We start from the raw sequence: 57671 nt of genomic DNA, 5'->3' as shown, positions 1-57671 counted from the left end.
CTCAGAGCCGTTTAAGATTGTTTATTCAATTCTTAACCACGAGTACCTGGGGTATATTTTTGAAACATTTGTCGTCCAGCTAAATGCCCAGGGAGATTTTACATTTCAAATCCAGAACATTTCTTCCAAGAACATTAAGGAGTTCCGCAGCGGCATTGATACTCACGATGTTGAGTTAGTTAAGCTGATTGATGACATCCAGCAGGACGCTATATTGAGGAAATTCAATACCAAAAAGTGGAATGCCATTGATTTTTTCCTGAAAGTTTATGACCCTCAAAAGGGCGATAAATCGATCCAGGAGGCCATTACAGGATATCTTGAAAACTGTAAGGCTAAAATACTGGAAAGGCTGGCCGGAAAAGATATGTTTATTATGGGCAGCGATGGAAATCCGCTCTGGAAGCCTGTTGTGATGGAGGAGGAAAAAGCCACGATCCGCTTTCATTTTATCCGCAACGAGGACAACACCCATTACTTTCCAACCATCCGCCATAAACTCCAAAAGCTTGATTTCCAATACAAAAACGCATTTCTGATTTGCGAAGACCCCGCTTGGCTGGTCGTAGAAGGGCATCTTTTCAATTTCGAGGGTAATGTGGATGGCAAGAAGATTAAGCCATTTCTTGCTAAAAAATTCATCGCCATTCCCGGGCCAATGGAGGAGCAGTACTACGGCCGTTTTGTTGCGCCGCTAATTGCTTCCTATGATGTGGTTGCGCGCGGATTTGAGATCAGAAATGTGTCTTCGTCCCCTAAAACAGTCCTTACCATCTCCGAATATTCGAATACAACAAAAAAAACGCCGGTCCTTTTCCTTGATACGGAAGATGTGGAAATCATTGAAGAAGAGGACAATGATGTTGCATTCGACTTGTCCTTCCTATACGCAGGTTTTTCGTTTCACTACGATAGCTTTGCCCACCCCTCCAGTGTTCACATGGAGAAAAAGGGAAATGATTATTTTTTTAATAAAGTCAAAAGGAATATTGATACGGAAAATCAGAATGTACGGTTGCTGAAAGAATGGGGACTGAATATGCGGAACGGAAAAGTGCAGATGCCCAAGTCGCAGGCTTTTGGCTGGTTGCAAGGAAACGCTAATGTTCTGGCCGAAAATGGCATTACTGTACGGCAAAATACGAGCGATGCCAAACGTTACTTTCTGGGCTATTCGTCGCTGGATATCTCCATTCAGGAGGGAAGGGATTGGTTTGATATTCATGCCAAAGTGAGATTCGGTGAATTTGAAATCCCATTTATTCAGCTCAGAAATCACATTCTAAATCGCAAAAAAGAGTTTTTGCTGGCCAATGGGGAAATTGCGGTTATTCCCGAATGGTGGTTTACCAAATATTCTGAATTCTTCTCTTTTACCGAGCATGGTGACGACGATGAGTTGCGGCTGCGCATGCACCATCTCGCACTTGTCCAGGAATTGAAAGAAGAAAATCTTGCGACTGCAACAATTAGCCGGAAGCTCGAAAATCTGAGAAATTTCCAGCAGATAGAACCCGTTGATCCACCTAAAAATTTTATTGGCGTACTCCGACCTTATCAAAAAACAGGTTACGATTGGCTGCAATTTTTAAAACAATACCGATTGGGTGGTTGCCTCGCTGATGATATGGGACTAGGTAAAACAGTTCAGACCCTCGCACTCCTGCAATCAGAAAAAGAGGCAGGGATAGACAAACCTTCGATGCTGATTATGCCTACTTCCCTGCTTTACAACTGGCAGCTGGAAGCAAAGAGGTTTACGCCTGACATTAAGGTTTTACTCTATACCGGCACACACCGCGAGAAAGACACCTCTCAATTTGACCAATACGATCTGATATTGACTTCTTATGGGATCGTCAGACTCGACATTGATATCATTGAAAAGTACCGGTTCAACTACGTTATTCTCGATGAGTCGCAGGCAATCAAAAATCCAGCTTCCATTATTACAAAAGCGGTGAGAAAGCTGAATTCTTTGCATCGACTGGTTCTCACAGGCACGCCTATCGAAAATAACACGCTGGATTTGTGGTCACAAATGTCATTTGTAAATCCGGGTTTATTAGGCAGTCAGTCTTTTTTCAGGGACGAATTTCAGATACCAATCGAAAAGCGGGGCGATGAAGATAAAACCAAACGGCTCTACAATTTGATCAGGCCATTTATACTGAGAAGGCTAAAGTCCCAGGTAGCAACGGATTTGCCCGAAAAAGTGGAAAGTATTCAATACTGTGATATGTCGGAAGAGCAGGAGAAAGCCTATGAGGAGGCCAAGGCTTATTACCGTAACCTTATCCTGCAAAGCATTGATGCTGACGGTATATCCAAATCACAGTTGGTTGTATTGCAAGGGTTAACCAGGCTCAGGCAACTTGCGAACCATCCTGCAATGGTGGATTCAGAATATCATCACGGTTCCGGCAAGTTCGAGGATGTATTGTATAAAATGCAGACCGTCATCAGCGAAGACCATAAAATCTTGATATTCAGCCAGTATATTAAGCATCTTGACCTGTTCAGACACTATCTGGATGAAAAACAGATCAAATATGCGTATCTCGACGGCGCCACCCGGGACCGGCAGGAGCAAGTCGAAACATTCCAGGGCGACGAAGGCATTAAAATATTCCTGATCTCTTTAAAAGCGGGTGGTCTGGGACTTAACCTGACTGCGGCCGATTATGTTTTCATTCTGGATCCGTGGTGGAACCCAGCTATTGAAGCACAGGCAGTAGACAGGGCGCACCGAATCGGGCAGGATAGAACGGTATTTACCTATAAATTCATCACCAAAAATTCGGTAGAGGAGAAGATCTTGGCCTTGCAAAGAACCAAGAAGCAACTTGCCGATGACCTGATTTCAAACGAGGAAGGTTTCATAAAATCACTCAGCCGAGAAGATGTGCTGAATTTGCTGGCTTAAAAAACATTTGTCACCCTGAGCGGAGTCGAAGGGCGCTCCTACCAAGTAGAAACGCCCTTCGACTCCGCTCAGGGTGACAAAGGGCTCAGGGTGACAAATATTGACCTAGCTCACAGAAGTTAAACTTGACAAAAAACTAAACTGACAACTCAGGCGCTTCTCTGCTGATCAACGCTTCCCGATCGGGGCCGGTTGAAATGAATGTAATAGGTAATTTTAATTCTTCTTCCAGGAACTTCACATAAGCAAGCAACTCTTCCGGGATGGCGTCAAAATCGTGAATGCCGTCCAATGATTGCTGCCAGCCTTTAAATTCTTTATAAACGGGCTCAACGGTTTCATCACAAAGATCATATGGAAGTTGATCAGTCAATGAACCGTCAGGAAGGCGATAATCTGTGCAAACATTAATTGAATCAAAAATAGTAAGCACGTCCACCTTCATCATAATCAATTGGGTTACCCCGTTAATCATGATCGCATATTTCAATGCAGGCAGATCAAGCCAGCCGCAGCGACGCGGTCGGCCGGTTGTAGCACCGAACTCACGGCCTTCAACACGCATTTTTTCACCAATTTCTTCTAGCAATTCGGTAGGGAAAGGACCGCTGCCGACACGTGTGCAATATGCTTTGAAAATCCCAAAAACCTCTCCCACCTGATGCGGCGCAATGCCTAACCCGGTACACGCACCAGCGGCCATGGTGGTGGAGCTGGTTACAAAAGGATATGAACCGAAATCAATGTCGAGCAACGATCCCTGAGCTCCTTCTGCCAAAACTGTTTTGCTTTGGGCCAATGCGTCGTTAATGATGTATTCGCTGTTCACCAATGTAAACTGCTTCATAAATTCGATAGCAGCAAAGAAATTGGTTTCAGCCTGCGGAAGCACGTCTGAATAGTCGTAAGAATAGAAATCGAGGATAACTTTATGGGCATCAACGAGTTTCTTATACTTGGCAGCGAAATTCGGAGACAAAACATCTCCAACTCTTAATCCCAATCTGGCAACTTTATCCTGATAAGCCGGACCGATACCGCGTAACGTAGAGCCAATCTTTGAATCTCCTTTTGAACGCTCATAAGCAGCGTCAAGCAAGGAATGTGTAGGTACGATGATGGACGCTTTTTTAGAAACGTACAAATTACTGAACAAATCGAGGTTATACTTTGCCAGGTTTTCTATCTCCCTTTTAAAAACGATGGGATCCAGTACAACACCGTTTCCGATGATATTTTGGATATCGCTGCGGAAGATACCTGACGGAATTTGATGTAACACATGCTTTATACCATCAAACTCTAATGTGTGCCCTGCATTTGGTCCACCCTGAAAACGGGCAACAACCTGGTAACGTGGTGCAAGAACATCCACAATTTTTCCTTTTCCCTCGTCTCCCCATTGGAGACCAAGTAGTACGTCAACTTTCATTCAATGTATGATTACTGAGACTTAATTTGTGAAAGATAGAGGCTCCACGGAAAGCGGAGCCTTCATGATAATGCTATCGGTCCTCGTAAACTGCACTCACCTCCCGGACTTCATTCCGGTTCTGGCAATTTTCTTTGGTACAGTTCCCATAAAAAATAAGCGAATGATGAAGCACGCTGAAATTCAGCATTTCGCCCACCATATTCTGAATGCTCTGGATCCTCGGATCGCAGAATTCCATCACCTTATGGCAGTCCGTACAAATAAGGTGATCATGCTGCTTGTTACCATATGATTTTTCGAATTGGGCCAGATTTTTTCCAAACTGATGCTTGGTAACCAGGTCGCAATCCACCAAAACGTCCAATGTATTATAAACTGTGGCGCGGCTCACCCGGTACCGTTTGTTTTTCATGCTGATGTAAAGTTCGTCCACATCAAAATGATCTTCCCGATTGTAGATCTCTTCCAATATCGCAAAACGCTCGGGTGTTTTACGAAGTCCTTTATTTTCCAGATAAGCCGTTAAGATCTTTTTTGCGGCTTCGAAATTTGGTTTGCTGGCTTGTGGCATATCTCTGATATTCTTGCGCGAAAATACGCTTTTTTACTTAAATCACAGTTAATCTGACCGTTTTACACCGCTCTGTTACGCATTACAAACTCAATAACAACGGGTTGCCAGAATCGTTCGTACTATTATTTGACATTGAGATTGGTATCAAAACGCTGCACATTATAAACGCCTTCAACCTGCTCCAATTTATCAATAAGCACATCCAAATGTCGCGTATCCTGAACATAGAGCTTGATATCCCCATTGAAAACACCATCTTTTGTATCAATGGTCAAACCCCTCATATTAATGTGCAGTTCATTGGAAATGATCCTGGTCACATCATTGACCAAGCCTACCCTGTCTGTCCCCGAAAGATATAAACCTGCAAGGAACGCTTCCTCCTTACTCGACTCCCACTTTGCTTTGATGATCCGGTTCCCATGCTTGGACATCAGTTCCGCTGCATTCGGGCAGGTTGTCCTGTGGATTTTGATACCCTCATTAATGGTAACAAAACCAAACACGTCATCTCCGGCGATCGGGTTACAACAAGGCGCTAGTTTATAGTCAATTTTATCCATGTCGTCACCGATCAGCAGCGTATCGCTGTCGGCACGGTCGCCATGGATGTGTTTTAAAAACTTTGTTGTTGTCTTTCCGTCTCCTGTATGATTACCAGGCAGCGGAGGGGTATGAACAACGTCTGATGATTTGCGTTCTTTGGCTTCCTTATCTCTTTTGAAGCGCTTTAATTCATCCGGCTGAATGTAGCCTTTTCCTATTCTGTAAAAAAAGTCGGCCGCAGTCTTACATTCAAAAAAAGCACGCAACTGATTGACGACTTCGGCTGTGAGGTCGATACCCAGGACTTTCAGCTTTTTTTCAACGATTTGTTTCCCGTCAGTTTCGTAACGACGGTTGTCTTCTTTGAGAAAATCCTTGATCCGTGCCCTCGCTTTGGAAGTAACAACTACCCTAAGCCAGTCTTCATTCGGTTTTTGTTTGCTCGAAGTAATGATTTCGACCTGATCACCATTATTTAGCACATAACTGATCGGTACGAGTATACCACCTACTTTCGCTGCCATGCAATGCGCACCTACCTCGGAGTGGATATCAAATGCAAAATCAAGTGCGGTTGCGCCGCTTTGCAATACTTTCAGTTCTCCTTTTGGCGTGAATACAAAAACCTCCTCATTGAAAAGATTGCTTCTGAACTCATCCAGAAACTCTATGGCTGCTGTTTTGTCGCCGAATCCATTTTCAAGCGTTTCACGGACTTGCGTGATCCATTGCTCAATGTTGCCACGTACTTTGGTATCGTTTCCTTTGTATTTCCAGTGTGCTGCATAACCCTTCTCCGCAATCTCATCCATACGGGTGGTACGGATTTGAACTTCCACCCACTGCCCACTCTTGCTCATGACAGTCGAATGCAATGATTGGTAACCATTGGCTCGCGGCGTACTCAGAAAGTCTTTCAGACGGTCCGGATTGGGTTTATAATGGTCAGTAACAATGGAATAGGCCTGCCAGCAAATCGCTTTTTCCCGATCATTCTCAGCCGAAGATTCCAACACGATCCGGATTGCGAAAAGATCATATATCTCTTCAAAAGGCTTATTCTGTTTGCGCATTTTGTTCCAGATCGAATAAATCGATTTGGGACGGCCTTTGAGGATAAAATTAAGTCCTGCCGCTTCCAGGTCCTGCGCAATAGGCTCCATGAACTTTGCAATAAAGCGGTCACGAATGCCTTTCGTTTCTCTCAGCTTTCTTGCAACTGCACGGTATTCCTGTGGCTCGGTATATTTGAGATATAACTCTTCTAGTTCCGATTTAATGCTGTATAAACCAAGCCGGTGCGCGAGCGGAGCATAGATAAAAATTGTTTCGGAAGCGATTTTCAGCTGCTTATCCCTGGGCATGCTGTCCAGCGTACGCATGTTGTGCAACCTGTCGGCCAGCTTTACTAAAATCACCCTTACATCATCCGAAAGTGTGAGCAGCATTTTCCGGAAGTTCTCAGCTTGTTGCGAAGTTCCGTATTCAAAACGACCCGAAATTTTCGTCAGGCCATCGATGATCTTGCCTACTTTTTTACCAAAAAGCCTTTCAATGTCTTCGATACGCATGTCCGTATCCTCAACGACATCATGAAGCAGGGCTGCAACGATACCCGTAGTCCCCAAACCAATCTCTTCAACTACGATTTGGGCTACTGCAAGGGGATGGTAAATGTATGGTTCTCCAGACCGGCGACGCATTTCCTTATGCGCTTCAACGGAGGTATAAAAGGCTTTTTTGATTAATTTAGCATCATTATCCTTTAAAAATGGCTTGGCTGTACGTAATAACCGGCGGTATTTTTTTAGAATATCTTTACGCTCCTGTTCCAGATCAATGATGAGGGGTTCAACGAGTTGCTCCACTGCTATATGTATTGGTATGCTTTACCAAAATAACAAATTTTGGGCACATTTTTAGCTAAGCGATTACCAAAAGATAAAATTTTTAAAAAAGCTTGCATGTATACAAAAATTAAGAATACCTTTGCACTCCCAATTCCACAAAAGGCGTAGAAAAGGGTTGAATAAGCGGGCGTGGCGGAACTGGTAGACGTGCTAGACTTAGGATCTAGTGCTGCAAGGCGTGGGGGTTCGATTCCCTCCGCCCGTACGAATTAAAAGGGAATGACGGGGCGTCAGATTCCTGCAAAAATTGAATTGCTCCGTTGTATACCCGTCAAATGCCCTCAGGACATCGTTTTGAGGGCATTTTTGTTTATTTCTTTTCTATTTATCCAAAGATATTTACCAACAGCATAAGCGACTCATGGAAGTTTTATTAGAAAAAAGTTCGCCCACATTAGCCTCTCTCAAGGTAACGTTGACCAAAGATGATTATCAGCCCAAAGTTGATAAGACGATCAAGGATTATTCGAAGAAAGTTAATCTGAAAGGTTTTCGTCCGGGCAAAGTTCCATCCCACGTAATTCAGCGCATGTATGGCAAAAGTATTCTCGTGGATGAGGTGAACAACCTTCTGAGCACCGCGGTAAGCAGCTATATCAGAGATAATAAGCTGCAGGTTGTTGGTGATCCGATACCTGACCATGAAAAAGCTTCGGAAGTAAACTGGGACACACAAAGCCAATTTGAATTCAGCTATAACCTGGGTGTTGCAACCGATTTCGAAGTAAACCTGGCCGACCTGCCCGCGGTGAAACGTTACACGATCAATGTGGACGATGCTGAAATGACCAAAACAATGGATAGCCTGCGCGAAAGATTTGCGGATAGCATTCATCCGGAAGCAAGCGAAGCAGGCGATACGATTTTTGGAGAACTGAAACAGGAGTCTTCCGAATTCACAACCCGCACTGCCATCCCAATCAAACAGGTGGAAGAAGATGTAGTTGCCAAATTCCTCGGCGTTAAGAAAGACGATGTTGTTGTGTTCGACATTCAGAACACCTTTTCTGACGAATCAGCCATTGCGCATGTGACTGGCAGGAAAAAAGAAGATATCGGTGAGCTTTCAGGCGATTATACATTGGTGGTTGAAGACATTACCCGTTCTGCCCCAGCTGCATTAACACAGGAATTTTTTGATAAAGTATTAGGACCTGGCCAGGCTGATAGCGAAGAGCAGTTTAATGAAAAGGTTCTCGAAATCGTCAAAGGAAACTACGAACGCGAAACCGAAGCACTTTTGCGCCGTGATATTGAGAATGCATTATTGGATAACATCGCTATTGAAGTTCCTGCAGAATTTTTGAAAAACTGGCTGGAACGTACCAACGAAGGCAAATTTACCCGTGAGCAGATTGAAGAGCAATTTGGCGATTTTCAGAAATCCCTGAAATTGAGCTTGATCAAAAATAAAGTGGCTGACAAAGAAGGCATCAAAGTAGAGTATCCAGAGATACTGGCCTTTACCCGTGAAATGGTAAAAGGGCAATTCGGAATTTATGGCGATGATGAAAATATGAAAGAAACCGTTGACCGTGTTGCACAAGGTTACCTTGCCGACAAGGAGCGTGACAATTACACAAATGTTTTCAATCAGGTTTTTGATAATAAAGTACTGGAAATCATCCGTAATAATGTGACCACAGATGAACAGACCATTGAAGTAAGCGAATTTGAAAAACTGGCAAAAGGCGAAGAAGTAGCTGCGTAAGCTGTTTTTAATGACATTTTTTTTTCACCGTCCCAGTTAGCTGGGCGGTGTTTTTTTATTAAAAGCCGATCTTCTCCCGCTGCTGCCCTATTTCACGAACGATACCTTCCCCAAACCATTGCCTGAATTTCATTTTCCACTGGTCAAGCTCATTCAGCAATCGCCTGTTTTCGGCTACAAGCCGCGTATTTTCCTGCCGAAGCCATTCCGTTTCCGACATGCTGAGAGAATCAAAACCCATTAATTCCGGAAGCGGAATATCCAGGTATTTCGAAATGTTTTCGAGCCTGGAAATGGACAATTCGGTTCTGCCTCTTTCCAAATCGCCGTAAGCGGTGGTAGACAATCCAAGCATATCGGCCATATTTTCCTGAGAAAGCCCCTTTTGAAGGCGCATCAGGCGGATCTTTTCTGCTAAGTTGGATGCAACATTCATATCGCCTTATGTTTTCAGTTTTAAACAAATCTGTATGCAATGTAATCACCACATGGATTGCTCGCTCTCGCAAATACCGATAATTTATCACAGAAATAGACAAGGATAATTCAGTGAAATAATCAATTTTGTGACAAGCGAAAGACGAGCAAGCGGGTTTATAATCAGAAACTAACATATATTGCTTTTTGTTCTCTTAGTCATTTGCCCTTTAAATATAAATCCAATTAAAATTTAAGTTTATCGATGAATCACGGAAATGAATTTAGAAAATACGCCGTTCACCATCTTGGAATGAATGGCCTTACAGTTGATGGCTACGTAAACCACACCATTGAAAACATGACCCGCTCGGTTATCGAAGAGCGTCCAATGAACTTTCGCGAAGTGGATGTTTTCTCCCGTTTGATGGCCGATCGCATCATATTCATGGGAACCGGGGTTGACGATAATATTGCAAACATCATTGTTGCCCAACTCCTATTCTTAGAATCAGCTGACGCAAAGAAAGATATCCTGATGTATATCAATAGCCCGGGAGGTTCTGTTTATGCCGGTTTGGGTATTTATGACACCATGCAGTATGTACGTCCTGACGTCGCCACCGTATGTACCAGTCTGGCTGCTTCCATGGGCGCGGTGCTTCTGGCAGGCGGTGCGGCGGGTAAGCGTTCTGCCCTGCCTCATGCAAGGGTAATGATCCACCAGCCATCCGGAGGCGCCCAGGGTACGTCGGTTGACATAGAAATCACAACCCGTGAAATTGTAAAACTGCGTCATGAATTGTATGAAATCCTGGCTAACCATACCGGACAAACCTCAGAACAAATTGCCATTGACTCGGATAGAGATAAATGGTTAAAGGCCACAGAAGCAAAAGAATATGGCTTGATTGATGAAGTGTTGACGAGGGACAAATAATCGTCTGATTTCATTTTTCAAAGCACCCGGATAGCACGACTGTCCGGGTGCTTTTTTATGATGTAGCCTGCATTGCATTTGGTAACCCGGTTAAAAAACCGGAAATTTGATCCGTTAATGTGATGAGATGGAATGGATGGAATTTGAAACAATAAATACGTTCATCTTGTTAACGAGTCTTCCAGATTACTTTATATTGAGGGGAATCCGGACGTAGTACACCAACAATGTTTATAGAAAGTCAATGGCACAAGTAAGTTGTTCGTTTTGCGGACGTAAGAAAAACGAAGTAGATTTATTGCTTTCCGGAATAGATGCCCACATCTGTAATCATTGTATTGCACAAGGGCATCAGGTTATTACAGAAGAACTAGGACAGAAAGAAGATAAAAAAGAGAAAAAAACGAAGCTTCCCAAGCTCAAACCAATCCCGCCGGTCGATATCAAACGTTTTCTCGAACAATATGTAATCGGTCAGGATGAAGCCAAGCGCTCTCTGGCAGTTGCGGTTTACAATCATTACAAACGCCTTAATCAACCCAGCACCGAAGATGATGTGGTGATCGAAAAGTCGAACATCATTATGGTGGGCGAAACGGGAACCGGCAAAACTTACTTAGCTAAATCTATTGCGCGGATATTGCAAGTCCCTTTTTGCGTAGCGGATGCGACCGTTGTTACCGAAGCCGGATATGTGGGCGAAGATGTGGAAACCATCCTTACCCGCTTGTTACAAGCTGCCGATTATAATGTAGAAGCGGCAGAAAGGGGCATTGTTTATATTGACGAAATCGATAAAATCGCCCGTAAATCCGACAATCCCTCGATTACCCGTGATGTGAGCGGCGAAGGTGTTCAGCAGGCATTATTGAAACTTTTGGAAGGATCAATTGTAAATGTTCCGCCTCAGGGTGGCCGTAAGCATCCCGACCAAAAAATGATTTCTTTAAATACGGAAAATATACTTTTCATCTGCGGCGGGGCATTTGACGGAATCGAGCGGCACATTGGAAAGCGCATCAATACCCGTCCAATCGGTTTTTCAGGAGATAATCGCATCATCGAGATTTTTGACAAAGGAAATCTGATGCGTTATGTGACCGCAATGGATCTTAAATCGTTCGGCCTCATTCCTGAATTAATCGGCCGGCTTCCTGTTTTGACGCACTTGAATCCATTGGACCGTGAAACATTAAAGCGGATCCTTACGGAGCCTAAAAATGCGTTGGTGAAACAATACAGTAAGTTGTTCTCAATGGAAGGTATCACCCTTCATTTCGAAGACGATGTGCTTGACTTTATTGTGGATCAGGCTATGACTTATAAACTTGGAGCACGTGGATTACGTGCTATCTGCGAATCCATCATGACGGATGCGATGTTTGATCTTCCTTCTCAAAAAGATGTGAAAGATTTCACGCTGTCGCTCGACTACGCAAGAGATAAATTTGACAAATCTTCCATGTCAATATTGCGATCTGTGGCTTAGCAGGCTAAAATACTTCTCAAAACGCTCCGTAACTTCAAATGAAATACGGGGCGTTTTTATTTTTTATGCCAATAGCCCTACTTTGCATTAAAATTTCGAAAAATAGTGATGGAAAATTGGTTAGCTAACAGGTCAATTGTAATCATTGGAGGGACGACGGGGCTGGGCCTTTCTGCTGCCAGGGCTTTTGTGAAGAGTGGCGCAAATGTAGTAGTGGTAGGCCGTAACCCGGAAAATTGTTTGGTTGCAGAACTTCATCTCGGAAGCTCGTCCCGGGCTAAGCAGGGAGATGCTACCCATCCGCAGACTGCACTGGATGCTATCCAGCTCTGCATCCGGGAATTCGGCAGTTTTGATGGTCTCTACCATGTAGCTGGCGGGAGCGGAGAAAAGTTTGGGGATGGTCCATTGCATACTTTGTCTCTGGAAGGCTGGAATAAGACGCTGGACCTGAACTTAACTTCCCTAATGTTATCCAATCAGGCCGCGATCAGGGCATTTATGGGAATGAACAGGGGCGGAACGATCCTTAACATGAGTTCTGTATTGGGAATATCACCAGTCGCGCTCCACTTTTCCGACCATGCTTATGCAACCGCCAAATCTGCCGTGATTGGATTTTCAAAATCGATCGCTGCTTCCTATGCCTCCAAAAACATTCGCGTTAATGTGCTGACGCCCGGGATCATTGAAGGAGCCGAAAACAGCACAGATTTATCAGCAAAATTCGTCTCGGACAAACAGCCATTGGATGGTGGCAGGTACGGTTTACCCACAGATCTGGACGGTGCGGCGGTGTATTTTATGTCTGAATATTCCAGATTTACCACCGGGCAGATTTTTTCGGTAGATGGCGGGTGGAGCATTAGTGATGCACAACATTGAATATCGTTTGCCATGAATGTGAAGAAATTAAGAGGAAAGCGCAGAACGTCGCTTTTTTTCTTTTATTCGCATAAACTATTACTAACCTACTCCTATGGCAACCGGACCCATTGTAACACTTACAATAAATCCTGCTCTTGACAAAAGCTCGAATGTCAGCCGCATTGTACCCGATAATAAGTTACGGTGCGAGCCTCCCAATTTTGAGGCTGGCGGCGGCGGTATCAATGTAGCAAAGGCTATTCACCGCCTAGGGGGTAATCCGGTAGCCATATTTACAGTTGGCGGCCCTACTGGTCAGCGACTTCACAAGCTTGTAAAAAGTGAAGGGGTTGAAACCATGGTGATCGAAACCAAACAATGGACGCGTGAAAATTTCCATGTACTCGAAACCAGCACAGGTTTCCAGTATCGCTTCGGTATGCCAGGTACCGAGATGATGCCAACGGAAGTAAGGTCCATCCTCGAATTGATGGAAGAATTTGACCCTAAGCCTTCCTATATTATTGCTAGCGGAAGTCTTTCCCCCGGTGTCCCGGCTGATTTTTATGGTCAAATTGCGCAAATAGCGGATAAACAGGGCGCCAAGTTTATAGCAGATACATCAGGAGACGCACTTCGTTACGCAACAGAGGCGGGTGTCTACCTTCTTAAACCGAACATCAACGAATTAAGTGAGTTGGTAGGCGTTGACAAACTCGAAATGGACGAAGTCGATGATGCTGCAAGAGCCTTGATCATTCGTGGGCAATGCGAAATTGTAGTCGTCTCGATGGGTGCTATGGGTGCAATGCTAGTCACGGAAGACCAGGTTGAGCATATTCCGGCGCCACCCGTTCAGCCTAAAAGTACAGTTGGTGCGGGTGACAGCATGTTGGCAGGTATTGTATGGACATTGTCCCAAGGCAAGTCATACCGCGAAGCAGTTCGGATGGGAGTAGCTTGCGGGACCGCAGCAACCATGAATGCGGGCAGCGAGTTATTCAAGATGCAGGATGTAAATCGCCTGATGGATTGGCTGAACCGTTACGGCAAACGATATTCGGCGAGCTAGCGTAAATACCACATGCATTAATAGTAAGAAAACAGGTATCCGGTCTTTTTTCAAGAAAAACACTAAACCATGCCCGATACTCAATCACGCCGCCAGTTTGCCAAAATCACCGCCGCCACAGCAGCTGCGATTACTTTCAAGCCTTTTTACATTTTGCATGCCAAACCGAAGGTTGATGGTGAGGTAATTGGTCATGGAACCCACCGCTACAAGGTCCATCAGGGATGGGGAAATCTGGATTCATCCAAATTTCCGATCAATAACTGCCACGAAATGGTGCAAGACAGCAAAGGCAGGCTGATTATGGTAGGGGATGAAGTCAAAAACAACATTCTGATTTACGACCGGTCCGGTAAATTGCTGGAAAGCTGGGGACATGAATTTCCCGGCGGACACGGTCTAACGCTTTGGAATGCAAATGGGGAAGAGTTTTTATTTATCTGTGACCCAAACATTGGAAAGGTTTTTAAAACTGATTTAAAGGGGAAAATCCTGCTGACGATTGAACATCCTTCAAAAGTTGGCGCTTATAAAGAGGCCGATGCATTTAAGCCTACGGAAACAGCGATTGGCCCCGATGGCACCATCTACATTGCAGACGGATACGGATCGCAATGGATTTTGAGATATAATGCAAAAGGAGAATTCATGGACAAATTCGGCGGGCCGGGCGACGGCGACGACCAGTTTTCAACTGCTCACGGAATTACAATTGATCATCGCGATAAGGCTAATCCTTCCCTGCTGGTCACATCACGGGTCCACAATGCGTTCAAGAAATTCAGTTTGGATGGTAAGTATCAAAGCACATTGTTTCTTCCAGGTGCATTCGTTTGCCGCCCCGTTGTAAAGGATGATACACTTTATGCCGGCGTTTGCTGGTCGCGGCTGCGGTATCTCAACCAAACCCCAAACTCTGGTTTTGTTACCATTATTGACAAGTCCAATAAGGTAATCTCCAATCCGGGCGGCACCAAACCCGAATATAAGAATGGGGAGTTACAGCTTATGGTTCAGGATAAACCCATTTTTATGCATTGTCACGATGTGTGCATCGACAACGATCATAACATTTATGTGTGCCAATGGAATGCGAAAAAAACGTATCCGGTAAAGCTGGAAAGAGTTTAAGAATACAATGGCTGGTCCGGTTACCGGATCAGCCTAATTGTAATGCCGTTAACGGCCATTGTTCCGATCATCAGAATCCCATAAGCCGCCCCGATCGACATTTGAGGAACAATCAGCGCCACTCCCACCAGAAAAGCTACAAAGCCGTAACCGGCCAGCATTAACCCATAAAGTATCCTTGCCGCAGCGTCTGAGCCTTGCTGTGCATGTGTAAAAACAGCCAGAGTGGACGTCATGATGGGAAAAGGTGTCAGTATGCCACTCCAAGTCGGCCCTAAAACATCGGCGGCTTGCGTAAGCATCACTACAAAGAAAGTTGAGACAAGCATTCTCAACGGAATGTCGTAAATCGGCTGCTTTCTGACGTCATTTTTCCCTTTGGGTTTTGGAAAAAAATATAATACTGCGGTGAGAACGATCAAATTCAAACCTACTGCAACGGAAAGGGATACATCCCGGCCAAGCGAGAGCAATGCCACAGAGAAATAGACAGAATAACTGATCAGCACGGTGGGTAACCAGGAAAATCTCGCTGAAAGTAGTGAGTAGACCAGCGCAAATAAAATAGTACCAATCGAGCCCAAGAGTGCTGAATTGATGGTCGACGCGGCAAAAGCAGAACCGTGCTCGAGCGCTATGAAAAATGAAATCGGCCCGGCTATCCAGGGAAATCCGCCAATCCATCCACCCAATCCTTCGCCCCATTTCCTGACAGCAAGAGTTACCCCTGCTATCAGCGGCGGCATTAATAGGATTTTGGCAAAAAGCAGATCAGACAATGTACACGGGGGAGGTAACCAAATGCAAATTTACAATCCTGGAAATAATAGCTTATAAAAATGCAGAAATGTTTGATGATTTTAGTTGCAACATAGTTGCAATGATGCTACTTTTGCAACATTGTATCAAAAACAATTACCGGTGCGAAGCTGGAAATCTAATAATTAATACGCATGAACCGGATTCTTTTCAGTTTTTTGATATCCCTCATTGTATTGAAAGCTGCTGCGCAAAAAAATGATTGTGGCTGCTTTGTAAAAGGCGTTGTGAGAGATCGGCATACGGGACAGCCGGTGGTAGGGGCAACTATCCTGATTGCTGGTCAAAATACGGGCGTGTTCACAGATGAAAAGGGCCGGTATGAGATGCGTAATCTATGCCCGGGTTCTTACACGCTTGAATGCCGGATTGTGGGTTACCATTCCTTCCAGCAAAAGCTGGACCTTACTGCGGGACATGAGGAAAACTTTAATTTACAGGAACAGGAAGTACATTTGAAAGATGTTGAAATTACAGCCCATCGAACAGAAACTCCTTCCTCTCAACCACTTACAACACTTACAGGCATTGACCTTGAAAAGACCCGGGGCCAGAACCTTGGTGAAAGTCTGAAAGGATTAGCGGGCGTAACTACCTTACAAACAGGCTCTTCTATATCCAAGCCGGTTATCCACGGACTGCACAGCAACCGGATCCTGATAATGAATAACGGTGTCAGGCAAGAAGGTCAGCAATGGGGCTCTGAACATGCTCCCGAAATTGACCCGTTTATTGCTACAAGGATTTCCGTCGTAAAGGGTGCGGCAGGCGTCCGGTATGGCTCCGACGCGATTGGCGGGGTGATATTGGTGGAGCCGGAAGAACTGCCTTTTGACAAACCGATTAGCGGAGAAACCAATGCTGTGGGCTTTTCAAATGGAAGTCAGGGCGTGTTGTCGGGGACTGTTCAAGGAGGGATTTCCGGGTTCGAAGGTTTCGGATGGAGAGCGCAGGGAACGATCAAGCGGGGAGGAAACATAAGGACACCTAATTACTTTCTGGATAATACAGGAATTAGTGAAAAAAACTTTTCGTTGGCAGCCGGGTATCGCCATAAAGGATTTGGTATTGATGTGTTTTACAGCAGGTTTGCCACCAAAATCGGCATTTTCTCAGGATCACATATTGGCAGTATCACGGATTTGCTGAATGTGATTAAAAACGGGGAGCCACTCATCAAATCAGGTTTCAGCTACGAGATCGCCCGTCCCAATCAGAATGTTACCCATGATCTTTTAAAGGCCGAAACGCATTACCATTTCCAAAACGGCAACCGGCTACAGTGGACCATTGCCCGGCAAATCAATGACCGTAACGAATACGACCTTCACCGGCCGCGCAATGATTCCCTCGCCGCATTGAACCACCCGGAACTAACATTCAAACTGACCACCTTAACAAATGATGTGGTTTGGGACCACAAACCAATTGCCGGGAAAATTGCAGGTCAAATCGGTGTAAGCACTTTTTATCAGTATAATCTGATGGATGGAAGGCCACTGATCCCCAATTTCAATCAGTTCAACATTGGAGTTTTCTGGATGGAGCGATATGTAAAAAATGGCTGGGAACTTGAAGCAGGCGTACGATATGATTACCGGACTTTAAAAACATATCGCATTGTAAATAGGGAAAAGGTAGCCGATTCCTTTAATTTCTCCAATTTCTCGGGCACGCTGGGCGCTACCAGAAATTTTTCAGAACGATTCTCTGCAAAACTTAATGTCGGAACAGCCTGGCGGGCACCGAATGTAAGTGAGCTATTTAGTGATGGTGTGCACCATGGCGCAGCGGCATATGAAAAGGGTGATGCAACGCTGCAAGCCGAGAAAGCAGTCAATTCAATTGCAAGTTTGAAATATGCAGATGCGCGCTGGTCGGTGGAATTAGGCGGATACTATAATTATATTTCAGATTTTATCTACCTGAAACCCCAATCTGAGCCGATACTGACCATACGCGGCGCATTTCCCTATTTCAAATACACGCAGACTGACGCAACATTCAAGGGTATTGACCTATCAGCAACCTGGGAACTCGCGAAACACACCACCATTGCCAGCAAGCTTAGCTATCTGCGGGTTTATGATCAGCAGAATGAGAGTTCCCTGGTGATGATCCCTCCAAACCGGCTTGATAATCAGCTCAAATATGAACTGCCTGAGATAGGCAAATGGAACCATGCTTTTGTATCGATTGGGAATTTATTCGTCGCCAGGCAGACAAGGGTGCCGCTCGCCAGCGACTTTCTGGAACCACCGAAATCTTATTCTCTCTGGAATCTGCAGGCCGGAGCAACACTTAAAATATCAGAAAAGCAGCAGTTCGAAATTGGGATTGGTGTGCAAAATCTGTTCAATATTGCTTATCGCGATTACCTGAACCGTTTCCGATACTATGCCGATGAAATGGGAAGAAATGCTTCGCTCCGGCTTAAATGGAAGTTTGGAGCCTAAAATAATTTAATATCAATACATAAATAGACCTGTTACATGAGAATGAACCGCAAAATAACATGGATGTTACTGATAGGCGCTGCTATCAACTTTACGCAATGCAAAGACGCAGGGGACAAGGTTACACCGCACGACGAGAATGAATTGATCACTTCTGTTACATTAAAATTCGCAGAGGAGGGAACGTCCAATGTAAGTTCATTCGGCTTCAAAGATGCGGACGGCGACGGCGGTAACGCCCCAACAAAATTTGACACCATTGCCCTGAAACCCAATAAAACTTACACGCTAACCATTGAATTACTGGACGAAAGCAGGACGCCTGTTGAAAATATCACAAATGAGGTAGCAAAGGAATCGGACGAACATTTGCTGATCTATACGCCATCTCCAACATCATTGCTGACTTATACATACGGCGACAAGGATGTAAATAATTATGTAATTGGATTGACTGGGAAAGCTGTAACCGGTGCGGCGGCTGATGGAAAATTGAAAGTCCAGCTGCGGCATCAGCCAGGTGTAAAAAACGGGAAACCCGAGCCCGGAAGCGATGACGTAAGTCTGGATTTTATTTTGAAAATCCAGTAAGGGCTTGGAGATTGCGGAGAATGTTAGTTTTGTTTCACTAATCTTAACTGCATTTTGGGCAGGTGCCTTGAATCAAAAGGTTAAAATTTTGAGCCTGGTAACCCATTGGAAGCTGTACTGCAGGAATGTGAAGGTTCTCAATACAATTGGTTTCACCACATTCGCTGCATTTGAAATGGATATGATCGTGCTGATGTTTTTCTTCTGAGCAACTGTGCGAACACAATGCGTAACGCAATCCTTCATCGTCGAGGACCTTGTGAATGATCCCTTTTTCAAGGAAAGTTTTGAGGGTACGATAGATGGTCACCCGATCATAATTTTCTCCAAGCGCGCCTTCAAGGTCACCATGTGAAAGCGCATTTTTCTTGGTAATAAACGTTGAAAGTACGTCTTCCCGACAAGTCGTGGTACGAAGTTGATGCCCTTTCAGCGTTTCTCTTAACTGGTCCATTGTTTCCAATAATTTGAATAAAGGGTAATGATTGTCTTTTTGTAAACCTTTCCATTCAAAGTTAAGTTCTAACTCTTACAATTTCCAATTCTTTTGTTTAGGAATAAAAAACAGGGCGAAACTTATAAAATATTTTGCAACTCTGTTGCAAGTGGATTAAGATCACCTTATTTTTGCAACATCATTGTATTGACGAATGAAAGAAGGACACTCACATACCAAAGCTGATTACATTGGAATTTTAGGCTCCGTGTTATGCATTATACATTGCATGTTGATGCCAGCCTTGGCATTCGGCTCCATTGCATCGCATCATGCCCACACAGGACTTCGTTCGCTGGATTATGTGTTTATAGTCATCAATGGACTGGCGGTTTATTACGCAACACGCAGCCATAAATCTTTGCCGCTGGGAATCTTACTTTGGGGAGCACTTACTTTATTTTCAACTTCACTGATATTTGAAGGAAGGCATCAGGTGTTTTCCTGGCTGGGTTATGCGGGGTCCGCATTACTGATTGTCGGCCATTTTATCAACCTGTACATTTGCCAGATTGCGCCAAGGCTCAAAATGAAAGTCTCCTGATTTTATTTATCGTATTCAACTTCAAATCTGCCCAAATCAGGCCTGGCGGATCTTTTCCGGCTTATTTCATACTCAAAAAAGGTCTTTCCCAGGCTAGCCATGAATGGTAACCCAATGGTATCATAGTCGTATTTATCATCATTGAAAACTTCATCATCATTGCAATAGATCACGGCAGTCAACATGAATTCAATTCCCTTTTCAAAATCCGCGATGTAAGCATTGTCCAGCAGAAAGCCGTATGCATCGCCGCATTTGTTGAATAATCTAATGTGCCGGGGGAGCCGGGTTTTTGTAGCACCAAATATCAGGAACTTAACAAAACCGTCGTAATAATCATCAGTATAATTGGCCGGAAAATCAGTTTCGACAGGAAATTGCGACATGTACTGATAAATGAACCTGTAATCGTCAGGGGTAAGGTTAAAGCGTTGTTCAGCAGGCACTTGATCCGGGAAAAACAGGGTTTTCAATAGTCGGTGCTGTTCTTCCAGCGGGAAAGAATTTTTGGTGGTAAAATCAAATGGCTCGTTCACTAACGCGCCATTTTTCATGTAGCCTTTGCCTTTTAGTATCTGCGCAGGGGCTTTGTATTCCTTTGTGTTGTATTGTCCTTTTTGCTCGTACACCACTTTGCCATCCTTTTCAAATTTCACAGGATTGGTGTACCGGTTATTTTCGGGCCCGATGGGGGATTCTAGGCGGTGAACGATACGCGTATTGGTGAATCCCTTTTTATGCAGACTATCATTGAACTCTTGCTGGCCAATAAACTCATAGAGCCTGTTAAAAGCATCATTATCACTTGCCAAAAGAATCTTCTTGGCGTAATGCGCTACCGAAGGAAGGCCATTTTCGGCCGTGGTATCCTTCTCGACCTTAGTTTGTTCCGGGCGGTCAGTACCTGTAAGCATCGTGGTATGCTTATCAATGCCCAGCTTGTTTAACTTTTCAAATGCAAGTGCAATTGCAGGAAGCTTTACGGTACTGGCAGGATAGAAGTATTCCGTATTGTTAACCCTGTACCCATGGGTCGTGAAATGTGGCTCATTCTTCTTATTTCTGTCAATGCGTGTATAGAGGATCTGTATTTGATATTTTTCAGGCTTGCTCAATATCTCTGAAAACCGATCGGGATGTTTTTTTAAGAGATTTTCAATAAAACCATCAGCCTGGAATTGCGCAAGAGAGGGGAATGCTACAAGTGTGAAAAGGGAGTATAGCAACAGTTTATTAACTCTGAAGAAAATCATGGACAATACCTGACATCGTGTAAAACGAAGATACAATATTTATTTTAAAGGGGTATCGGAATTATATTTTCCTAAAAACGGCCTTTACTAATTTATATATAAACTATGACGACGAAATAATGGAAGAAAATAAACTGCGAAGCAGAGGCTGGTTTGGCAAATCGGGCAAGGATGGCTTTATATACAGGGCCTGGATGAAAAACCAGGGTTATCCTGCCGATGAGTTCGAGGGAAGGCCGGTTATAGGCATTTGCAATACATTTTCTGAGTTAACGCCTTGTAACGGCCACTTCCGTGAATTGGCCGAATCGGTGAAAAGGGGCGTGTGGGAAGCCGGCGGATTTCCGCTGGAATTTCCGGTAATGTCATTGGGCGAAACCCTTATCAAGCCAACCGCCATGCTCTACCGAAACCTGGCCAGCATGGACGTCGAAGAATCCATCCGCGCCAATCCGATTGACGGCGTGGTGCTGCTTTGCGGCTGTGATAAGACAACACCTTCGCTGGTTATGGGCGCTGCCAGCGTAGATATTCCAACTATTGTTGTCTCCGGCGGACCCATGCTGACCGGTAGATATCGCGGGAAAACAATTGGTACCAGCGATGTGTGGCGTTTTAGTGAGATGTACCGCCAGGGTGAAATCTCTCAGGAAGAACTCACCACCGCAGAAGCCTGCATGTGCCGGAGCGACGGACATTGCGCAGTGATGGGTACCGCATCCACAATGGCGTGCATGGTTGAATCATTGGGCATTACATTGCCGGAAAATGCCGCCATACCCGCCGCAGATTCACGGCGGAAAGTGCAGGCGCATTTGTCGGGTCGGCGAATTGTTCAAATGGTAAATGAAGACCTGCGTCTTTCGCATATCCTCACCAAAGAGGCCTTTGAAAATGCGATTATGATCAACGCTGCTATTGGCGGGTCTACTAATTTTGTGATACACTTGCTGGCCATTGCTGGAAGAATTGGGGTTGATTTAAGCCTTGACGATTTCAATCATCTTTGCGAAAAAGTGCCGCTCCTGCTTAATTTACAGCCTTCGGGTGGATATTTTATGGAGGACTTTTATTATGCGGGAGGATTGCCTGTTGTAATCAAGGAATTGATCGGCATGCTGCACGACGGGGTAATTACCGCAAATGGTAAAACGATGGCGGAAAATTGCCGTTCAGCGGAATGTTATGATCCGGATGTGATTGGCACATTGACCGAGCCGGTTAAAGATCTTACCGGCCTTGCTGTGGTCCGGGGTAATCTCTGCGAAAATGGGGCGGTGATCAAACCATCTGCATCATTAAAGCCTGAACTTATGCAGCATCGTGGAAAAGCGATTGTTTTTGAAGATATCGACGATTACAAAGCGCGATTGGACGATCCGAACCTTGATGTGGACGAAAATAGCGTGCTGGTACTCAAAAATGTTGGACCGAAAGGCTACCCAGGAATGCCGGAGGTTGGCAATATGTCGCTTCCTAAAAAGTTATTGGCAAAAGGAGTGATTGACATGCTCCGGATATCCGATGGCCGGATGAGCGGCACCGGTTTTGGAACAGTTATATTGCACGTTTCCCCCGAAGCTGCCGTGGGTGGAACTTTGGCTTTGGTACAGGATGGAGACTTTATTGAGCTTGATGTGGCCAACAGGACGTTAAACCTGGAAGTTTCTCCGGAAGAATTGCTACGAAGAAAATCCCTGTGGAAACCATTGAATTTGGGCTATAACAGAGGTTACGTTAATCTTCACATCAATCATGTGATGCAGGCGCACGAGGGTGCTGATCTGGATTTCCTGGTAGGGGGCTCTGGGGATAAGGTTACGAGAGATTCACATTGATTTAATTTCAAAAAATGAGTAACCGAACATTTGATGGCCAGGTAGCAATAATAACCGGGGCCGGACAGGGCATTGGATTTGAAATAGCAAAACAACTTGCTGCTCAGGGTGCTGGGGTTATTCTCAACGATGCGGACGAAACATTAGCCACTGATGCCGCCCGGACCATACGGGATAATGGCGGAGAATGCGTTGCGTTTGCCGGTGACGCATCGAAGTCCGACATCATTGAAGGCATTGTGGAAGAGGCCGTAAAATGTTTTGGCAAAATCACTATTTCGGTCGCCAATGCAGGGATAACGCTTTTTGGCGAGTTTTTCGAGTATCCGGTTGAAAGCCTGCAAAAGGTCCTTGAAGTAAACCTGATGGGTTCATTTTTACTTACTCAGGCGGCTGCTCGTCAAATGCGAAAACAGAAAACGGGTGGACGCATTTTGCTGATGTCGTCGGTCGTAGGACACCAGGCGCATCAATTTCTGGCAGCATATGCGATGACAAAAGCCGGATTAGAAATGTTAGCGAAAAATCTGGTGCTTGAACTTTCCCCGCACGGAATCACCATTAATACCGTCGCTCCGGGAGCAACGCTCACGGAGAGGACATTGGCCGAAGATCCGACTTATCCGAAAATCTGGTCGGCGATTACACCCATGGGACGCCCTGCGATTTGTGAAGATATTGCAAATGCAGCGTTATTTCTGCTCTCACCGCATTCAGGCCACATTACCGGCCAGAGTCTGGTGGTAGATGGCGGCTGGACTTCGGTAAGCCCACTGCCGGACCTTAGTAATCTGGATGTCAAAAAGTAATGAGTCTAGTCTCCAAGGCCTGTGGAAAAGAGCTGGGCTTCGAGGTCGTCAATGCTACCGTCTTTTGAAAGAAATAACTCTCGCGGTTTCGAAGAAGCTGCGGGGGTAATGGTCATAAAAATACGGTATTGCTCGTCCGAGATGATTTTCAATGCTAATGCTCTTTTCAGAACCATTGGAAAAGGTACTTTGAAAAAGTTAGCAATGTCGGAAGCCAGGAAATCCGGGATTTTTGAAATATCATTCCTAAAAAAACTCTCTACCTCTTTATAGGGAAGCAATGCTTCAAAAATTAATTGCTCAGAGCGGGCTGCGAGTGATGTTGTACTGGCGTACAAAGTTTGTAATCCCAGCGAAACGGTTAGTAAATGAATCTGATAATTACGCTCATTGATCTCTGACGCTGCATTCACAAATACCCATCCTTTCTGGCGATAGATAGCCGAAAATCCCTTGAAAATTGGGTCGACATTGTGTAATTGAGCAATCTTAACACCCTCAGGATAAGGCAACTTATGCCCGATCTGGTGCACAATATCCTGTGCGTAAGAGATGTCCGCAACTTCACCGGCAGGTTCAATCATCCAATCGCCATTGATCAATCCTTCAAAAAGCTGATCTGCCTTTTTCCTGCTTTCTACTTGTCCCAATTGCAGGACCGTACGGTTGCCGCGAACCGAGAAGTCAAGAAGAAGCTGGTTTTTGGGTTGCTTTTTAGCCATTATGGTGGTAGTGTTGAGGTGAGAGGTTCAAAGATACTGCCTTCCTCTTTTCACTCCTACAACCTTTTTCAATTTTATCTCCACTGCAAGGTCGTCAGCAATCTTACCATGTCCTTTTGGAGGTAGTCAATAACTGGTGCCAGCGAATCATTTTTACTGGCTGTCGGGAAATAGATAGCGCCTCGAAGAAAGTGAATGGTACTATCCGTTGTGTAAAACTGGTAGGGGCTGGGAACGTCGCCTTCAATCTTAAATATCATCGCCGTAAGTCCAGCCGGAGTTAGGATTCTCTGTTCCTGGATGGAAGAAGCGCGTATCTGATGCTTAACGGTTAATTTATAGCTGTCATTGATGTAGTCTTTTAATTTAGCTGCATCATGATTGATAGGCTTGTAAGTGATCTGAATGTTTGCGTTAAATGCCGGATAGTTGATAAAAATCCAATCTTTTCCTGCCGTCGCAAACGTATCGGGAACGACCTCTGCATAATTAGAGAATTCGAATGAGTAAGGATATATCCCTGCAAGTTTTTGATAACGATGAGCTGGGAGCACAATGCGGTTATATCCTTTTGGCTTTGGAATATAGCTCTGCTCCTCTTTGCCACAAGAAAAGAATACTATTACGAAGGCGATGAGAATTTGAGGAAACCGTCTCAACATAAAGTTTGTGTTCACGCGGTGATGCGCAAAACTAACGAAAACCTGCTATGATTATTCCACCGTAACCGATTTGGCTAGGTTCCGAGGCTGATCCACATTCCTGCCACGCATGACGGCAATGTAGTATGATAGCAATTGCAAAGGAATGACGGAAACAAGAGGCGTGAGCATTTCATGGGTTTGCGGTACTTCAATCACAAAATCCACCATGCCTGGAATAAGTTTATCTCCTTCGGTAACAATTGCAATAACTCTTCCCTTTCGTGCCTTCACTTCCTGAATGTTGGACACAATCTTTTCGTAAGAGCTATCCCTGGTTGCCAAGAAAACCACAGGCATATCCTCATCGATCAATGCGATCGGGCCGTGCTTCATTTCAGCGGCAGGATAACCCTCGGCATGGATATAGGAAATTTCCTTCAACTTTAAAGCCCCTTCCAGCGCAACAGGGAAATTTAATCCTCTTCCTAGATAGATAAAGTTTCGAGCGTAAGTGAAAATGAAAGCGATCTCCTTGATCTTGGAAGCATTCTCAAACACTTTCGCCACTTTTTCAGGAATATGTTCAAGCTCTATTAATAATTGCCTGTAAGTCTCTTCGGTGATGGTGCCTTTTCGTTTAGCCATTGCGATCGCGATCAATGTGAGCACAGTCACTTGGGCAGTAAATGCTTTGGTGCTCGCAACACCTATTTCCGGGCCTGCGTGGGTATAAGCTCCGGCATGTGTTGCGCGGGCAATGGAGGAACCGACTACATTGCATACCCCGAAAATCGTTGCGCCTTTGGACTTGGCTAATTCTATCGCAGCCAGCGTATCTGCCGTTTCGCCGGACTGAGAAATAGCAATTACAATGTCTTTTTCGCTGATCACGGGATTTCTATAACGAAACTCCGAAGCATATTCCACTTCCACATTGACTCGCGCAAGCTCCTCAAAAAGATATTCGGCCACTAAGCCAGCATGCCATGAGGTACCGCAACCGACGATAATGATCCGGTCAGCCTCGGCCAGCTTATCCAGGTAGTTATTAAGACCTCCAAGCTGTAAATGTGCATCTTCCGACCGCAACCTTCCCCGCATGCTATCACCTATGGATCTGGACTGTTCGAAAATTTCCTTGATCATAAAATGGTCGTAACCGCCCTTTTCGATCGTTTCCAGCTCCATTTCAAGTTTTTGGATGTAAGGAATCGTTTCGGTGTTGTCGAGATTTTGAATACTAAGCTTACCGTCTTTGATGATTGCTACTTCATAGTCGTCCAGATAAACCACGTCTTTGGTATACTCGATGATCGGTGTAGCATCGGAAGCGAAGAAGAACTCATCTTCTCCTACTCCAATAACCAAAGGGCTTCCTTTCCTAGCTGCAATCAGTTGACCCGGATGATCCACAGACATGACAACGATTGCATATGCGCCTACCACTTCTTTCAGTGCCAGCTTGACCGCCGATTCCAGCGAGCCCGCGGTCGCCAAATGTATATCTTCAATGAAATGAATGAGCACTTCTGTATCAGTATCACTCAAAAACACGTGGCCTTTTTTGATCAGGTTTTGTTTGATCGAAGCATAATTTTCAATGATACCATTGTGAATGATCGATAACCTGCGATTATTGGAAAAGTGAGGATGCGCGTTAACATCATTGGGCTCGCCGTGCGTCGCCCATCTCGTATGTCCTATCCCAATCGTTGCGGTAAGATTCTTGCCTGCCAGCTCATGTTCCAGGTCCGATACTTTGCCTTTTTTCTTGTAAATATTAAGTTTAGCATCTTCGAGCAGCGCAACGCCTGAACTATCATAGCCCCGATATTCCAGTCGTTTAAGACCTTTTAGGATAAGTGGAAGTGCCTCCCTATTCCCAACATAAGCAACGATTCCGCACATAAGATTTTAACATTTAGTGAAAGTGTATGCAACAACTTTGGCAAATAAATGCTAATAATGGCTGCTTAGCAAGCCAGTTTTCAACTGATTGCTAAAAATTATCCAATTTATGGTAAGTGCTCGAACACATCAGTTTAAATTAAAACCAGAGGTATAGACACAAAAAAACCGGCGATTTTGAAATCGTCGGTTTTTTTAATGTTAAAATATCTAGCTCACCAGGTCAGTATACAAATTGTAATACGACTCGGAGAATTTCTCTACATGCTCATCCATTTGAACGCGTTTTGGAGCACTGTTGAAAATTTCGTTCAGGCTGTCGCTGCAATGATCATCTGCTTTTACAACAGCATCAGCATAAGCACAGCCTATTTTTACAAAACCTTCAAAATCTGCTGAATGCAAATGGGCGAGTGCCTCATCACTTACATCCATCGCTTTCGCTTTGCTTTGCAAGTCGGCATCAAATTTAAAATCAAAAGCATTATTATGTACTGTAAATACACTTTTTGTATCCTTAAACATCGGATCATTGCGATACGTCGTTTTCAAATAAAGTGGAATTAAAGCTGTCATCCAGTCGTTGCAGTGCACAACGTCGGGTGCCCATCCCAATTTCTTTACAGTTTCCAGTACACCTTTGCAGAAGAAAATCGCACGCTCATCATTGTCATCGAAAAAGTTATTCTCTTTATCGAAGAATACCGACTTGCGGTGGAAATAATCATCATTATCTATAAAATAAACCTGAAGCTTCGCGTTTGGGATTGAAGCAACTTTGATGATCAATGGTTTTTCTTCATCTCCTACAGTAATATTGATTCCTGACAGTCGAACTACTTCATGAAGCCGGTTTTTGCGTTCATTGATAAGACCAAAACGCGGAACGAGAATCCTGATTTCTGCACCTCTTTCCTGCATTGCCTGAGGAAGTTTCCTTACGTAATCGGCAACATCTGTGGTTTGGAGGAAGGGATTGATTTCACTGGCTACATATAAAATTCGTAGTTTCTCCATAGATCTTTTAGCAGTTTGTGAAAAAAAGTTTTGCAAAATTATACAAAAAAAATCGCAATTTCAAAAGTTATTCCAAACTAATTGTCATATTGCGCCCAGTTTGGGAAGCATCTGCCCCAAAGTTTCGAAATCCTGCGCCATAGCCCATTTTTTACATATAAGCAACGGGATTCGTTTGATTACTCCTCAGATTTCGCTTTTAAATGGAAGTATTTACTTCGGTCCAAAGCCTCCGGACTTTTCTCAATCTCCAAATTTCAATTCAGAATAGTATTGGTTTAGTACCTACCATGGGAGCCTTGCATGAAGGCCATTTATCATTGATAGAAAAGTCGAATTTTGAGAATGACGTGACCGTCTGCAGCGTTTTTGTAAACCCTACCCAATTCAACAATCCCGAAGATCTGCTCAAATATCCCAGGACCCTGGATAAGGATCTGGATATGCTGGATAAGGCTGGATGCTCAGCCGTGTTTGCGCCTTCTGTTGAGGAAATGTATCCGGAACAACCGGCATTGCAATTCAATTTCGGATCATTGGAAAATGTCATGGAAGGGTCTTCCAGACCGGGACATTTTAATGGGGTTGGAATTGTCGTTTCTAAATTTTTCAATCTGATCAAACCGCACAGGGCTTATTTTGGGCAGAAAGATTTGCAGCAGGTTGCAATAATTCGAAGGCTGATTATTGACCTATCCTTTGACATTGAGCTTATTGTTTGTCCAACGGTCCGTGAAAAAGAAGGCCTGGCAATGTCGTCCCGCAATACAAGGCTGAGCAAGGAAGAAAGAGAATTGGCTCCACAAATCCACCAAATACTCAAACTAGCAAAGAGTGAATTGATAAATGGTACTTCTGTTGACCAGGTGATTAAATTGGCCACGAAAGAATTTGCAATGGCAAAAGCCTTTACCCTGGATTATTTTCAGGTTGTGAATGTCAAAACACTCCAATCCATTGAACAAATTGGCCATGAAGGAACTAACGCTATTTGCGTAGCTGCGTTTCTTGGGCCCGTGAGGTTAATTGATAATCTGGTTTTTTAATAAAAAAGACCTTACAGGTTTTGAAAACCTATAAGGTCCGGTCTGGCCGAGATCTCCTGACGTCCGACTACGACAATTTCCAGTCGCCGCGATACTTACGCTTTACGAACTGATTTGCTTCATCAAAGTTCGTCACCTTCATATTAGTACCATCCCACAGCAACTTTTTACGCCCCGGGAATTCAAATCCTTTGCCATCTGCTTTCGCCTGGCGCAAGGTATAGCTACGAATACCCAGGTTACCCATAATAACGGTTTCAGTTAACGGTCCAGAATAATCAAATGACGAAGTCAAAGCCTTATGCTCTTTACTGTTGAATCCAGCTTTACAAGCATCTGACCAGGAAACGTGGTGACCATATTCTGGCATGGTCGTGTATTTATTGCCAAAATCGCCTTGCTTGTATTCCAGCTTGGTTCCGTCTTTCAGATATACTTTTGGATTAATACCATAAGTTCCGCAAGTCATCACGCCTTTTTCACCGATCAATAACACACCGTTGCTGCTATCTGGCTCTCCAAGCGGATCGTTTGCAGGAATCAGCTCAGGGTGGAACGGGCGAAGACCGCCGTCATGCCAGGTAAGCGTTACTTCCGACTTATTGACCTTGTTTGCAGGGAATTTCAATTGCACGCGGGAAGATGGCGGGCAACCTTCTGGGATGTATTCAGCAGTCCAATCTTTAATAAACACCTGTCCCACACTGCATTCCAATTCGGTAGGGTAGCCTAGCCCAAGCGTACGGAAAGCGGGATCAATTAGGTGGCAGCCCATGTCGCCAAGTGCGCCAGTACCAAAATTCCACCAGCCACGCCATTTGAACGGATGCCATGCGGGATTATAGTCAACCCATTCGGCAGAACCTACCCAGAGTTCCCAGTCAATGTCCGCAGGAACATCAAATTTTCCGGTCGGGACGGGGATTCCTTGCGGCCATACCGGACGATTGGTCCATACATGCGCTTCGTGCACATTGCCGATCAATCCTTTTGTAAACCACTCTTTCATTTGGGTTTGAGCAGGATTTGAAGCTCCCTGATTTCCCATTTGAGTGACCACTTTGTACTTACGGGCAGCTTCCGTCAGCATTCTGGCTTCGTAAATATCGTGCGTCAGCGGTTTTTGCACATACACGTGCTTGCCTCGCTGCATGGCTGCCATCGCAATGATGGCATGCATATGATCGGTTGTGGAAACTGTAACGGCATCGATATCCTTTTCCATTTCGTCAAACATCTTGCGGAAATCCTTGTATTTCTTCGCATCCGGATGCAGCTCGAAATTCTTTTTAACCTGTGCCTGCCCCCAGTCCACATCACACAATGCGACAAGGTTTTCTGTTCCCTTATTCCAGGCGTTATTAGTATCCGAAAATCCCTTACCGCCTACACCCACTCCGGCAATGTTCAATTTGTCACTTGGGGCACGGTAACCTCTTCCTAACACATGGCGTGGGACTATAAAAAAGCTGCCAATTGCTGCCGCTGTGGTCTTTTGTAGAAAATCCCGGCGGTTTACATCATTCGGTTTATTCTCTGTAGTCATTTGGTTTTTTTTAAATAAGTGGATAATATATTGATTAAAGCATCTTCATTTTAAATATTACTTAAAGCTAGTAGAACACTTACCCTGAGCACTAAACGATAGCTGGAACGCATATCAAGAGCGGTATGTTTTGAAGGCTGGGTATTATTCCTTTAACTTTGGGAATTAATGCATTTAAGTAAAATCTCGACCTATATTAACGGGTAATGCAAATCACAGTAATGAAATCGAAGATTCACCGGGTTAAGGTGACTCAGGCAGAACTGAACTACGTAGGCAGTATCACGATTGACGAAGATCTGATGGACGCCGTCGGATTGATTGAAAACGAACAGGTACATATTGTCAATAATAACAACGGTGAACGCTTTGTAACTTATGTTATCAAAGGTGAAAGAGCTTCCGGAATGATCTGTTTGAACGGCGCTGCCGCCAGAAGAGTGCAGATCGGAGACATTATCATTATCATTGCTTATGGTACCATGAGCCAGGAAGAAGCCAAGACGTTTAAACCGATGATCGTTTTTCCTGATGATACCAATCACCTTGTCATTTAAGCCTTTCCTTTATTTAATACAGCACATTAGTTCGGAGTAATCTATGAAAAACGTTTTGCGTTACACCATATCCCTTGTACTCGCAGGTGCATTAATCTGGTTTGTTTTCAAGGATATTAATTTGGCAGAAATGCTGGACCGTTTCGCAAAATCCGATTGGCGCTGGATAGCAGTATCCTGCTTTTTTCTAATTTGCGCCCACGTTACCCGTGCCTGGCGCTGGGGAATGCTAATGGAGCCGCTCGGACACAAACCCAAACTTATCAACAGCTCAGTTTCCGTTTTGACTGGCTATTTTGCCAACTATATTGTACCAAGAATGGGTGAAGTGACCCGTTGCGGTACGCTTTATCGTCTGGAAAGAATCCCCGTTAACCTTAGTTTCGGTACCGTTGTGGCTGAAAGGATTTTTGATGTGATCATACTCGTGATCATGATCGGGTTGAATTTCATTCTGGAATTCGACAGGTTAAGTGCCTTTTTTACTGACTTTTTTCAAACAAAAATGGCCGGCGGAAACGCTGGCACTGGTAGCGGAATGCTTTTGGGGATCCTGGTTGGCGGATTGGTTGTGGTACTTGCGATCGCTTTTATTCTTTACACAAATCTGGCCCTTCGAGACAGGCTCCAGCAAAATGCGATCATTAACAAGATTATCGTTTTTGCGAAGGGAATGCTTGAAGGTTTGTTAAGTGTTCGCAGGCTGCGCAGTCCCGTATTGTTCATTTTGAGCACGATTATGATTTGGGTGCTTTACTACCTCATTTCCTACGTGCTGTTTTTCTGCATTCCCGAAACTTCCAATCTCGGCCCTCTTGCAGGGTTAACCTTACTAGTTGTAGGCGCCATCGGGATGACGGCCCCAACGCAGGGTGGAATTGGGGCGTACCATCTTTTAGTAGGGAATGTGATGGTACTTTACGGACTCTCCCAAAATGATGGCATTACCCTGGCTACCTTCATTCATGGTGCCCAGATGATTTTTATGCTGCTCATTGGTGCTCTGGCTTTTTTATATGTTTTAATACAAAACAAAAAAGTAGTTAGTGAGCCCGCACAAGTATCTGCGGATAATTAATCCCTTATTTCTGATAGTCTCCGAATGCGAAAAATTAGTATGATACCATATTATTTTTCCAAAATCCTCTAATGCTTTAATAATGAATATAACAGAAAGCAAAATCCTCCGGCTGGAAGAAGCAATACCGACTGTTGAAGACTGGCAGCGCGCAGGACAGAAAGTGGTTTTTACTAATGGATGTTTCGATATTGTGCATTTGGGCCACATTGACTATCTTGAAAAAGCGCGTGCGCTTGGTGACAGACTCATTCTCGGGCTAAATACCGATGCATCGGTAAGCAGATTAAAAGGACCTTTGAGGCCCGTTGTAAATGAATATGCAAGAGCAAGGCTGATGGCCGCGTTATCTTTTATAGATGCTGTCATTTTGTTCGATGAACCGACGCCAAGTCAGTTGATTGAAGCAATAAAACCTGACATTTTGGTCAAAGGAGATGATTATACAGTCGAAAACATTGCTGGCGCGGATTTTGTTTTGGGTAATGGAGGTGAGGTAAAAACGATCGCTCTTGTAAAAGGCTATTCGACTACCGCGCTAATTGAAAAGATAAAACAAGGATATAAATAACAAGACTATGATGGGAGCGTATGTGATTGCCGGCCTTGTAATGCTGATTAGCTTTTACGTGCAATGGCGTCTGAAAAAAAAGTTTGAAGAATATTCTCAGGTTGGGCTGAGTAATGGAATGAGTGGGAAGGAGATTGCGGAAACGATGCTTAGGGAAAGCGGGATCTATGATGTGAGAGTTTTGTCTGTCGAAGGCAGGTTAACGGATCATTACAATCCGAAGGATAAAACGGTTAACCTTAGTGCTGATGTGTTTCATGGAAGAAGTGTAGCTGCGGCGGCAGTAGCATCTCACGAATGTGGACATGCCGTACAACACGCGACGGCTTATAAGTGGTTGCAATTCAGGTCGCAAATGGTGCCTTTCCTCAGCATTGCTTCGCAGTATATGCAGTGGGTCATATTGGCAGGGATCTTTTTGATCAATACAACTGCTATTCCTTTGGCTATTGGCGTTGCATTATTTGCAGCAACTACACTTTTCAGCTTTATAACATTGCCTGTTGAGTATGATGCAAGTAACAGGGCTCTTGCCTGGATTCAGAAAAACAGGATCGTGAACGAGAAAGAGTACATTATGTCTGCCGATGCATTGAAGTGGGCTGCTCGGACTTATCTCATTGCAGCGATTGGTTCATTAGCAACATTGCTTTACTATGTGAGTCTTTTGATGGGCCGAAGAGATTAACTTGTCAACCTGAGCGGAGTCGAAGGCGTTACCGACAATTAGTAGCGCCTTTGACTCCGCAGGTTGATAAACTATTTCTTCTTCTGATTCCAATACACAACCAAATTATGAGTTGAGCGGCCAGAGGCAATAATATCCAGGTCTCCGTCCCCATCCAGGTCCGTTGGAATGAGATCTTCACAAGCGATTTTGATCTTTTCGTCCAGGGTATATTCCTGCCACTTTTTCCCCTCTGCATCTGAGCCTACATAAATCCTTACCCCCGTTTCTCCGGTAACATTCGGGTTTCGCCAGCCCATCACGATCTGATCTCTACCCTGTCCAAAGAAATCAGCGCAAGCGAGTGCATGGCCTTCTTTGATCTTTTCTGTTAAAACGGTTCTGTTATCTTTTGAATAAACGACCAATGAACTTCCGTGCATGGGTTCAATGGTTGCTGTAAACAATTGGTTTTTACTAAGGCTTCCAGTCCTGATCTCTCCTACACCTTTATCTGCCACCATCCAATTTCCGGAAGGTGCCCAACCGTCTGCTCCATTCAAGAATACCTGCACACCTTCCTTTCCGGCAACGGAAAGCCCCAGCATTCTCCCCGGCACCTCCATGGGTTGAAGATTATGCGTCATATGCATATTGGTTTCCAACAATTCGTAGCCCCAAATGCCTATTCTTTTTTCGGGAACATCAAAAACAATCAGTTTCACGCCAGCTCCCTCTCCGCCAACATTTCCTTCACCATGCAATGGCAGTACAGAAAGCTGAAAAGCGCCGTCAGCCTTCTTTACCCATTGCATTCTGTGAATTGTAACTTCATGATGCAAGCGGACTGGTTCCCAGGGTCGGGTTCTGTCATCCGGAGCCGCCATATAAAAGACAGCGCCTGATTGTTTGGGATTTTTTGTTTCTGAGGGATTCCAGCCGGCTCCAACTGCTACTTCTACTTTGCCATCGCCATCGATATCGCGGGCAGCGATGCAAACATTATCCTGCTCGGTAAGGTCTTTTCCAATGACATACCTGATCCACTGCTTCTCTCTTTTACCAGGATTTTTATACCAAACGATTTCCTTCTTATCTGCTAAAAGAATATCCGTTTTACCGTCTCCATCCACGTCACCTGAGGCAACACCATACCCAATGCTGATCTTTTCATCAATTACTTCGCCATTGAATGTTGCCGTTTGGGAGAATGTTTTTACAGTTGATAATAGAGCTATAAAAAGCAATAATGGTGTCCTCATATCGTCAATTCTACTTCGTGAAAGGTCATAAACGTTTTTACCTATTTTTTCACAATATACTTCAAAATCTTACCACGTATTCCGAAAGAAGAGTTTTTTGTGCGGCTTTGACTGCCTTTGCATACTTTTGTAGATTAATTCGAATCAATTCATTCAACATGAAAACTGTCCCGCTGCATCAAGTTCACAACCGGTTAGGCGCAAAAATGGTACCCTTTGCAGGTTTTGAAATGCCTGTCCGCTATACCTCCGACCTGGATGAGCACCATGCTGTAAGGAATAATGTAGGCGTTTTTGATGTTTCGCACATGGGCGAATTCAGCCTGAAAGGGCCGAAAGCGTTGGACTTAATCCAGAAAGTAACCTCCAATGATGCTTCTACTTTGTATGATGGCAAAGTTCAATACGGTTATCTGCCGAATGCAAGTGGAGGAGTCGTGGACGATCTGCTCGTATATCGCATCAATGCGGAAGAGTTTATGCTTGTTGTGAATGCTTCCAACATTGAAAAGGATTGGGATTGGATTCGGAGCAATAATAGTGAAGGCGTCCCGATGGAAAATCTTTCGGATGACCTCTGCCTTTTTGCAGTACAAGGGCCTAATGCGACAGCAACGTTGCAAAAACTAACCGATATTGATTTGCCGGCAATGGAATATTATACATTCAAGATCGGCAAGATGGCAGCGATCGAGAATGTCATTATTTCGGCGACTGGCTACACAGGAGCTGGTGGTTTTGAGATATATGTAAAAAATGAGGACGCCGAGAAAATGTGGGCTGAAATCTTCAGGGCAGGAGAAGAATTTGGTATAAAACCTGTGGGCCTGGGTGCCAGAGATACTTTGAGACTGGAAAAAGGTTTTTGTCTTTATGGAAATGATATAGGCGATACAACTTCCCCATTGGAAGCAGGATTGGGTTGGGTTACCAAATTCACAAAGGAATTTATCAATTCCGAAGAACTCAAAAAACAAAAAGAAGCAGGTTTAAAACGAAAGCTGACAGGTTTTGAAATGATCGATCGGGGAATTCCCAGAGGACATTACCAACTATGCGATTCAGATGGTGCCCAAATTGGAGAAGTTACATCAGGCACGCAGTCGCCGACGCTTCAAAAAGGTATTGGAATGGGATATCTGCCAATCGCTTACAGCAAACCTGATACTGAAATTTATGTTAAGGTTCGAGATAAGTTATTGAAAGCCAGAACTGTTAAACTTCCTTTTGTCAAAAACTAACCTCTACAAAACCTATTCCGTTTCGATTTCATTTTATGAAACAACTTGATGTTTGCCTTACCCCTGATCTACTTCATCTACATAATCTAAATAATTCAATTGTTGTAGTTGCAGACGTTTTCAGGGCCACTTCCTGTATGGTGACAGGCCTTGCATACGGGGTTAAAAGCATTACTCCCGTCGCAACAATCGAGGAATGTAAGTTTTTGCAGGACAAAGGTTTTATTGCAGCTGCCGAACGTGACGCCAGAAAAGTAGAAGGTTTTGATTTAGATAACTCGCCATTCAGCTATATGAATGAACGGCTCATCGGTTCACAGATCGCAATGACTACCACAAATGGGACGCTTTCTATCGCAAAAGCGAAGGTATCCGCAGTAAAGGTCATGATCGGATCGTTTTTGAACCTGGGTGCTCTCGCCAATCATCTGAGATCCGAGCCTTACGATGTACTGGTCCTTTGTGCAGGTTGGAAGGGAAGGCCAAACCTTGAAGATACCCTTTTTGCGGGCGCATTAGCGGACGCGCTGAAAGACCAGTTTATGCTACTGGAAGACGGAACTTTAATGGCACAAAGGCTTTTTGACCAAAGCCGTGGAAACCTGATGGCAAGCGTTTCTAATTCATCACACGTCAGACGCCTGCAACGACTGGGAATTCAGAAAGACATCTCTTATTGCTTACAAACCGATTTGTACGACATTGTACCCATTTTGCGCGGCAGCACGCTTGTCGCAATGAACTGACACACAAAACCACCGATCCTACATGTTTAGATTCCTCATATTAATGGTTTTTGGGCTGATTTTCATTTCCGGCCATGTGAATGCCCAAAGAAAAAGTAGCTCCCCAAGAAGGCAGATCCTGGCGCCAAAAAAGAAGACAACCAAGCCTGCGAAGCAGCCAACTCCCTCCAAACGGGATACATCGGTTTTGAAAAAACCTGTACAGGCAACGACGCCAAAAACAGACACCACTGGCAATGTTGATTCTTTAAATGTAATTGGCACAAATGAACAATCTCAGGACACATTAACGGAAAAAGAAGCAGAAGACAGACTCGAAAAATCTGCAAAACCAGCTGCTGACAGTATCCGATCTTACAAAATCATTGTTGATGACATTTCATATCTATCGGTATGCCCTGGAACTATCATTGCTATCCCTTTTAAAACCGAGGGGCCATTTGATGAAGACAATACTTTTATAGCCCAATTGATAGATGCCACTGGAAAGACGGTACCTATTTCACTTCCGGTCAAAAAAAGCCCGGTAAAAGCTGTAATTCCTTCCTACAAAATCGGAGGAGAAGTATATCGCATACAGATCGTGAGTTCAATACCGGTCGTCAGAAGTCAAGAAGTGCCTATCCGTCTTTTGCAGGCACCAACAGGAAGGATTGAGTTTGTTGATGGTACGCAATCTGTAAGGATAATGCCTGGACAGGAGGCGCATCTTCGGGTCAATTTGAGTGGCGCGGCTCCATGGTCTTTTATGTTGTCGGATAGCACGATTGTATATCAAACATTGTCTAATCCACATTATATTTCCGTTAAGCCCAAAGATGTCAAAGCTTACAAGCTCCTGGGAATTTCTAATGCATGCGGGAGTGGCGTCACCTCAGGAGAAGCGATTGTGAATGTCAACAATAATCCCGAGCCGAAACTAGAATTAAAGGAAGTTGAAAAAATTGCCAAGCTTTGCAGTGGGGTGCCATTTCAGGTTCCATTTAATGCGACCGGAAAATATAAGGAAGGCAATCATTTTGTGGTTCAGATCGCAGAAAGAACAGGCGCTTTCAAAACAATTTCCTCTCCCGACACCAGCGGCTACATTAATACTGAAATCCCCGCCTCTTACAAACCCGGCGAATACCGTTTACGGGTCGCATCTTCGGCTCCGTATCTAGTAAGTCAAACAACTAACGTAACCATTGTATCTCCCACGACAACCGTTTTGCAAACGGATTCGCTGCGCCTGGGAGAAAATGAAACCGGAGAGTTATCATTAAAGTTTGCAGGCGGCGGTCCCTGGTTTGTGCTTTTATCCGACGGCACTTATGAAAATAACATTCAGGAGTCTCCATATAAAATCAAGGTGAAACCACTTTACGACACCAACTACCAGATCACCTCGGCAGGTGGCTTATGTGGGGTTGGTAAATTTTCAGGATCAACAAAAGTTTCTGTTAAAAGCGCTCCTGCCAGTATAACCTTGGAAAAACTACCTCAAAACCTGGTTTGTTCAGGTTCGACCATTGAGATTCCTTACAAAACAGAGGGACGTTACAATCAGGGGAATAAGTTTGTGGTACAAATCACGGATAAATCGGGCCGTTTTGTGACCTTACCTACCACTGTGACGCCAACAACCATGAATGTCAAAATTTCCGGAACTGCATTAGCTGATACGATCCGCACACAAAAAATCCGGATTATATCTTCGTCACCAGCCGTTTCCAGTGCGATTGAAGAAATTGATGTGATCGCTCCAGACAAAGCTGTGGGTGAAGTATCAGGACGTGCAACCGTCACAGCGGGAAGATCAACGCGGATACAACTGAAATTCAAAAATGGCCTTCCGCCATGGTCATTTACGTTGTCGGACGGTACTGCTATCAATGGTACTTTTCTCAATCCTTATTTGATTTCTGTTTCGCCAACATCCACCACAGAATATAAGATCAGCTCGTTAAAAAGCGGTTGTGGGAGCGGCTCGGGTAAGGGTTCTGCGGTTGTTACTGTTGATAATTAATGGTTTGCGGTTAATCATTCATAAATATATCTCACCCTAGTGATGTTATAATTTGAATATCAAGATTCACAATTAGCAAATAGGTTCATCTCTGATTATGACAGCTTCGGAAACAACACCTTACATTGTTGGCATAACTGGTGGAAGCGCATCGGGAAAGACTTTTTTTATGAAAAGTCTGATAGATGCATTTGCAAAGGAAGATATAACCCGGATTTCCCAGGACAATTACTATCGACCTATCCACGAAATCCCTAAAGACGAGAACGGCGTTGAAAATTTTGATCTGCCGGAGACGATAGATCACCATCTATTTGCCGAGCATATTGCCGTTTTAAGGGCAGGGAGAGAAGTTCAGCAAAAGGAGTACACATTCAACAATCCATTAATCAAGCCTGAGATCCTCATTTTCGAACCCAGGCCCATTATTATTGTAGAAGGAATTTTCGTTTTCTATTTCCCTGAAATTTCCAGATTGATTGATCTGAAGATTTTTGTTGATGCGAAGGAACACGTTAAAATAAAACGAAGGATTATTCGTGATAATAATGAACGCGGGTATGACCTTGACGACGTTCTGTATAGATGGGAGCACCATGTGGCCCCAACTTATGATAAATTTATTTTACCTCTCAGGTCAGACGCTGATGTAGTTATAAACAATAACTCGAGGTTTGATACCGGACTACAGGTTTTGATCGGCTTTTTAAAAGGTAAGCTGGAAGAGAGGAAAAACAAAGCGCTTTAACTATTTTTGAATGAGAGATAACACTATACTAAACTGAGCACATGAAGACATTTACACACATTGATTTGAACAGGGTGAAGAAGCTGGCATTCTTCTGTGTAAGCTTGACTCTCATCTTTTCCTGCGAAAAGAAATCTACCGAGCCGGTTAAAAGCAATGATTATTTCCCTTTGGAAGTCGGGAGATACCTGATTTATGATGTTCGCGAAGAAATTTATTCTACTGGTAAGAAAGATCCTTTGCTTAAAGTAGGTCAGGAAAAAGATGAAATTGAAGCGGTTTCGAAAAATGCTGAGGGGATATCAACTTATACATTTTCACGTTCGACGCGAATCAGTTCAACAGATTACTGGCAGAAATTGAAACGGTTTACTGTTCAAAAATTTCCTGACAAAATACTGACCAACATTGATAATCAAACTTTTGTAACCCTTGTTTTTCCAGCGTACCAGAATCTAAAATGGAATGGAAATACCTTTAATAATCTGGATCCGGAGGAATATTATTATGAAAATATCAATGCTCCGGAAACGATAGGAGAACAAAGCTTTGCCCAGTCTCTGACAGTAGTTGAACGTCAGGATACATCAATTATCAATAAATATGTAGGTATTAAACAATACGGACTGGGTGTGGGACTAATTTCTGATAGTCAAACTTCCTTTGAATTTTGCCAAACCGACGAATGCATAGGATCAGGTAAAATAGATTCAGGAACAAGAAAAGTGAGGAAAATCATCGAATATGGCATCAATAAGTAGTTTTTGGAAAGTAATAAAAAGAATTTGAAACTTGGATTTTTTTATATTCGACTACAATAAAGTTTGCAAATTAGATTTATCTGATTAAATTTACACCTGATACTGGTACAAATCATCTAATCAAACAAAAATGAGAACAGTGGCATCGCACTCTACACAGACAAAAAAGTCTTATCGTAAACCAGTGCTTAGTAAGCTAGGTAGCGTAACAAAATTGACAAAAGGAAAAGCTGGTAGCGCCGAAGATCTGGACGGAGATTTTGACTTTTCAGAAGATTAAAGGTCTAATCTTTTGTTGAATAACTGTCTTTTCCATAAGTGATCGTTGAGGGCGTCATAGTTTTTAATGGCATTTTTCAAAATGTTGTTGAGAATAGTCCTCATAGTATAGTTTGGGACAAAGGTCGATTCGATCTTAGTAAATTAGCTCCAAGTGATAAAACTTTGAATAGTTTTATCATTGGAGCTAATTTTTTGAGACATACTGGATCGGTAGAGATTTTACCAGATCCAGTATCCACTGATCTTTTGTCAAAACCAGCCGACGAAAACATTCTGGCTGGTTTCAAATGGGGTGCCTGGTTTAGTGAAGAAAGCAATTTGCTTTATCTGCGACGGGATATTTTTGGTACGGTGCCACTTTATTATCTTCACGTTCCAGGCTCATTTGTAGCATTTTCAACTAGTTTGGTGTCCCTGGTCACCATGCCAATTTCGAAACCCTATCTGAAACTAGACAGATCCCGAATTGGCAACTATCTTAGCTACCGACAAGATCAGTCCAGAAGTTACTCTTCCAATAGCTTCTACAAGCACATCAAAACCGTCTTACCAGGTCACATGGCAGTTGTAAGCCCGGTAGGCGTGCACTCAAATCCATATGTAACCTTCTCACCAGAAAAGTGGGATAAAATTCGATCGCCGGAAGAAGCAGGGGAAGTGTTCAGAAATTATTTTTTAAAGTCTGTTGAGAAGTCACTCAAGAATACGAGTGAACCATTCGGTTCCCATCTCAGCGGTGGTATGGATTCATCCTCAATCAGCGCTGCTGTAAAAATATTCAAACCAGAATCAAAGCTACATACCTTGTATTTAGATACAAGAACCAAGTATTCCGACGAGTCTTCGTATGCCTCAACAGTAGCAGACGAAATCCGATCTACCCATCACAATGTTATTCCATTACAGAACGATTTCGAGCTCATATCTCAATACACTGGGCTATATGGACATCCTGAATGCATGGTAATTAGCCCGTCCGCACAGGGCAGTTTGCTGGAAAAGGCGGCTGAACTAGGCTGCGCCTCACTTTTAAATGGACATGGTGGTGACTCTCTCGTAGGCAGCGGACTAGAACATATCAAGCAGACCTATGCAATACGCGATTGGGACGAACTGAAGGAATTGATTCCATTAAGAGCCCGCTATGCAACCTTGCATAGGGCCTTTCGCCAATGGGATTCTTATGACGAAAAAACGAAAACGAAACTGTATACCAGGAATTTAATCGTCAACCAGTTTTTTTCTGATACGCGAAAACTTTCAATCAAAAATACGCTCAAATTACTATGGTCCGCCTCGACGACCATGAATGTTTCATTGTGGCATTTTTTAAAAAAAGGCTTAATTGCGTTTGGCAACCGGGTGTTCCCGTCTAAATACTTACCATCCTCGGTGCTTTTGAGCAACTTCAATACTACAACAACATCAGAAACAAGCAAACGATCAACAAATCTTTTGAGAGAAAGTCTGCCTGAGAAATATAAAATAGCTTTTGACGATGTCTTCAATGCCCAGTCCATCGTCGCGAGTGAGGAGTTTTTTGCATTGTCAAACCACTATGGTGTCGAGAACCTTTATCCCTTATACGATAAAGACCTTTTTGAATTTTGCATGTCTATATCGATGCGATCAAAATTCGGGGAGGGTTTGGGACGAACACATTTCAGAGAGGCGATGAAGGGCATTTTACCTGAAACGGTACGATTGAGACCAGTAAAAGCAAACTTTAGCCTCTACGGCCGAGAAGCTGCATTGCGTCTTGCGAAGCAATCAGCTGACCTTATGAAAGTACCCGAAAATCCTGTGTGGGAATTTGTCAATAAAGAGAAATTTGACCTATTTCTGAAGATCCTCTCAAACGATGCCTTGCCTGAATACAAGCACTCACGAAGTGAGTTTTTTGTATTCAGGACTATTTCGTTCGCAATATGGCTCAAATGGCTAGCAGACAATAACTTATACTTCCCTGAAGAAGCCTAATCAGCGTAAAATTATTACCTGCTTAACGCGACCCTACCGGAAATCACTTTTTCAGAAATATTTGATCCGCTTAATTTAAGCTGATAAATGTATACCCCTGAGTTAATTGTAGCTTTTGGAAACCAATACCAATCTTTTAATCCTGTCTTACCCATTTCCTGGGTTCCGAAATCAAGAAGTTTTCCATCAGCACTAAATATCTTCCAGTCGACCGATTGAAAGTCTTGCTTTCCTAGTGTTTGTAGAGCAAACCGGACAAAGTCGGATGCGGGATTGGGGCTTACCGTAAAAACACTTTTCTGAATATCGGTTTCAGGAATTCTAAAAGTAATTCTGTAAGGAGTTACAACGAAATTTTTCGATGCGTCCTGAGCATTGACTAACAATTCATAAATCCCCGGCTTTAATTCGGCTGATTGAAAAGTAAACCGCAAAGATCTATCAGAGGTTGACAAGATTTCGATTGCATTTTTATAATTCACCCGGATAAAATCACAGGAATTATCTTCACATGACTTTAAGAAGATGTTAACCATCAAGGAATCCTTGGTCAGCAGCCTGTCATCCTGCAAATCCACTTCGATCAAAGGATTGGATGACACCTGATCCATATTCCTAATATATCTGGTGTCTAATGTTACCACCATAACCGGCGCAATCAGGTCTTTGATTGGCTCAGAGGGGTATAGGGATTGCCGCTTGGCTACTTCCCAATCGACAATAAGTTCCGACGTATTATTGCTGCGGGAAAGCTCGGTAAGTGTACTGTCCGGGTCAACTTTTACAGTCAACCTCACTAAATTTTTCTTATTAGGTCGTACAAACACCAAGGTATCTACATTCGGCACCGCTGCTACTGATTCCTTAAATACTAATTCACTCCCGTCTTTGTACTCATACTTAAATACAATCGGTATCTTTTGATCCTTGATATATTTCCCTGCATTTGAAAAAATTACAGAGGTTGTCAGATTAATCGAATTCTCGATAGATTGGTTTTTCGATTCCGATTGCAAAAATACCCCTTCATCTGCATCGATCGTGTAGTCAGGATTGGCAACGCTTACTAATCTCAGGCTTGGATCACCTTGAAGCAATGACTGGTGAATGTTTGCTATATCGTAACCGCTAGCGCCAGCCTGAATAATTTTGGACGCTGTCGACATTTGAATCCTTCCAATTGCTTGATTAGATGTCGCCTCGTCTTTGAACATACCTTCATACAGGCCATTAAGATAGGTTGTTAGCGGACTAACAAAACCCTCAAAGGAGTTAGCAATGAAGGCTATGGCACCCCTATTGGGTGAGATCATCCAGTCCAAAGACAAGGGTACCCTATCAGAACCTGCGCTTGGACTCATATTATATCTTGCGCTGAACACATTTCCAACACTACATCCATTGAAATACATGAAGGGATATTTGCCGACATTATTATAACCACGTGCTACCTCAGTAATGTATCCAATATCTAAATCTGTTACATCTGCACCTCCGTGACCAAAGTAGGTAATCATTCCAACACCATCATTGACCTCCGGGGTAATGTTAACTTCCTCCTTTTCAGCCATTGCTTGCTGCTTTACAAAAGCCCTTAATTCACCGCCAACTATCCCATTCTCAACAGTAGGCCTAAGACTTTCCAATAAATTTTTAAGTTGGGTTATTTCAGAGGCGGATTTTCCTCCATTAATGTGTAAAACCCGCTTTCTCCAACCAAGGTCATCGACCTTGGCATGTTCATAATCCTTCACTTTTTGGAGGTATGCAAGAACGTTATCTTTGTTCATCGCAGCCAGCCTGCCGACTGGTATTGCCGAATTGTCCTGAGATGCCCCTGCCAAACCCGCAACTAGCAATACGTCTGAACCAGGAAATCCAATGGTCGGAACCTCGTCAGGTAACTCTCTCTTCATCCTTTCCAGGAAGGTTATCGACCTGCCTACCAGAAACAAATATTTATTTTTATTCCCATCTGAGAGCATGAAATCAACAAATTGTCTTATCCCCAATGGACTGGGCTCACCATAGTTAAATTGATTATATAGATCCCTGATGTCGGCAAGAAGTACCTTATGCCTCCCACCCTCTGCAGAGGCACGGTAATCTGCATACGTTTGAGCAGATGTAAGCAGACTTTCACTGGTAACCATGATAAAATTTGCCTTTTCGGGTTCATAAGGCTTGAAGTTAACCGTACTCAACCGCGTAGCTGCAATGTTAATTACTTCACCGCTGACAAATAACTTTAACGCTTTGCCAGGCTTTCGGGGAACCATAAGATTTGCAGGATCGCCAGAGATAATTTTTAAAGTATCTGTAATATCATAAACTGCTGAATTGGCAGCAACTCCTGCCAGGTTGATTCTGCTAACTGCTTCCTTGCCAGCATCCAACGAAAATTCATACGACTTTTTGGATTGCATCGACAACGTCTGTGGGTAGGTTACTGTAAAATAGGCAAGGGAAAATCGCTCATATTGTTCTGAGTTTTCCGATTTGAGAGATAAAACTCCTTTATTACTAGCATCTAAATCGCCTGGAAGTAAATCAAATTCAAATTCAGACCCTTCAAAATCCTTATTTGCAAGCTTGGTAACTAATCGTAACGCTTGCTCGGTTTTACCGAAATATATTTCAACACTTCGCTGATTATTACTCCGCCCATGAATCAATAATTTGACTCTCGGTTTAACAGCTGAAACATTAACAGCTCCAGTTAACTGAATGGGATAGGTTGCAAGTTTGTTCTTAACAATGGCTGGACCCGTCCCACTAGCGCCATGTTCATAATAACTGTTAAAGAAGTGAGGGCGTACTGGATTTCTCGTACTCAGGGAGTAATCTGTTTTGAATAAGGCTACATCTTTATTACTATGATAGGCAAGAGCAGGTACAGCATTACTCACAGCTTTGCTAACTGTCTCGATGCGAATTGATTTTGAATCAGATACGGTTAAAAAGTATGCTGCTTCATCTGAAAAAAGACTAAAATACGGGTTCATTCTGGAACTATATGGCCTGTACAAGAGGGAATCACGAGCTCCCTCATTGGGTGTTCCATAAAAATAAATCTCGTTGTTGATGATTGAGATCGCAACCTGTTTACCATAGCGCCAAATTTGAAGCTTGGCTGGTTGGGATATGGGAAAACCTGCGGGTAGTACTGAGAAAGGTAACTTGTGGATTCCTTTGGTATTTACCAAAACCTTCACATAAGGCTGACTATAATTGATCCAGCTGTTGGTGTAAGATGTGGTCGTCTGCCCGTGAGATAAATTAGCGGTTAAGACGATTATTAGAACTTTGATCCAATAAAGAGTGTGTCGATAATTCATTGTACTTTATTTTAAAAATTGGGGGTATAGTAAGTAAATGCTTTCTACACCCCCCATATTGTTTACCTACCTATTTTTTGTATAATTTTTTGGAATACTTGTCATCGTTCACGGTAACAACTTCCAGCACATATTCTCCTGCCGAAAGGTCAGCCGTATTGATTGATTTTCCGGTCAATCCTTTACGCACCACACGTCCACCGAGATCAAGTAATTTCCAGCTCTTCATTTCAACCGGTAAATCAAGCTTTATCTCAGCACGGTCCATTGCAGGGTTTGGAGAAATGATCAGAGAACTGGAGAAAGGCCTGTCAACAGAAACAATTCTGGAACTAGTCTTCTTCCCGTCAATAGTTTTCCCATTTTCACCTTTACTGCGATCGACTTGTACAAGGCGATAATAGCTCTTGCCCGACAGCGGCTTGTTATCATTCCAGGCGTAAGAGCTTAATGACTCCGAGTCTCCTTTTCCTTCTACGGTTCCAACTTCTTCAAAGTTTTTTGCATTGTAACTTCTCTCGACAATGAAATGGCTGTTATCCTTCTCTGAACTCGTTGTCCAGGTTACCTCAACCGAATTGGCATTCCGGATCTTGGCCTCAAAAGAAACTAGCTCGACAGGTAAACCGCCTTCGGCGCTGATCAGGATTTTCAATGCCGGATCGCCAATCAAAACCGTTTGATTTAATTGGGCTTGTCTTTTACTGTAAGCAGCAGCGGCAGTTCTCAGATCCCCTCCGGCCATCCTAAAATTACCTGGATTGATTTTCGTTTCGTATGACGTTGCGCGAAGAATGTTACCAATAGTAGCGCGCTGACTATCCGTTTTACCGAAAATTTGTGGATAGAGCTCCTGAAGGTATTCATTACAGCTCTCATTATAACCCGAGAATGAATTTCCAAAAACAGCGACAGCCCCTTTGTTAGGGTTTAAAAGCCAGTCTACAGATTGAGGCCTTGACGTTGGATCATTCACCGTTTCTGCATCATTATTACTGAATATGTTAAGGATATCACAACCGTTATAAAACATAATTGCATATTTGGTCGAATTGGCGTAACCCTTGGCAGCGTCTGAAACATATCCGAAATTGTAATCAGTCTGGTAAGGCGCGCTATGGCCAAAATAGGTGATCATGCCAACACCCGCATTAATAGCGGCGGTAATATCAAGGTCTACAGGAATTATAGCGGCTTGGGCTGCGGGTTTTAGATGAGACTCAACAGTTCCGTTGAAAGTTGTGGCTAGACCGCTATTGTCTCTGGCATTGTTTAAGTTTCCAGAGTGTAGGCCAATCTCAAATTCAGATTTCCCGCCGGCAATATGCATTATTTTCCGTCTCCAGGCCAGGCCTGCGGAGGCAGCTTCATAAGTCTTCACCTTTTCAAGATACCCGTGAGCCTGTGTGTAGTTAATTGCAGGAACCCTTCCTACAGGGATCGTCATCACGTCCTGCAACTGTCCCTTCAAACCTTCCACAAGCAGATTGTCTGAGCTAGGATAGCCAACGGTTGGCACCTCATCAGGCATTTCTCTTTTTGACCTGTCATTTCTCGCAACCACTTTGCCCATCAATAGCAGATACTTTTCCTTATCATTATCAGAAATCATGAAATCAACAAAGCGCCTGATAGCTATTGGACTTGGCTCGCCATAATTAAACTGGTTGTAAATATCCTTGATTTTGAAAACACCGGCCTTATATTTTACTCCCGGCGAATCATCCATGCGATATTTCCTAAATTCCTCGGCAGCCGCTTCCAAAGTAGCATTTGTTACAATCAGATAGTTGAACGACGCAGGATTGAGATCTACAAAATTCGCGGTCGCTATCTTCGTATCGCCCACCGTAGTTGGCGTTAAGCTCGTAGCCAACATTGTCAATGGCAGATTGTTAATTCTGGAAAACTGCAAGTTGGTCGCAGTACCATTGATGATCCGTGGCTTATCAGGATCCGATATGTCGTAAAATTTGACATTTGCCGGTGGATTGGCGATAACAACTTTATTCAGGGTACTGGCAGAAGCAGCCGCAAAACCGAACTCCGTAGATGTCTGGCCCTGCATATTGAAACCTTGCTTGTAAATGACGTTATAGTAGGAAACAGAATATGTGTCATAAACCGTATTAGCACCCACAGTCTCAGGGGCTGCATCGGTGCTGAAACCTAAAACGCCTGCTCCGGTAGTTGGATCGACATCTCCGGGTTCCAAATCAAATGAAAAAGTAGAGTAGGAAAAGCCTGCAATGTTTACACTGGTCCGCTCAATAAGATTGTCTTTATCTTTTCCGGCATATATTCTGATTTTTCTCGTCCCGCCACCTGATGGGAAATAGGATCTTCCCTGAATCAACCCTTGCACTTGTGCCTTGTCAGCACCGAACTTATTTACGACCTGTAAAGAAAATGTTTCTGCATTAGCCGCGCCGCCATTGGTAGTATAAATTCTGTTAGCCGCATTATCGGTCAATCTGGCACCAGTCTTACTCTTTCCATCCTCATAAAAACTGTTTATATCCACAGGCCTTAGGGGATAATATACGGCGTGTGAGTATTCATTGACGAAAAATTTATTGTCAAATCTTGTGTGGTTGTCCACTACTGTAGCACCAGCATCATTCACCGTTACCTGAGCCGCCCTGTCGCCGGCCGACGCTCCCACTGTCAGAAAGTAAGTACTTTCATCCGAAAAGTAACTGTAATAAGGGTTCACACGGTCGCTCATCGGCCTGAAAAACCAAGCGTCAGATGACCCATCGTTAGGTACCGCATAAAAAAGGATTTCTGTATCATCCGCTTTAATAAGGGCCACCTGCTTTCCTCTGTGCCAAAGCTGAAGGAATGATTTATCCGCATTCTTGATTGCAGCGGGCAGTGATGCTGAGTTCATTGCCACTCGATAAATTCCCTTAAAACGTGTGTATGCATTATCAGCGGGTGCTCCCAATGGTATCGCTCCTGCTTTTATACTTACCCAAGGCTGACTGTACTTGCCTTCGAGCCAATCATTTGCATACGTTCCGCTAAATATTTGCGCCTTTAATCCACCTAGCCCAAGGATAGTGAGTGATAAAACAAGGAAAAGTTTTTTTGTAAAATTTTTAGATCTCATAAGTTTATAAGAATTTGATATAGTGTTTGAAATTCATGAAGAAGCTTTAAAAGCTCCTGGGTGGGGGGATATGACGAAAGTGGATAGAACTGATAGTAATTCAGGTTTTTCGGAATGAAATTACAACATCTTCAATGAGCTAGCAAATTTCCGCTGCATAATCAGGTATAGAATATCTTTCAATAAGCCAAATTGCGCCTGGAAAATTGTGCTCATTGAGTTTCAGGTATAATTTTTTATGGTTTTTTGGATTGGAGAAGCTATTTACACGATAATTACAATGGATTCGAAGGATTTTACGAAATGCCTTTACGTATTTATAATATTCGCTGTTTATTTGCAAAAGCTATTTCTTAACATTTTAACTTAATCTATAACAGCTATGCTTAAAAAACTAATTGTGATTGCTTGGATTGGTATCGTTGGTGTATCACTAAGCTGCGAAGGCCCAGAAGGTAAAACGGGTCCAGCGGGTGTTGCGGGACCAGCCGGTTCGGCAGGAGCACCGGGAACACCGGGCGCCCCAGGTGCGAAAGGTGACACAGGAGTAGCCGGCATAGATGCGCTTGGAGCCAGAGAATTGATCACCGCCGGACCGGTTAAGAGCACAAATGGAGGTTACACAATAGGAAAAAACAACCTATCGGCTGCCGACACAGCGGCATTGGCAAGAAGTGTCGTGATCGTATTCATCCAAAGCCAAAATTTTTGGTGGGCTATTCCGGGCCGTGTTGAATTTCCGGACAACAAGGTTACTACATTCAATTTTGTTACACTTCTCCGAAGAAATCAGTTCTTTGTTGACATTAGGCCGGTTAGCTGGTCAGAGGATCAGCCTACTGCCCCGGAGCGGGAATTCCAGAGAATACGCGCCGTGATTATTCCAAGTAAGTCCTTCCGGGCTAACGCCGGTGTAAACTTGAACAATTATGAAGAGGTTGTAAAAGCGTTCGGCCTCAAAGAATCTGATGTTATCGAGGCTGATATTTAAAAAAGCTTTATCTAAAAGGGTACGGATGTTTTGCAAACCGTACCCTTTTTTTGTGCCCATCCCCAAATCTTGCAACTAAAAAGGTTTTAATTGCCCCCTGCCAAGAACTTGAAACCGGCTTGGCTTTTATTTTTACAGATTATACTATTTTCGAAACAAACAGTGCTATATACGCTGTTATGCACATACATCTTGTACTATTCCGGGTTTAAACCCGATTCACATATTTACTTCTTTTGTAATGAAAACCAAAAAGTCTTCAAAAACCGGCACACCCGATGTCGTTCTGATTGGAGCCGGTATCATGAGCGCAACACTAGGTGTCCTGCTGAAAAAGTTGAATCCCAGCATGTCCATTTCAATTTTTGAAAGGTTAGACCGTGTAACAGCCGAAAGTTCCGATCCCTGGAATAATGCGGGAACCGGACATTCCGCCTTTTGTGAATTAAACTATACACCCCAACTCCCTGACGGATCTGTCGAGATTAAAAAAGCAATTCAAATAGCAGAGTCATTTGAGGTTTCCAAGGAATTTTGGGCTTACCTGGTTGAAAACGAGATCATTGATTCCCCTGATACATTTATCCACAACATTCCCCACATGAGCTTTGTTTGGGGAAATGAAAATGTTGAGTATCTCCATAAGCGATTTGAAGCACTTAGCAGCCATCACCTTTTCCGTGGGATGGAATACACCGAGGACAAAGAAGTAATTAATAATTGGGTACCATTAGTGATGACCGGCCGTGATCCGGAAGAAAAGGTTGCGGCTACGAGAATGCAGTTAGGGACGGATGTTAATTTTGGTATGTTGACAAAATACATGTTCGACTATCTTGAAAAACAGAACGGCGTTAATCTTTGCCTGAACCACGAAGTATCGGATCTTTCACGCAATAGCGACAGCTCATGGACGATCGAAGTTAAAAACAGGGAGACCAACAGATCTCGTGACGTCAAGACAAAATTTGTTTTTATCGGTGCAGGTGGTGGCTCTCTCCTGCTACTTGAAAAATCAAATATCCCTGAAGGAAAAGGCTTCGGCGGTTTTCCGGTAAGCGGCCAGTGGCTCGTTTGTAATAAACCCGAAATCATTGAACAACATCAGGCAAAAGTATATGGCAAGGCATCCGTAGGCTCACCGCCCATGTCGGTCCCGCACCTTGATACCAGGGTGATTGATGGGAAAAAAGCATTACTGTTTGGTCCATACGCAGGTTTCTCAACTAAGTTTTTAAAAAATGGCTCTTACCTGGATCTGCCGTCGTCTATCAAGCTAAACAACATTAAGCCCATGCTGGCGGCGGGAATTCACAATATTCCTTTAACCAAATACCTGATCGACCAGGTGCGTCAATCGCCTGAAGATCGCCTGGAAGCATTAAAGGAGTATTTGCCAGAAGCGCGTCTCGAAGATTGGGAGCTTGAAAAAGCCGGTCAGCGTGTTCAAGTAATTAAAAAAGATAAAAAAGAAGGCGGTGTCCTGGAATTCGGGACGGAAATGGTTACCGCAGCAGATGGCTCATTGGCGGCCTTACTTGGAGCATCTCCCGGCGCTTCCACCTCCGTATCAATTATGATAGACCTCATTCATCGCTGCTTTAAGGAAGCCAAAACCGATGAATGGCAGGATGGTTTCCGGAAAATCATTCCATCATTTGGTTCACCGCTTTCTGCAAACGAGGATCTGGCCGCGAAAACAAGAGCGTGGACTACGGATGTCCTGCAATTGAATGCTTCGCATTTGGAAGAAGGAATAACAGCCTGATCATTTAAAAACCGTCTTTTCTTCCAAATTTGCCTCCGCTTCTTTCCTGGTAAACCAGACGGGGCGGAGCTTTTTTTGAGATAATAATGGCAACTGGTCCGAATGATGCTTGGAGCCTGGTTGAGAAGCGTTGCCATAACTAGTCAGCGCTTTTGCTTTCAAAGGTTTCGAAAATTCAATCGCCGCTACGTAAGTTTCTCCGTGGGATGGAGCAAATTTGCCATCATTTGTAGGAGTTAATGTCATTGTCCGAAAGACACCCATAAAACCCGATCCGCCATTCCCCGGCACATCCACGTCACCAATCCGGAAGCGAAATACGTCACCCCAGGGAACGTCCACAACACCATACTTTTGTTTAACCTCCAAAGCAGTTTCAGCCAAAGCTTTAACCGCCCAATCCTTATCTGCTATGCCTTTTGGCGTATTTACAGGGTCACTTGGGATCCATGGCGTGGCAAACATGGTCGACTCAGTACCCAATGTGCCCAGCTTACCTGCCCCGCCCACCCATTTTCTAACGAACTGATCGAACAAAAAAGCGCCTTTGCTTGTCGTTTCCGTCTGGCGATCCCAACTCGCCAGCACTTTCGCAGCTTCTTTTGACTCAACATTTTCAGAAGACCCAGCTGCGGCAATCAAGTCATCGAGAATGTGATCTGCCAATTCCATTTTTGTGGATAGTTTCATGGCAATGAAATCGTCCAATGTAATTTTTTCAGCATTCATAAGCATTTTCACTGAACCGATCGTCCGGAATGACATGCTGAGTGGCGGCGCAATGTAAGAGGGAAAATCAGCCGGTTCGTTTACGATCGGCCAGGTGGCTGTCCAGGGTGGTTCATTGGTGTTTTGCAGCCAGCCTGTGGTCGGATTGAGTACTTTTGGCAAATCCTTATACGGATGTGTTTTGGTCCAGAGCGTGGCGGAAGTGTCACCAGGCACAATGCCTGACCAAAATTTCCAGTCACCTTTTGGCCGCATTGGGACTTCGCCATTAAAAAGATTGAATATATTACCCTGATTATCAGCAAACATTAAGGTATACATGGGGATCTGCAACTTGCTGACCGCTGCATTAAAAGCTTCGAAATCCCTGGCCTTACACATTTCCAGATATTGCTCAAAAATGCCATATTGATCCAGCCCGGCTATCTTCATGGCAATCGTTCTGCCACCTTTCTCACTTACAACCGGACCATGTATCGATCGCCTGGCCACCATTTTCTCCTCGGACAGGGTGCCGTCTGGCTGCTTTATTTTGAGGATCTTTTCTTTTGTTTCAAATGGAGTCACCTTACCATCCCAGAGATACCCGCCGTCTTTCTCCTTCAATTCAAAAAAATCCTGTCCATCGTTGGTATTCACAGTCTGCGAATATCCTGCGACATCATTAAATGCCATGGTCAGGACGGGGAAACCCATTCTGGATATACCATAAGCATTGATTCCAGGTGCAACAAGCTGAGCTTCAAAGTAAGTATAAAGGTCGGTCCAGGGTAAATGTGGATTGGTGAGCAGCAACGTATTTCCGCTTGCCGATTTTTTGGGACCCACCGCCCAGGCGTTGGAGCCGTTCTTTTCTCCCTGTGCGGCTAGTGCAGCGGCCACTTTGGAAGAAGGTGCCAGAAAAACAAAATGGGTTACCCTTTGCACATTGGCAATCACATCTTGCGCAGAAACAGGTAGCACGGCTCTCACCTCTTCACTGATTTTTCCGGGATTCTCCTTCGCATAATCATTGATGCCCTTTGCAAAAGCATCCAGGTTCTTTCGCATTGCCGGTTTCTGCTTTACATTCCATTCACCGGCACGCTCGAAAATATCGTTAAGCAGTACCCACCGATCGGATTCGGCATATTTTTCACCCCAATATTCTGCGCCTTTTCCCCTCGCCTGCCCATATAACTTTAAAACCAGATCGCCATGATTTTGTGCCTGTGCCCAGCCATAAGCATAAAAAAGGCTTTCTTCATTTTTGGCATAAATGTGAGGAATTCCCCAGGTATCCCAGAGAATTTCAGCTTGCTTGTAAGATGCCTTCTGCTGGCTATAACCCTGATCCGGGTTGAGAAGTATAAACAGAAACGTGAGAAGCAATCTGTATCTAATCATAGGAGCGAATAGTAATTTATTCGCACAAATTAGATATTTACCGTTAATTATCCTGATCAATTGAAGATTGACCAACTATTATTTTATAAATAAGCAAAATAACAACGCTCTAAAAAGCCAGCGATCTCAGAAACCTTAACCCGTCAACCGCAATAGATTCCTTGGAAAGCTCAATCTGTCGCCAGATGGAGGCAGCTTTTGCAATGACCTTCACATCCGGCGTAAATGATTCGATGACGATGTCGCCCTGATAATTAATGTTGTCGAGGGCGGCGAAGATGCGGTACCAGTCGATCTGGTCGCCGCCTGGGGTACCGCGGTCGCTGCCGGAAGCGTGAAGTAATCCCAGTTTGACCCCGGCTTTTCTGATCGCCAGCGCAGGATCTTTTTCTTCCAGGTTCATATGGAATGAGTCCAGGTGTATAAGTAGCGCATTGCTGCCTACATCTCTTATCATATGCAGCGCCTGGTCGCAGGTATTGATAAAATCCGTTTCATAGCGGTTAAGTGGCTCAATAGCAAGTTTTACGCTCCTTTCCTCACCGTAAGCAGCAAGCGTCCGAAGATGCTTCACTACCATATTCCATTGCTTTTCCTTCTTTTCATCCGGAACAAGATTGGCCCTGCCAACTTCGGAATAAATGGGCCCGGCTACAAGTCTGGCACCCAATACAGGTGCAATGTCAATTAGCGCCCGGACATAATCCAGCGAAGTTATCTGCTCCTTTCGGTTCCCTCGCAAGTCACGACCCGGCCCGGTTGCGGCACATACCGATCGACATTCGAGTTTATTGTCATCCAATGCTTTTCGAACAAATTCAGGATTAATGTTAGCCGGATCCTCCACTGCTATCTCCACAAAATCAAATCCCCATTCCTTGAATTTTGGAAAGAAAGAAACGCTTTCGTTGGTGAAAGGTGAAGAAAACAAATACGTATTGATCCCGAATTTCATGGGCTATTTCCCTTTCTGCTGCGTGAAAACCCTCACCCCTTTTTTATTTCCGGTCACGATGTCCAGTAAGCCATCATTATTAATGTCCTCTACGGTAACGTGCAATCCCACACCCGAATCAGAGTCAATCTCATGCTTAATCCAGGTTGGTGTTTTGCCGGGCTTATACTCAAACCAGCAGATCACCGCAGGCTCGAACTCGCCCGGATCATTACCGCTATGGGCGAAATATCGCTTCCCCGTCACAAAATCGAGGTTTCCGTCCTTATTCAGGTCTACCAATGCTACGCCGTGCGTTTGCGAGAATGACTTATCGATCTCATGATGTTTCCAATCCGTGTTACCCTGTGCATCTTTCATTTGTTCGTGCCACCAGATGCCGTAATTGTGTGCGGATGCGCTCAAAACGTCGTTTAGCCCGTCGCCATTCAAATCCATCACATACATTTGCGAAGCATCCTGGCCAAGGTCGGCAGCGTGAAATTTCCAATCCGCATCTTTTGGATGTTTTGCTGGACCTTCTGCCGGACCTTCCCACCAGCCGTTCCGCACGACCACATCTTTTTTGCCATCCTTATTAATATCCCCATATCCAATCCCATGCGTGTACATATGGGTTGCGTTGTCGGGATCATTGCTGATAATGTATTTCTCCCAAGCCGTTTCACCCTTTTTAGAAGGACATTTCAGCCAGATTACCTTTTTGGCTGTCGGGTCATTGCAAAGTAGGTCCAGGCGGCCGTCTCCATCAATATCCACCAGTTGCGGTGATTCGTTGCCAACCGAAGAATGGATCACATGCGTGGGCCAGTAACCTGGTTTTCCTTTCGGATTTTCATGCCAAACAGCCGCTTTTCCCGGCCAATCGATCCGGATGAGGTCTATCCAGCCGTCCTGGTCCACATCCAATGCAAAATCCAGGAATGAATCGCTGTAGCTTCCGTTTACTATGAATGAATCAGGCTTGGCGAGTTCATGAGCCTTCCAACTCGGGGCTTCAAACCAGTAAGCACCTGCCAGCACATCTTTCTTGCCATCCTTATTCACATCACCCATGGCCGCGCCTTCGGCAATGAATTTTTTAGTAAGGTCCTGTTTTTTAAAAACAAGCTCTTTTTCTTTCTTCGTTTGCGCATTGGCATACCCAACAGACATTAAGACGAGAAAACTCAGGCAAAGGTATTTTATTCGGTTTTTGGTCAAAAGCATTTTTATTTCGGATTTAGGATTTCATTTTTTTCATTTAATACTCAGCAAATAATCCAGCAAAGCGTAAAAATCCTTTTCTGGGATAATGTTTCGGAACTGGTCTGGCATGAGGGTATATTTGGATGCGCGGTACTCTTTCATATCATTTTTAATCACGGTAAATTCCTGCCCTGCCAAATCCGTGAAAACCATTGTTTCTCCCTCGGTCCTGCGGTATAGCCCCGTCAGAGTCTTATCATTCTTCAGCGTAATGTTATAAGTCCGGAATGCCTCGGTTATATTCCTGTTCGGGTCAAGAATCTTTTGGGTTAATGCCTTGTGGCCCCAGTTTCCAATGCCGTCCAGTTGTGGGCCAACGAGTCCGCCCGAACCCTGTATCTGATGACAGGCGCTGCAATTCTGCACAAAAACCGTTTTACCATAATCCGTTAATCCTCCGCCAGCCGGTGCTGCGGCAGCCGATGCTGTTGCAGGCTTAAATGCAGCAATTCTGCTATCGATCAGCTTCTGCCTTTCGAGGCGTTCATCCGCGCCGGAAGCCAGGAACTTATCCATCTGTTTCCGCTGGTCTGCATTAGCATTGATCCCAAATCGCTCTTTCACGGGAACCTCATTGGCAATGTCCGGATTTGCCTCTTCCTCTTTAAATGCATTCAAAAGATAGGTAATGCCCTCCTGACTATTGGCCAACACCGTCGCGATCACAACCTGCAGATTACGAGCCCCTCCCGCCAGCTGTTTTTTTAGTATTTCAAAAACAGAAGGCGATGATGCCTGTTGCATGGATACCGCCAGCTTTTCACGGAGAATTGGCAGTTCGGCAGGATCATTGAAAACTTCCGCCAGCACTGACACATTCCCTTTTGGGTCCATATTCATTAAGGCTCCGGCAGCCGCACTTCTCACGCGATAATCAAGCCAGGTAGCTTTGACCAGTTCCCTAAGCTTGGGTTCCAAAGCCTTAATCTTATACTCCCCTGCAATGTCCGCAGCCATCATGCGTTGTTCGGAAATGACCGACGGTGCTTTTGCAGGGATTTGCACTACCGCAGGTTCCAATTTCCCAAACCCAACCGAGCCCGCAGCCGAACTGTCTACCGCTTCAATATAGCCCATTTGGCCTTCGTATGCATTCAAATTAAATGTAGTATTCTTAATCAAGTCTTTCCATTGACTGGTTTCCACCTGATTGAGGCGATATTCTGCTATTACCTTTCCACCATTCGCAAGCCTGATTTTTACTGAATTCGTCGAAACACCTTTTTTATCGGGCCGGTTATGAATGTCGTTATCAAAAACATTCATCTTCAAAGTAGCAGGTATCTTGAAAGGCACCGAATACAATGCGCCACGCGCCGCATAACCATTTTTTTCACTAACTATAATCCTGAAAGCCGGCATTACATCCGCTAGAAAACGCTCCGAAACCGTCCAGGGATTAAGCTGTTCGCCCGTTTTACCAAGCAACCTGCTTTTCCAGATTTCCCCGCTTTCAGAAATGGCCGATAGAAATCGTGTTGATAAGCTGGTTCCCCAATTGATAAGTTTCTGCCCTGGCTCCACCCCGCTTTG

45 protein-coding genes and 1 tRNA gene (2 of these 46 only partly in view) are annotated in these 57671 nt (G+C 44.0%); 27 read left to right on the top strand and 19 right to left on the bottom strand.

Annotation, left to right across the window (positions count from 1 at the left end; genetic code table 11):
• A protein-coding gene (locus FHS68_RS03465; RefSeq protein ID WP_167267235.1) for a DEAD/DEAH box helicase crosses the window boundary here: on the top strand, positions 1–2926 show its 3' portion. The gene continues 14 nt to the left of window position 1, outside the view; only the last 2926 of its 2940 coding nucleotides appear in the window; its start codon lies off the left edge, out of view; it ends in the stop codon at positions 2924–2926.
• Positions 2927–3062: 136 nt separating this feature from the next.
• Here FHS68_RS03465 and FHS68_RS03460 read toward each other — a convergent pair whose 3' ends face one another.
• The 3 genes from FHS68_RS03460 to FHS68_RS03450 form a co-directional block, all read right to left on the bottom strand.
• Complete coding sequence (locus tag FHS68_RS03460; protein WP_167267234.1) at positions 3063–4358, bottom strand: adenylosuccinate synthase; 1296 nt, start codon at positions 4356–4358, stop codon at positions 3063–3065.
• Between the two features lie 73 nt (positions 4359–4431).
• Positions 4432–4932 carry a Fur family transcriptional regulator gene (locus FHS68_RS03455; protein ID WP_167267232.1) on the bottom strand — a complete coding sequence of 167 codons (501 nt, stop codon included), beginning with the start codon at positions 4930–4932 and terminating at the stop codon, positions 4432–4434.
• A gap of 125 nt (positions 4933–5057) precedes the next feature.
• Positions 5058–7349 carry a RelA/SpoT family protein gene (locus FHS68_RS03450; RefSeq protein ID WP_167267230.1) on the bottom strand — a complete coding sequence of 764 codons (2292 nt, stop codon included), beginning with the start codon at positions 7347–7349 and terminating at the stop codon, positions 5058–5060.
• A gap of 165 nt (positions 7350–7514) precedes the next feature.
• Here FHS68_RS03450 and FHS68_RS03445 point away from each other — a divergent pair.
• A tRNA-Leu gene (locus FHS68_RS03445) sits at positions 7515–7596 on the top strand.
• A gap of 156 nt (positions 7597–7752) precedes the next feature.
• The gene (gene tig / locus FHS68_RS03440; RefSeq protein ID WP_167267229.1) at positions 7753–9102 is read left to right on the top strand and encodes a trigger factor; all 1350 of its coding nucleotides are present in this window, start codon (positions 7753–7755) and stop codon (positions 9100–9102) included.
• 58 nt (positions 9103–9160) lie between these two features.
• Here the strand turns inward: tig and FHS68_RS03435 are convergent, their stop codons facing one another.
• The gene (locus tag FHS68_RS03435) at positions 9161–9538 is read right to left on the bottom strand and encodes a helix-turn-helix domain-containing protein (RefSeq protein ID WP_167267227.1); all 378 of its coding nucleotides are present in this window, start codon (positions 9536–9538) and stop codon (positions 9161–9163) included.
• Between the two features lie 246 nt (positions 9539–9784).
• On the opposite strand from FHS68_RS03435, the gene FHS68_RS03430 reads away from it, so the two are divergent.
• From FHS68_RS03430 to FHS68_RS03410, 5 genes are all read left to right on the top strand, one after another.
• Positions 9785–10459, top strand: a complete 675-nt coding sequence (locus FHS68_RS03430) for a ClpP family protease (protein WP_167267225.1) — start codon at positions 9785–9787, stop codon at positions 10457–10459.
• A 244-nt stretch (positions 10460–10703) separates the two neighbouring features.
• Positions 10704–11948, top strand: coding sequence for an ATP-dependent Clp protease ATP-binding subunit ClpX (gene clpX, locus FHS68_RS03425; RefSeq protein WP_167267224.1), 1245 nt, complete (start codon positions 10704–10706; stop codon positions 11946–11948).
• A gap of 108 nt (positions 11949–12056) precedes the next feature.
• Positions 12057–12833, top strand: coding sequence for an SDR family NAD(P)-dependent oxidoreductase (locus FHS68_RS03420; protein ID WP_167267222.1), 777 nt, complete (start codon positions 12057–12059; stop codon positions 12831–12833).
• A gap of 94 nt (positions 12834–12927) precedes the next feature.
• A complete protein-coding gene (locus FHS68_RS03415; RefSeq protein WP_167267220.1) occupies positions 12928–13887 on the top strand; it encodes a 1-phosphofructokinase family hexose kinase in 960 nt (319 codons plus the stop codon).
• Between the two features lie 69 nt (positions 13888–13956).
• Positions 13957–15018 carry a 6-bladed beta-propeller gene (locus FHS68_RS03410; protein WP_167267219.1) on the top strand — a complete coding sequence of 354 codons (1062 nt, stop codon included), beginning with the start codon at positions 13957–13959 and terminating at the stop codon, positions 15016–15018.
• A gap of 20 nt (positions 15019–15038) precedes the next feature.
• Here the strand turns inward: FHS68_RS03410 and FHS68_RS03405 are convergent, their stop codons facing one another.
• A complete protein-coding gene (locus FHS68_RS03405; RefSeq protein ID WP_167267217.1) occupies positions 15039–15764 on the bottom strand; it encodes a hypothetical protein in 726 nt (241 codons plus the stop codon).
• A 207-nt stretch (positions 15765–15971) separates the two neighbouring features.
• On the opposite strand from FHS68_RS03405, the gene FHS68_RS03400 reads away from it, so the two are divergent.
• Entirely contained in the window at positions 15972–18293 is a 2322-nt protein-coding gene (locus FHS68_RS03400; RefSeq protein ID WP_167267216.1) for a TonB-dependent receptor, read from the top strand.
• Between the two features lie 36 nt (positions 18294–18329).
• Entirely contained in the window at positions 18330–18884 is a 555-nt protein-coding gene (locus FHS68_RS03395) for a hypothetical protein (RefSeq protein WP_167267214.1), read from the top strand.
• 43 nt (positions 18885–18927) lie between these two features.
• Here the strand turns inward: FHS68_RS03395 and FHS68_RS03390 are convergent, their stop codons facing one another.
• Positions 18928–19338: a Fur family transcriptional regulator gene (locus FHS68_RS03390; protein ID WP_167267212.1), complete on the bottom strand. Its 411-nt coding sequence runs from the start codon at positions 19336–19338 to the stop codon at positions 18928–18930.
• A gap of 196 nt (positions 19339–19534) precedes the next feature.
• Here FHS68_RS03390 and FHS68_RS03385 point away from each other — a divergent pair, with 196 nt between their 5' ends.
• Positions 19535–19924 carry a MerC domain-containing protein gene (locus FHS68_RS03385; protein ID WP_167267211.1) on the top strand — a complete coding sequence of 130 codons (390 nt, stop codon included), beginning with the start codon at positions 19535–19537 and terminating at the stop codon, positions 19922–19924.
• A gap of 2 nt (positions 19925–19926) precedes the next feature.
• On the opposite strand, the gene FHS68_RS03380 is transcribed toward FHS68_RS03385, so the two are convergent.
• Positions 19927–21177: a serine hydrolase gene (locus tag FHS68_RS03380; RefSeq protein WP_167267209.1), complete on the bottom strand. Its 1251-nt coding sequence runs from the start codon at positions 21175–21177 to the stop codon at positions 19927–19929.
• 119 nt (positions 21178–21296) lie between these two features.
• Between FHS68_RS03380 and FHS68_RS03375 the strand changes: the two genes are divergently transcribed.
• Entirely contained in the window at positions 21297–23015 is a 1719-nt protein-coding gene (locus FHS68_RS03375; RefSeq protein WP_167267207.1) for an IlvD/Edd family dehydratase, read from the top strand.
• A 14-nt stretch (positions 23016–23029) separates the two neighbouring features.
• Positions 23030–23824, top strand: coding sequence for an SDR family NAD(P)-dependent oxidoreductase (locus FHS68_RS03370; RefSeq protein ID WP_167267205.1), 795 nt, complete (start codon positions 23030–23032; stop codon positions 23822–23824).
• 5 nt (positions 23825–23829) lie between these two features.
• Here the strand turns inward: FHS68_RS03370 and FHS68_RS03365 are convergent, their stop codons facing one another.
• From FHS68_RS03365 to FHS68_RS03350, 4 genes are all read right to left on the bottom strand, one after another.
• A complete protein-coding gene (locus FHS68_RS03365; RefSeq protein ID WP_167267204.1) occupies positions 23830–24546 on the bottom strand; it encodes a hypothetical protein in 717 nt (238 codons plus the stop codon).
• Positions 24547–24620: 74 nt separating this feature from the next.
• Positions 24621–25208: a gliding motility lipoprotein GldD gene (gldD, locus tag FHS68_RS03360; protein ID WP_167267202.1), complete on the bottom strand. Its 588-nt coding sequence runs from the start codon at positions 25206–25208 to the stop codon at positions 24621–24623.
• A 51-nt stretch (positions 25209–25259) separates the two neighbouring features.
• Positions 25260–27098 carry a glutamine--fructose-6-phosphate transaminase (isomerizing) gene (glmS, locus tag FHS68_RS03355; RefSeq protein ID WP_167267200.1) on the bottom strand — a complete coding sequence of 613 codons (1839 nt, stop codon included), beginning with the start codon at positions 27096–27098 and terminating at the stop codon, positions 25260–25262.
• Positions 27099–27308: 210 nt separating this feature from the next.
• Positions 27309–28115 carry a glycogen/starch synthase gene (locus tag FHS68_RS03350; RefSeq protein ID WP_167267199.1) on the bottom strand — a complete coding sequence of 269 codons (807 nt, stop codon included), beginning with the start codon at positions 28113–28115 and terminating at the stop codon, positions 27309–27311.
• Positions 28116–28318: 203 nt separating this feature from the next.
• On the opposite strand from FHS68_RS03350, the gene panC reads away from it, so the two are divergent.
• Entirely contained in the window at positions 28319–29161 is an 843-nt protein-coding gene (panC, locus tag FHS68_RS03345) for a pantoate--beta-alanine ligase (protein WP_167267197.1), read from the top strand.
• A 67-nt stretch (positions 29162–29228) separates the two neighbouring features.
• On the opposite strand, the gene FHS68_RS03340 is transcribed toward panC, so the two are convergent.
• On the bottom strand, positions 29229–30707 hold the full coding sequence (locus FHS68_RS03340) for a Gfo/Idh/MocA family protein (RefSeq protein WP_167267196.1): 1479 nt from the start codon (positions 30705–30707) through the stop codon (positions 29229–29231).
• Positions 30708–30913: 206 nt separating this feature from the next.
• Here FHS68_RS03340 and panD point away from each other — a divergent pair, with 206 nt between their 5' ends.
• The 4 genes from panD (at position 30914) to FHS68_RS03320 (ending at position 33601) form a co-directional block, all read left to right on the top strand.
• Positions 30914–31264 carry an aspartate 1-decarboxylase gene (gene panD, locus FHS68_RS03335; RefSeq protein WP_167267194.1) on the top strand — a complete coding sequence of 117 codons (351 nt, stop codon included), beginning with the start codon at positions 30914–30916 and terminating at the stop codon, positions 31262–31264.
• Positions 31265–31307: 43 nt separating this feature from the next.
• Positions 31308–32342, top strand: coding sequence for a lysylphosphatidylglycerol synthase transmembrane domain-containing protein (locus FHS68_RS03330; RefSeq protein ID WP_167267192.1), 1035 nt, complete (start codon positions 31308–31310; stop codon positions 32340–32342).
• Positions 32343–32424: 82 nt separating this feature from the next.
• The gene (rfaE2, locus tag FHS68_RS03325) at positions 32425–32913 is read left to right on the top strand and encodes a D-glycero-beta-D-manno-heptose 1-phosphate adenylyltransferase (RefSeq protein ID WP_208408149.1); all 489 of its coding nucleotides are present in this window, start codon (positions 32425–32427) and stop codon (positions 32911–32913) included.
• 7 nt (positions 32914–32920) lie between these two features.
• On the top strand, positions 32921–33601 hold the full coding sequence (locus FHS68_RS03320) for a zinc metallopeptidase (RefSeq protein ID WP_167267191.1): 681 nt from the start codon (positions 32921–32923) through the stop codon (positions 33599–33601).
• 71 nt (positions 33602–33672) lie between these two features.
• Here the strand turns inward: FHS68_RS03320 and FHS68_RS03315 are convergent, their stop codons facing one another.
• Positions 33673–34842 carry an FG-GAP repeat domain-containing protein gene (locus tag FHS68_RS03315; protein WP_167267189.1) on the bottom strand — a complete coding sequence of 390 codons (1170 nt, stop codon included), beginning with the start codon at positions 34840–34842 and terminating at the stop codon, positions 33673–33675.
• Positions 34843–35000: 158 nt separating this feature from the next.
• On the opposite strand from FHS68_RS03315, the gene gcvT reads away from it, so the two are divergent.
• From gcvT to FHS68_RS03280, 7 genes are all read left to right on the top strand, one after another.
• Entirely contained in the window at positions 35001–36083 is a 1083-nt protein-coding gene (gene gcvT / locus FHS68_RS03310; RefSeq protein WP_167267187.1) for a glycine cleavage system aminomethyltransferase GcvT, read from the top strand.
• 35 nt (positions 36084–36118) lie between these two features.
• On the top strand, positions 36119–36829 hold the full coding sequence (locus FHS68_RS03305) for a 2-phosphosulfolactate phosphatase (protein WP_167267185.1): 711 nt from the start codon (positions 36119–36121) through the stop codon (positions 36827–36829).
• Positions 36830–36851: 22 nt separating this feature from the next.
• The gene (locus tag FHS68_RS03300) at positions 36852–38837 is read left to right on the top strand and encodes a hypothetical protein (RefSeq protein WP_167267184.1); all 1986 of its coding nucleotides are present in this window, start codon (positions 36852–36854) and stop codon (positions 38835–38837) included.
• A gap of 97 nt (positions 38838–38934) precedes the next feature.
• Positions 38935–39585: a uridine kinase family protein gene (locus FHS68_RS03295; protein WP_167267182.1), complete on the top strand. Its 651-nt coding sequence runs from the start codon at positions 38935–38937 to the stop codon at positions 39583–39585.
• Between the two features lie 41 nt (positions 39586–39626).
• Positions 39627–40346, top strand: a complete 720-nt coding sequence (locus FHS68_RS03290; protein WP_167267181.1) for a hypothetical protein — start codon at positions 39627–39629, stop codon at positions 40344–40346.
• 130 nt (positions 40347–40476) lie between these two features.
• Positions 40477–40626 carry a lasso RiPP family leader peptide-containing protein gene (locus FHS68_RS03285; RefSeq protein WP_167267179.1) on the top strand — a complete coding sequence of 50 codons (150 nt, stop codon included), beginning with the start codon at positions 40477–40479 and terminating at the stop codon, positions 40624–40626.
• A 194-nt stretch (positions 40627–40820) separates the two neighbouring features.
• On the top strand, positions 40821–42608 hold the full coding sequence (locus FHS68_RS03280) for an asparagine synthase-related protein (RefSeq protein WP_167267177.1): 1788 nt from the start codon (positions 40821–40823) through the stop codon (positions 42606–42608).
• Between the two features lie 14 nt (positions 42609–42622).
• Here FHS68_RS03280 and porU2 (FHS68_RS03275) read toward each other — a convergent pair whose 3' ends face one another.
• Together porU2 (FHS68_RS03275) and porU2 (FHS68_RS03270) are read right to left on the bottom strand one after the other, a co-directional pair.
• Entirely contained in the window at positions 42623–45946 is a 3324-nt protein-coding gene (porU2, locus tag FHS68_RS03275) for a putative type IX secretion system sortase PorU2 (protein ID WP_167267176.1), read from the bottom strand.
• A 70-nt stretch (positions 45947–46016) separates the two neighbouring features.
• A complete protein-coding gene (gene porU2, locus FHS68_RS03270; protein ID WP_167267174.1) occupies positions 46017–49061 on the bottom strand; it encodes a putative type IX secretion system sortase PorU2 in 3045 nt (1014 codons plus the stop codon).
• A 382-nt stretch (positions 49062–49443) separates the two neighbouring features.
• On the opposite strand from porU2 (FHS68_RS03270), the gene FHS68_RS03265 reads away from it, so the two are divergent.
• Both FHS68_RS03265 and FHS68_RS03260 read left to right on the top strand, forming a co-directional pair.
• A complete protein-coding gene (locus tag FHS68_RS03265) occupies positions 49444–50052 on the top strand; it encodes a collagen-like triple helix repeat-containing protein (protein ID WP_167267173.1) in 609 nt (202 codons plus the stop codon).
• A gap of 241 nt (positions 50053–50293) precedes the next feature.
• Positions 50294–51820: a malate:quinone oxidoreductase gene (locus tag FHS68_RS03260; RefSeq protein WP_167267171.1), complete on the top strand. Its 1527-nt coding sequence runs from the start codon at positions 50294–50296 to the stop codon at positions 51818–51820.
• Here FHS68_RS03260 and FHS68_RS03255 read toward each other — a convergent pair whose 3' ends face one another.
• The 4 genes from FHS68_RS03255 to FHS68_RS03240 all read right to left on the bottom strand — a co-directional run.
• Positions 51821–53935 (bottom strand): acylase, encoded by a 2115-nt coding sequence (locus FHS68_RS03255; RefSeq protein ID WP_167267169.1) that lies wholly within the window; start codon positions 53933–53935, stop codon positions 51821–51823.
• A gap of 109 nt (positions 53936–54044) precedes the next feature.
• Complete coding sequence (locus FHS68_RS03250; RefSeq protein WP_167267168.1) at positions 54045–54890, bottom strand: sugar phosphate isomerase/epimerase family protein; 846 nt, start codon at positions 54888–54890, stop codon at positions 54045–54047.
• Positions 54891–54893: 3 nt separating this feature from the next.
• Complete coding sequence (locus FHS68_RS03245) at positions 54894–56099, bottom strand: FG-GAP repeat domain-containing protein (RefSeq protein WP_167267166.1); 1206 nt, start codon at positions 56097–56099, stop codon at positions 54894–54896.
• Between the two features lie 30 nt (positions 56100–56129).
• Positions 56130–57671, bottom strand: partial view of a PVC-type heme-binding CxxCH protein gene (locus FHS68_RS03240; protein ID WP_167267165.1) — the 3' portion only. Its footprint extends 2061 nt past the window's final position; the window shows 1542 of its 3603 coding nt (coding positions 2062–3603); its start codon lies off the right edge, out of view; the stop codon is at positions 56130–56132.

Origin of the sequence: Dyadobacter arcticus, from assembly GCF_011762185.1 — a bacterium.
GTDB classification, from domain to species: Bacteria; Bacteroidota; Bacteroidia; order Cytophagales; family Spirosomataceae; genus Dyadobacter; species Dyadobacter arcticus.
Note: the sequence above shows the minus strand (reverse complement) of the source record. Positions and strands in the feature narration are given on the sequence as shown.

Excerpts from the sequence above, each read along its gene's own strand:
- FHS68_RS03460 (WP_167267234.1), bottom strand. The coding sequence starts at position 4,358 with ATGAAAGTTGACGTACTACTTGGTCTCCAATGGGGAGACGAGGGAAAA.
- FHS68_RS03455 (WP_167267232.1), bottom strand. The coding sequence starts at position 4,932 with ATGCCACAAGCCAGCAAACCAAATTTCGAAGCCGCAAAAAAGATCTTA.
- tig (WP_167267229.1), top strand. The coding sequence starts at position 7,753 with ATGGAAGTTTTATTAGAAAAAAGTTCGCCCACATTAGCCTCTCTCAAG.
- FHS68_RS03435 (WP_167267227.1), bottom strand. The coding sequence starts at position 9,538 with ATGAATGTTGCATCCAACTTAGCAGAAAAGATCCGCCTGATGCGCCTT.
- FHS68_RS03430 (WP_167267225.1), top strand. The coding sequence starts at position 9,785 with ATGAATCACGGAAATGAATTTAGAAAATACGCCGTTCACCATCTTGGA.
- clpX (WP_167267224.1), top strand. The coding sequence starts at position 10,704 with ATGGCACAAGTAAGTTGTTCGTTTTGCGGACGTAAGAAAAACGAAGTA.
- FHS68_RS03420 (WP_167267222.1), top strand. The coding sequence starts at position 12,057 with ATGGAAAATTGGTTAGCTAACAGGTCAATTGTAATCATTGGAGGGACG.
- FHS68_RS03415 (WP_167267220.1), top strand. The coding sequence starts at position 12,928 with ATGGCAACCGGACCCATTGTAACACTTACAATAAATCCTGCTCTTGAC.
- FHS68_RS03410 (WP_167267219.1), top strand. The coding sequence starts at position 13,957 with ATGCCCGATACTCAATCACGCCGCCAGTTTGCCAAAATCACCGCCGCC.
- FHS68_RS03405 (WP_167267217.1), bottom strand. The coding sequence starts at position 15,764 with ATGCCGCCGCTGATAGCAGGGGTAACTCTTGCTGTCAGGAAATGGGGC.
- FHS68_RS03400 (WP_167267216.1), top strand. The coding sequence starts at position 15,972 with ATGAACCGGATTCTTTTCAGTTTTTTGATATCCCTCATTGTATTGAAA.
- FHS68_RS03395 (WP_167267214.1), top strand. The coding sequence starts at position 18,330 with ATGAGAATGAACCGCAAAATAACATGGATGTTACTGATAGGCGCTGCT.
- FHS68_RS03390 (WP_167267212.1), bottom strand. The coding sequence starts at position 19,338 with ATGGACCAGTTAAGAGAAACGCTGAAAGGGCATCAACTTCGTACCACG.
- FHS68_RS03385 (WP_167267211.1), top strand. The coding sequence starts at position 19,535 with ATGAAAGAAGGACACTCACATACCAAAGCTGATTACATTGGAATTTTA.
- FHS68_RS03380 (WP_167267209.1), bottom strand. The coding sequence starts at position 21,177 with ATGATTTTCTTCAGAGTTAATAAACTGTTGCTATACTCCCTTTTCACA.
- FHS68_RS03375 (WP_167267207.1), top strand. The coding sequence starts at position 21,297 with ATGGAAGAAAATAAACTGCGAAGCAGAGGCTGGTTTGGCAAATCGGGC.
- FHS68_RS03370 (WP_167267205.1), top strand. The coding sequence starts at position 23,030 with ATGAGTAACCGAACATTTGATGGCCAGGTAGCAATAATAACCGGGGCC.
- FHS68_RS03365 (WP_167267204.1), bottom strand. The coding sequence starts at position 24,546 with ATGGCTAAAAAGCAACCCAAAAACCAGCTTCTTCTTGACTTCTCGGTT.
- gldD (WP_167267202.1), bottom strand. The coding sequence starts at position 25,208 with ATGTTGAGACGGTTTCCTCAAATTCTCATCGCCTTCGTAATAGTATTC.
- glmS (WP_167267200.1), bottom strand. The coding sequence starts at position 27,098 with ATGTGCGGAATCGTTGCTTATGTTGGGAATAGGGAGGCACTTCCACTT.
- FHS68_RS03350 (WP_167267199.1), bottom strand. The coding sequence starts at position 28,115 with ATGGAGAAACTACGAATTTTATATGTAGCCAGTGAAATCAATCCCTTC.
- panC (WP_167267197.1), top strand. The coding sequence starts at position 28,319 with ATGGAAGTATTTACTTCGGTCCAAAGCCTCCGGACTTTTCTCAATCTC.
- FHS68_RS03340 (WP_167267196.1), bottom strand. The coding sequence starts at position 30,707 with ATGACTACAGAGAATAAACCGAATGATGTAAACCGCCGGGATTTTCTA.
- panD (WP_167267194.1), top strand. The coding sequence starts at position 30,914 with ATGCAAATCACAGTAATGAAATCGAAGATTCACCGGGTTAAGGTGACT.
- FHS68_RS03330 (WP_167267192.1), top strand. The coding sequence starts at position 31,308 with ATGAAAAACGTTTTGCGTTACACCATATCCCTTGTACTCGCAGGTGCA.
- rfaE2 (WP_208408149.1), top strand. The coding sequence starts at position 32,425 with ATGAATATAACAGAAAGCAAAATCCTCCGGCTGGAAGAAGCAATACCG.
- FHS68_RS03320 (WP_167267191.1), top strand. The coding sequence starts at position 32,921 with ATGATGGGAGCGTATGTGATTGCCGGCCTTGTAATGCTGATTAGCTTT.
- FHS68_RS03315 (WP_167267189.1), bottom strand. The coding sequence starts at position 34,842 with ATGAGGACACCATTATTGCTTTTTATAGCTCTATTATCAACTGTAAAA.
- gcvT (WP_167267187.1), top strand. The coding sequence starts at position 35,001 with ATGAAAACTGTCCCGCTGCATCAAGTTCACAACCGGTTAGGCGCAAAA.
- FHS68_RS03305 (WP_167267185.1), top strand. The coding sequence starts at position 36,119 with ATGAAACAACTTGATGTTTGCCTTACCCCTGATCTACTTCATCTACAT.
- FHS68_RS03300 (WP_167267184.1), top strand. The coding sequence starts at position 36,852 with ATGTTTAGATTCCTCATATTAATGGTTTTTGGGCTGATTTTCATTTCC.
- FHS68_RS03295 (WP_167267182.1), top strand. The coding sequence starts at position 38,935 with ATGACAGCTTCGGAAACAACACCTTACATTGTTGGCATAACTGGTGGA.
- FHS68_RS03290 (WP_167267181.1), top strand. The coding sequence starts at position 39,627 with ATGAAGACATTTACACACATTGATTTGAACAGGGTGAAGAAGCTGGCA.
- FHS68_RS03285 (WP_167267179.1), top strand. The coding sequence starts at position 40,477 with ATGAGAACAGTGGCATCGCACTCTACACAGACAAAAAAGTCTTATCGT.
- porU2 (WP_167267176.1), bottom strand. The coding sequence starts at position 45,946 with ATGAATTATCGACACACTCTTTATTGGATCAAAGTTCTAATAATCGTC.
- porU2 (WP_167267174.1), bottom strand. The coding sequence starts at position 49,061 with ATGAGATCTAAAAATTTTACAAAAAAACTTTTCCTTGTTTTATCACTC.
- FHS68_RS03265 (WP_167267173.1), top strand. The coding sequence starts at position 49,444 with ATGCTTAAAAAACTAATTGTGATTGCTTGGATTGGTATCGTTGGTGTA.
- FHS68_RS03260 (WP_167267171.1), top strand. The coding sequence starts at position 50,294 with ATGAAAACCAAAAAGTCTTCAAAAACCGGCACACCCGATGTCGTTCTG.
- FHS68_RS03255 (WP_167267169.1), bottom strand. The coding sequence starts at position 53,935 with ATGATTAGATACAGATTGCTTCTCACGTTTCTGTTTATACTTCTCAAC.
- FHS68_RS03250 (WP_167267168.1), bottom strand. The coding sequence starts at position 54,890 with ATGAAATTCGGGATCAATACGTATTTGTTTTCTTCACCTTTCACCAAC.
- FHS68_RS03245 (WP_167267166.1), bottom strand. The coding sequence starts at position 56,099 with ATGCTTTTGACCAAAAACCGAATAAAATACCTTTGCCTGAGTTTTCTC.